Raw genomic sequence first — 50,935 nt, 5'->3', positions numbered from 1 at the left:
CCGGAAAAGACACACTTTTCTTTACTTAACCCACTTTTTGTCCCCCCCACATACCGACGCCCAGCGCACCACTAACCAAAAGCAAAAAACACCAGCTCCAACCGGAACTGGTGTTTAGAATTGCGACCCTGACGGGACTTGAACCCGCGACCTCCGCCGTGACAGGGCGGCGCGCTAACCAACTGCGCCACAGGGCCATCATGATTTTTAGTGGTACTCCCAACGGGATTCGAACCCGTGTTGCCGCCGTGAAAGGGCGGAGTCCTAGGCCTCTAGACGATGGGAGCCCGACTTGACGCTGCAAAGAGCTGGCCACTCAATGACACATTCCGCGTACGTCTGCAGTGCATGAACACTGTATTTGCGCGCGCTCTTGGCAACGTAAAGAACTATAGAGGATAAGTACCCTTTTCCCAAAATCCACAGCTGAACTGGAATTTCTTACTATTTACGAAAGCACTATTAGCGCTCCGATAAGCTCGTCACTATGGCAACTCCGGATTTCATTGTTCAGCTCCGCGAAAAAATAGGCCACGCTCCGCTATGGCTCCCCGGTGTCACAGCTGTCGTCATTCGCGATGTTCCGCCGAATGCACCGATGTACGCCCTGCCTGAGGTATTGCTGGTTCGCCGCTCCGATAATGGGGAATGGACTCCAGTTACCGGAATCATCGACCCAAACGAGCAGCCTCACGACGCCGCCGTGCGGGAGGTAAAAGAAGAAACTGGACTCGATGTCACAGTCGAGGCCCTGCTCGGCACCGGCGCCGTCGGCCCTGTCGAATACCCCAATGGCGATGTCACCTCTTACGTGGATATCGCCATGCGCTGCAGTGTTGTTGGCGACGACGTCCCCCATGTCGCTGACGACGAATCGACCGAAGTCGGATGGTTTCAGATCTCACAGATGCCACCTATGAAGCCACGCTTCCGTCTAATAGTCGCCGATGCTGTCGCGCAGCTCAAGCACCCCGCGGGCTTCAAGCCGCGAATGGGTTACCACAAGCGGGAGAAGTAGCTGCCGCGAAAGGGCAAAACAGGCAAGATACGACAAAACCCCAGGCTGTTAATCACCTGGGGTTTTGCGTGCTTGTGGGCCCTGCGGGGCTCGAACCCGCGACCTGCGGATTAAAAGTCCGTAGCTCTACCAACTGAGCTAAAGGCCCGCGCAAGAAAATAGCCTAGCAATTGCGCGCTAACTTTTAATAATCACCCCACACTTGCGATGGAACTACTGAAACACTCGTGGGATAAATGAGCGCAGTCAAACGCACGACCAATCCAACCGGCCGACCAAAACAGATTCGAAAACGGCAGTTCAGCGTGACACAATACTGTACGTGTTAGATACCTCCACGAGTCCACTCAGCGCCGCCAAGCCCGCCGATGCCACGTCCGCGCACATGCACATCGGCCCCTTTGAGCTCGCTTCCCCCGTGGTACTCGCTCCGATGGCCGGTGTCACCAACGTGGCATTCCGCACGCTGTGCCGCGAGCAGGAGCTGCAGCGTACAGGCACGGTCTCCGGCCTCTATGTCTGCGAGATGGTCACCGCGCGAGCACTGGTCGAGCGCAACGAGAAGACCATGCACATGACCACCTTCGCGCCCGACGAAAACCCGCGCAGCCTGCAGCTCTACACCACTGACCCAAAGTGGACCTACGAGGCCGCGAAGATGATTGTCGACGAAAACCTCGCCGACCACATCGATATGAATTTCGGCTGCCCGGTACCTAAGGTCACCCGCAAGGGCGGCGGCTCAGCACTGCCGTATAAGCGCCGCCTCTTCGGCAACATCGTCGCCGCTGCTGTCAAGGCCACGGAGGGCACCGACATCCCGGTGACCGTGAAGTTCCGCGTCGGTATCGACGACGAGCACCACACGCATCTCGATGCCGGCCGCATCGCCGCCGAGATGGGTGCCCAGGCTGTGGCTCTGCACGCCCGCACCGCGGCGCAGCGCTACTCCGGTCACGCCGACTGGTCGCAGATCGCGCGGTTGAAGGAGCACATGGTCGACTCCGGCTTCAGCAATATCCCGGTGCTTGGCAACGGCGACATCTTCGCCTCTACCGATGCCCGCAAAATGCTCGACGAGACCGGCTGCGACGGTGTCGTCGTCGGTCGTGGCTGCCTTGGTCGCCCGTGGCTATTCGCGCAGTTGTCCGCCGAGCTGCGTGGCAAAGAAGTGCCGCCGGCACCAACATTTGGTGAGGTCGCGGGGATTATCCGTCGTCACGCGGAACTGCTCGTGGAGCACGAGGGAGAGCGTAAGGGTTGCCGCGACCTGCGCAAGCACATCGCCTGGTACCTGCGGGGATACCCGGCAGGCGGCGAGGTGCGCAAGTCTCTCGCACGCGTCGATTCGCTGGCAACGCTCGACGAGATTCTCACGCCGCTTTACGACGGCCCCAGCGCCCACGCCCGCCCGGAGGACGCCGACGGCGCCCGCGGCCGACAAGGGTCCCCTGCAAAGGTGGTCTTGCCGGAGGGCTGGCTGGACGACCCGGAGGACGACACCGTGCCTGAAGGCGCGGAGATTATGCACTCCGGTGGCTAAGCTTCGGTTCTGAGCGAGTGTTTACATAACTTTACGAGGGGTAATTGGGGGCTCCCCACTAACGCGCGACCTTGTTGAGGATTGCCTACTATGGAACGCATGCGCACTGTCTACCGAGAACAAATGGACAACTTGGCCCACAGCCTGATTGTGATGTGTGACCGAGTTGGATCCATGCACAAGCTTGCGAACAAGGCCCTCTTTGAGGCTGATTTAGTCTCGGCTGAAACCGTTCTTTCCCAGATTGATTCTCTCGAGGACCTGCGCCAGGATGCGGAGCAGCGAGCCTTTGAGCTGTTGGCACGCGAAGCTCCTGTAGCTGGTGACCTCCGGCAGATTGTCAGTGGCCTCTACATTGTCGAGGACATCTCCCGCATGGGCGCGTTGAGTGTGCATATTGCCAACGTTGCCCGACGTCGCCATCCGAACAAGGCACTGCCGGAGCCCGTGGAGGGATTTTTCCGCGAGATGGCCACTGTATCTGAGCAGATGACGCACGAAACCCGTCAGGTACTCATCGACTACAACGTTGACCAGGCATTGGCCTTAGATAAGACCGATGACAGCATCGACGACATCCATCAGCACCTGTTTACGCTGACCAACGACGATAATTGGCCACACACCCCCGCGCAGACGGTGGATGTCACCCTGCTGAGTCGCTTCTACGAGCGCTACGCGGATCACGCCGTCGAGGTTGCGGCCCGGATTGTTTACCTGGCCACCGGTTACAAGCGCGATGTCTACCTGGACAAGCTTGAGGACGAGCGCGACCAGCGCAGCTTTAACCAACGCCTGCAGGCCTTGGAGCGTCACCTGCGGATGTAGGTTCGTGAAGTTGCAGGCTGCTGGGGTGAGTGTTGGGTTGCTCAGGAGGGCTGGGTGTTGTGCTGCTAAGCTGGGCTGGGTGTTGGACTGCTCGGCGGGTTTCAGGCCGGAGTGGAGCCGTTTTTAAGTCACACCAGGCTAAACACCGCCCCAGCCAAACACCGCCCCACCCCGAGAAAGTGACTAGGTTTATGACACTTTACTGCGAGTAAACGTTATTCATCTGACATAAACCTAGTCAGTAACTGTTTGATCCCGCCACAAAAACTGTGTGCCCCGGCACAAAACACCTCCGCGGTTAGACAATCGGGTGGCAAAACATGTGCTCGACATAGCAATCTCATAAACCGCAACAACAAAAAGAGCCCCGTACCTCGCGTGCACACGCGTGAGGTACTGGGCTCTTGCTTTTTGATTATTTTGGCCATTAAGGCATACGCAAAGCGTTTAGCCGAAGCGACCGGAGATGTAGTCCTCGGTTTCCTTCTTGTCCGGATTCTCGAAGATCTTCTTGGTCGGGCCAACCTCGACCAGGCGACCCGGCTTACCGGTTGCCTCGAGGGAGAAGAATGCGGTCTGATCGGACACACGAGCTGCCTGCTGCATGTTGTGGGTCACGATGACGATGGTGAATTCTTCCTTCAGCTCGTGAATCAGGTCCTCGATTGCCAGGGTGGAAATCGGGTCCAGTGCGGAACACGGCTCGTCCATCAGCAGAACTTCCGGCTCAACTGCAATTGCGCGTGCGATGCACAGACGCTGCTGCTGACCACCGGAGAGGCCGCCGCCCGGCTTGTCCAGGCGGTCCTTGACCTCATCCCAGAGGTTGGCGCCGCGCAGGGACTTCTCGGCAACCTCCTGGAGATGAGCCTTGTTCTTAACACCGGCCAACTTCAGGCCAGCCACGACATTGTCCTCGATGGACATGGTCGGGAACGGGTTCGGACGCTGGAACACCATACCGATGGTGTTACGAACGGAGACCGGGTCGATCTTCGGGCCATAGATGTTTTCGCCGTCGAGAAGCACCTCGCCAGTGACGTAGGCACCCGGGATGACCTCGTGCATACGGTTCAGCGAACGGAGCACGGTGGACTTACCACAGCCGGACGGGCCAATGAATGCGGTAACGGAACGCGGCGGGACGTGCAGGTCGACGTTCTGCACAGCGTGGAAATCGCCGTAGTAGATGTTGACATCGTTAAGGTCTAGGCGCTTAGCCATGGTCTTTCGAAAACCTTCCTTGAAATAGCGGACGTTAGGCGCCCAGCATTAACTGCTCTTGACGGAGAACTTGGCGGATACGACGCGCGCCAGGATATTGATGAGGGCAATGATGAGAACCAGCGTGAGCGCTGCGCCCCACATCTTGTCGAATGCCGCACCGGTATTACCGGCCTTGTACATGTCCAGCATGAACAGTGGCAGCGAGGACTGCGACTGGCCGAACGGGTTGTAGGTAATGATTCGCGAGGTTGCAACCAGAATCAGCATCGGTGCGGACTCACCCATAACGCGGGCGACGGCCAGCATGATGCCGGTGACGATGCCCGACAGTGCGGTCGGGAGCACAATCTTCAAAATGGTCTTCCACTTCGGAACACCCAGAGCGTAAGAGGCTTCACGCAACTCGTGCGGAACGATGCGCAACATTTCCTCGGTGTTGCGGACCACGATCGGCAGCATCAGCAGAACCAGTGCCAGCGACACGGCGAAGCCGGAGCGGCTCATGCCGAACATGACCACCCACATCGAGTAGATGAACAGCGACGCAACGATCGACGGCACACCGGAGAGGATGTCGACCATGAAGGTGGTGACCTTGCCCAAGCGGGAGTTACCTGCGTACTCGACCAAGTAGATGGCGACGAAGATACCGAACGGCACGGTCATGAGAGTTGTGACCAGAGCCTGAACCAAGGTACCGACGATTGCGTGAGCAACACCGCCGGCAGACGCACCAACGGTGACACCGCGCTGGGAAGCAGTCCACCACTCACCACTCAGCAGTGACGGGGTACCTCGGACGACAAGCTCAAAGAGAACCCACACCAGCGGGATTAGGGCAAGAGCCATGCAGCAGTAAATGAGGACCGTGGAGACGTTGTCCGCTACCTTGCGGGAACCCTTAATCTGGGTGAATGCCGACTCCGTGGTGGGGACCATGTCTGCGGGGCCGTGAGGCGAAGAATCAGTAGTTGAACTAGTCATTGTTACTTCTCGTTTCTTTTCCTACGACCTTGCTACTTCTTCGCAATGATTCGGGCTGCGGAGTTGACCACGAAGGTCAGCAAGAACAGCACCAAACCTGCGGACATGTATGCGCCGGCCTTGAGGTTGTCATTGAACTCCGGTGCCGCATTGGCAATCGCGGTTGCGAAGGTGGTACCGCCGTCGAAAAGCGAACCACGGAATGCCGAAGACGGGGAGATCACGAGGTACAGAGCCATCGTCTCACCGAGGGCACGTCCCAGACCCAGCATCGAGCCAGAGATAAAGCCAGAACGACCGAATGGCAGAATAGCCAGCTTGACCATCTCCCAACGGGTCGCACCGAGAGCCAGCGATGCCTCAATGTGACCACGCGGGGTCTGAACAAAGACCTCACGGGTGGTAGCCGCGATAACCGGCAGAATCATAATTGCTAGCACAATGCCACCGGTGAAGAGGTTTCGACCGGTCTCGAAGGCCGGTGAGTTTGGGTACAGGGCAAACATCGGGATAAAGCCCAGTGTCTTAGCCAACCACCCGTACAGACCGGCCAATGCCGGACCGAGAGCCATAAAGCCCCACAGACCGTAAACAATCGACGGCACTGCGGCCAGCAAATCCACGAGGTATCCCAGCGGCTTGACCATCTTCTTTGGAGCATAGGCAGTCAGGAAGATGGCAATACCCAGCGCAACCGGCATCGCCAGAATCAGCGCCAGGATGGAAACCGCGACGGTCACCAGAAACATGTTCGGAATACCGAAGTACATGGCGGAGGTATCCGCCAGGTTCCATCGTTCGGTGTAGGTGAAGAAGTTCGCTTCGTTACGGGACATTGCCGGAACTGCGCGCAGGAGCAGGAACACTGCAATTGCGATGATGGCAGCAGTCACCAATGCGGAAGATCCTACCGCCAGAATCTTGAAGATTCGGTCACCAGGACGAACAACGCCGGACTGAATGGCTTGCTCTTCCGAGCTCTCGTCGCCGGAGGAATCCACCTGCGGTGCTGAGGACTGCAACAGACTGCTGTCTACAGCCTCCTGCTTCCCTTCAATGGGAGTCGAGGAACTCATGATCTCATTTCCTAAGTAGAAGTGATTTGTGCTTCAACGCACATGAAGACCGATTGGCCTCAGTACCCCTCTACGAGCGGTACCCAATCAACTGAGGTGTCGATATATAAAGCCAACCGGTCTACGTCAGGTTTTCGGCCTACAGCTCAAATCTGCGTGGCCGGCTGAAGTAATCCTCGCGCCAACCGGGTAACAACAGAACCAACTCTGCTTTCACCCGCGTTGCACGCAAAGAATTACTTGATAGCGTCAACCGCTGCGGACAACTTGTCCTTGAACTCACCCTGAACCGGGATGTAACCCAGCTCTTCGAGCTCTGGGCCCTGGCCCTCTTCCAGAACAACCTTCAGGAAGCTCTTAACCAGATCACGAGTCTCCTCGTCGTAACCAGCGGAGCAGACGATTTCGTAGGTGGTCAGAATCAGCGGGTAAGCGCCATTCTCATCCATTGCGAACAGAGCGTCGGTGTCAACAACCATGTCGTGACCCTCAGTCTTGAACGTGACGGAATCCAGAGCCTTACCGACGGTGTCGTTGTTCAGCTCAACCGGGCCATGACCAAAGTCCATCTTGGCGATGCCCAGGTCCTTGTCCTTAGCGAAACCAGCCTCAACGTAGGTGATAGCACCGTCGATGTTGGAAACCTCGTCGACAACACCAGCCGAGCCGTTAGCGCCCTGTCCAGTAGCAGTCGGGAAGGACTTGGAAGCCTCGTGCTTCCACTGCTCCGGAGCAGCTGCGCTCAGGAACTTCATGAAGTTATCAGTAGTACCGGACTCCTCAGAGCGGTAGACAACCTTGATGTCCTTCTCCGGCAGCTTCGCGTCCTTGTTGACCTCAGCAATCTTCGGGTCGTTCCACTTGGTGATCTTGCCGTCGAAGATTTCAGCAACCAGTGCCGGGGTCAGAGTGACATCAACGCCCTCGAGGTTGTAGGCAACGGCAACCGGACCGATAACCATCGGCAGGTGCCATGCGTCGTTACCATCGCAGCGCTTCTTAGCCTCTGCAACCTGGTCCTTGCCGTCCTTCTCCTTCAGCGGAGAGTCGGAGCCAGCGAAAGCAACGGTACCGGCAATGAACTGAGTTTGACCGGAACCAGAGCCAGATGCGTTGTACGACAGGGTCGAACCGGCCTCTTCAAACTTGGTGGCGAACAGGTCCATCGCACGCTGCTGCGAGGTAGCGCCCTCGCCCTGCAGCGTTCCCCCTTCAGCACAAGCGGCCAGGGTGAGACTTGCAACAGCGGCCAGGCCAATGACGGATGCCGCACGGTTCTTCTTCAGCACAGTAAATCCTCCGGGTTTACACAATGAGTGAAACAGTTCTCGTGGAACCGCCACACTCCGGTCCACTGCGCTGAACCTATCTACCGATAGTAACCGGAACCTGTTCAAAACATTAACAATCGGTGAACGGCGCAAGTAATTCTTTATTTATCCTCATTTCCCCTGTAAGAGGCCCTAAAATGCGCCCCTGAAACACTGAGGATTGGACAACATCTCCCCAAAATCACAAGTATCATTGCCCCCGCGACAGAGGAAAACCACCTAAAACTGAGACAAACCTAAGCTCGCCCTCTCCAATAACCTCTCCAATAACTCAGCCCTTCCCCAACAACTCGCCTCCAATAAACCGAACCGTCACATTTACGCGCCGTACATCACATCACGGCGAGCCACTTCAAAGCCAACCGCACGGTAAGTGCGCACTGCCGGAGCATTGTCGCCTTCGACATAGAGAATTACCTTTTCCGCTCCCCGGCTCCGGAGATGGGAAAGCCCAACATTGGTCAACCATCGCCCCAGACCGCGTCCGCGCGCCTTCGAGCTCAGTCCAATCACATAGACCTCACCAGTTGGCACAGACTCCTCAGCGTGCCACTTCGTCCAGTGGAAACCACAAATCTCCTCCGCACTGTCGCGCGCCCCGGCCACATCCGCAGCAAAGAACACGCCCTCCGGGTCGAACCACTGCACATCCCGAGCGCGATCGAGTTGTGGCTGTGACCAACCCCCCTGCTCCGGATGCCAATCAAACGCCTCGTTATTCACTGCCAACCACGCTCGATCTACCGCTGCCGCGCCCCACTTCGCACGTGCCGCAGTCAGGGTCAAGGCTTCAACATCATCACGCTTATCGACGTCCCCCGCCGCCTTCTCCAACGCTGAGCCCGAAACGGACATCTGCAACAGCTCGCGGACAACCTTGCGTCCCGTCAACTCTGCCAAGCGGCTGGCACCGGCGACATCACCGTGAGCCCAGATAGGCAGACGCTCACCGACTTCAGCATCGATGTGCGCAAGCAGCTTCGCTCCCACGCCTTGCCTGCGAAACTCCGGATCAACAACCATCTCCATAGCATCTGGCGCAACGGCTGCCAGGCCCAAATAACGGTCGTTCTCGATAATCGCAAAGTGTCGATGCCCGAAAGAGTCGTCGTCAAGCCCTCGGACGAAAGCCTCGCCGAACGCCTCCACGCCGTCGGTGGAGTGGGCGCGCTGCAGTAGCGTACTGGCGGCGGTGGTGTCTACGTCAAGCAGTTCGGTTACGTTCATACGCCCCACCCTATACACAGCCGCGGATTCAACACTTCCCCGATGTCCGCTGGGCCAAAAGCGATGGGGTACTAATAGAGTGTGTCCATTTCCCGACGACAGAAGAAAATCGGTGGCTCCATCCTCGCCGTTGCCGCGCTGGTGATCGCCACCGACATGGGCTTCGCCAGCCATGCGGAGTACAAGCTCTCCGAGCATATTCAAGAGACTGCACAACTGGAGATGACCCCATACGTCGCCATCGGTGGCAAGGCCTACTTGTCCTCTTTTGTTACGGGTAAGTGGAGCTCCGTAACTTCGCGCATCCGCGATGTGGAGGTACCCGACTTCGGCTTGGTATCTCTGGAGTACGGAGCGTCCAACGTTAAGGTCCCAGCATCGGCAGTGCTCAGCGGAGATTTCCCAGAGTCGCCGACGAAGCAGTACTTCACCAAGCTCTCGCTCGACGGCGTCTCTCTGGGCAACAAGCTGGGGCTGACGGACTTGAGCATCCAGAGTCTGAAGGACTCCTCCCCCACCGGCGGCTGGGAGACCGAGGCAATTTTCGAGGCCACACCAGCCGGATGGCAGGGAAAAACTCAGGTCACGGCGAAGTTGCGCATTGTCAGCCGCGACGTGGTCATTACGCCGATGGAGATTATTTCTGCGCCCTCGTCCCCAACGGATTCTAAGAGCCACGTCAAACCTGAGCTGTCTGAGGCTGATACGCAGCACATCATGAACACCTTCGCTCTGACACTGCGAGATTCGGATATACCGATGGGCATGCCGGCGACTCGCGTGTACGTGTCGGGCGGTTCTATCACCATCGAAGGCGAACAGATTCTGTGCACCGTGTCGCCAACGAACTTCATGCCGCCGACATCACAACAGGATGCCGAGGCGTCAGCACAATCCACGGAGAAGCTGCCGGAGAAGAACTGTCGGGTGCGTCGCTAAGGCCGTCGTCAAGCATCGCCGTTAAACGTCGTTGCAGCGTTGGCACCATGCGCCAACAGCCCATACATGGCCACAAGAGCTTCAGCGGTAGAGTGTGAAGCATGACCGAGAACAATGGCAGCAACCAGACAGACGCCGCTGCACAGGAGCCTGCAGCTGCGGCAGCCCCTCGCCTCGACGGCAACGAGGCCATTAACCGCGCGGCCGAGCAGGCCAAGAGCACCGCTACGCGCAACATCACTGAGCTTGAGGGGCTCCCGATCCCTGACGAGACCGCTAACCTGCGCTTCGGCCCGAATATTCACGACGGCCTGCTGGCACTACTGCCGCTGGTCGGCGTGTGGCGCGGTGAGGGGCAGGCAAACACCGTCGTCGACGGTGAGTACAACTTCGGCCAGCAGGTTATCTTCAGCCACGATGGCGAGAACTACCTGAAGTATGAGTCGCGCATCTGGAAGCTGGATGAAGAAGGCAAACCAACCGGCCCTGACCAGCGCGAAACGGGATTTTGGCGCATCAACAACGATGACGAGATTGAGTTCATCTGCGTCCACTCCACCGGCGTCACTGAGATTTACTACGGCAAGCCGGTCTCCGAGCGCGCATGGGAGCTGCAGGCAGCCTCCACAATGGTCACTGCTACCGGTCCAGCATCACTTGGCCCGGGCAAGCGCCTCTACGGCCTGATGCCGAACAACGATCTCGGCTGGGTGGACGAACGCCTGCGGGATGAGGAATTCACTCCCCGTATGTCCGCGCAGCTCAAGCGTTACGCAGGCTAGGTTCTCCCCCGCTTTACGACGGGCGCTGTGTGGCCTGGCTGCGGGGCCCTATTACTTTGCGCACTACGGCTTTGGCACCCTACTGCGACAAGCCCTACTGCGTCGCCAGCGCCTCGTCACACAGGTCACGGAATTCCTTTTCCGCAGCTACATCCGGCTGCGGAATGGGCTCACCATCGATGGACTTAACCACGACCGCGATGCGCACCGAGGACACTAGCCACACCGCATCAGCGGTGAATAGGTCCCTTGGTACCAGAACCGTCGGAGTGACTTTCCAGCCGCAGTTGGCAGCTGTTTCAAACAGCGCTGCCTGAGTCGTGCCCGGCAGCACTCCTTCACCGGGGTTGGGGGTCAGCAGCTCATTGCCGCGCTGGACGATGATGGTCGATGTCGGGCCTTCCAGGAGCTTTCCCTCTGCGGAGGTGAAGATGACATCGTCAAAACCCTTGGACTTGGCATAGCGTAATGCGGCCATATTAGCCGCGTATGACAACGTTTTCGCGCCGATGAGCGCCCACGGTGCACGGGAGCCAAGGTCGAGCGAGAAACCACGCTCTGCAAGCATGACTGATACCGGCTTCAGGCGATTTTCCGCCACCTTTTTCGCGGAGCTTGCCAAAACGTAGCCAGTCGGCCTTCCAGTGGACTCGCGACCACGCGAGTAAACCCACCGCAACGTCGCATCCCCCTCAATTGACCTATCGCGCAACTCCCGTAGTGCAACCTCGGTAGCCGCCCGCCATTGCTCCAGGTCCGGGGTTGGCAAATCCAGCATTAGCGCTGACGATGCGAACCGCTTCTCGTGCCGGTCAGTATTGCAGGTATGACCACCCCTGACCAGTAGTGTTTCAAAAACTCCGTCGCCGCGAATAGCTCCGAGATCGTCCGCGTAGAGGAACGGCTGTCCTGCCTCGACAGCAATCGGGCCACCGTCTGCGAAGACGTCGATAAGCACTAGAGAAGAAAGCGAATCCGTCATACACACAAGCTTAATCCATGCTTAATTTGGGGATTTCTGGTTAACATGAGGGAGTGAGTGTTGAGTATGTAAGTCCTTTGATGTCTCACGTGGCTGGTGCCGCTGCCCTCGAATTGGGCGGACAGACGGTAGGTTTAGAGAAGGCCTCAGAGAACGCCCCAGACGGAACCTCAGCGAAAAACGTCGAGCAAACCACAGGGCAAGCTAGCGTGGCATGGCACTACGGCCGTCCACTGGTAGAGCAACGTCATCTACAAGAGGACTGCGGAGTAGTAGATCGCTCGTACTACCGCGTTATTGAGGTTACTGGCGAGGATCGCCTGACCTACCTCAACACACTTTTTTCACAGAAGGTCAACGATGCCACCCCCGGCACTGTCACTGAAGCCCTGAACCTGGATGCCAACGGTCACGTTCTCCACCACATGACGCTGACTGTTTTGGACGATTCTGTGCTTATCGACGTGCCCCCTGTTGGCTTCGACTCCCTGCTGAAGTACCTGAACATGATGGTGTTCTGGTCCAAGGTGGAAATTGCTGAGATAGAACGGGCGGTTATTTCCGTCATGGGGCCGGATGCCCCTGAGGTACTGGTGTCCGCCGGCCTCGCATTCCCGCAGGTGGGCAAGGCTACGACGGTGGGGCATTCCTATGTCCGACACCTGCCTTGGCCACGCGGCGGACGTGTGGATGTGCTCGTGCGCCGACAGGATTTAGTCGGTGCTTGGGACGCGCTGATGGCCGCTGGCGCCTCCCCAGTTGGACTGATGGGATGGGAGGCCGAACGCGTAGTCTCCTTGCGGCCGGAGCTGGGAATCGATGTAGATGAGAAGATGATTCCGCATGAGGCTCCGCGCTGGATTGCCTCTGAATTCGACACGGCTGCCGTGCACTTGGACAAGGGCTGCTATCGCGGCCAAGAGACTGTGTCTCGAGTCCACAATGTTGGTCGCTCCCCACGAGTTTTGGTGATGCTGCAGCTCGACGGCTCAGCTACTCTGCCGGAAACCGGCGATCCAGTGATGATGGGCAAGCGCGCCGTGGGCCGCGTAGGCACCGTCGTGCAACATGCCGATTACGGCCCGATTGCATTGGCTCTGCTTAAGCGCTCGGCGCAGGAACGCGAGGGCCTTGTGGTGGGTGACTGCGCCGTGGCCGTCGACCCTTCCTCCATCGACCGCGTCGAGCAGCTGCCACCGGGTCGTGTGGCCATCAACCGCCTGCGTGGGAAATAAGTAACGGGAAATAGGTAAAGCCACCAGACAGAGTGGTGAAAAAATAACTTTTTCCATTCTTTTTCAGAAAGGTTATTCCCCCAGTTCACAGTACATATTGAGTTGCCTGAGCGCGAGGACACAACCCACTATGGGCCTCCCCGCGTAACCCCTTCGTCTAAAAATCAGCTATGGTGTCTTACAGGAATTAACGCAATAAGACATAAGTGGGTCGGCCGTATCCCCGTGCCGTCCCACGGATTACACAAGGGGGTCAGGCCATGGGTCGCGGCCGTGCGAAAGCAAAGCAGGCGAAGGTTGCCCGTCAGCTCAAGTACGATTCACCAGAAATGGACTTGGAGCGTCTGCAGCGGGAACTCGTCGGCAAGTCGAACGAGTCCGATCGAGACGACTATTACTCTGACTGGGAGGAATGGGCCTCAGGCGCTGGTCGCGACAGCTAGCGTAAGCTAACCGCTGTCGTATTTTCCGCAAAGCGTTTCTATTTCAATAAAACAAGCACCCGCCAACGATTCCGTTGGTGGGTGCTTGTTTTTGCTTAGTGACCGCGTTTATGCTCGGCCGATTATGCTCGGCCGTGGCGGATCGATCCGAGTTACTGACTGCGTTTATGACAAAAATAGCCCGAAAAACGGCTCGGAAGTGCCATAAACTCGCACAGTTTCACATATGCAGCCCGTGGTTTTGGGGATCTCAGCTACTCAACCCGGATGTAGGCGGCTCAGCAGTCGGCCACCCTCCACAGTAGACCAGCCGCCCCAGTCCCGACCAGCCGAAGGCCAAAGCTTAGAAGCGCGGGTGGCTGCCGCGTAAAACAGCCCTATCCTCGCCGGCCTCGCTCTTGCGGACAGTACCCAGCTCCCAAGCGTTGATGTGGCGGGCAGTCAGCAGAGCCAGTGCACGATCGCGATCCTCTGCAGAAACAATCGCAACCATGCCAACACCCATGTTGAAGGTCTTCTCCATCTCCTCGCGGGAGACGTTGCCGAGCTCAGCAATGGTCTTGAAGATCGGGCCCGGGGTCCATGTTGCGCGGCTCATGTCAGCGGTCAGGCCTTCCGGCATGATGCGAACCATGTTGCCAGCCAATCCACCACCGGTGACGTGGCAGAAAGTGCGGACCTCTGCCTCGTTCATGAGAGCCAGGCAGTCCTTCGCATAGATCTTGGTTGGCTCCAGCAGCTCCTCACCGAGGGTACGTCCGAAGTCTTCGACGTAACCGTCGAGCTCCAGACCGGCCTTCTCCAGGAGAACGTAGCGAGCCAGCGAGTAGCCATTGGAGTGAAGTCCAGAGGACTCCATGGCGATAATGACATCGCCCTCACGCACGCGGTCCGGGCCGAGAAGCTTGTCCTCTTCCACGACACCGACGCCGGTAGCGGAGACATCGTACTCGCCTGGTTCCATCACACCCGGGTGCTCTGCAGTCTCGCCGCCCAGGAGGGCGCAACCCGCCTGGACGCATCCCTCGGCGATGCCGGAAACGATCTCGGCGACGTGCTCCGGCACGACCTTGCCAATTGCGATGTAGTCCTGCAGGAACAGCGGCTCGGCGCCGCACACGACCAGGTCATCAACGACCATGGCGACCAGGTCCAGGCCGATGGTGTCGTGCTTGCCGACGGCCTGCGCCACGGCCAACTTGGTCCCCACACCATCGGAGGATGCGGCCAGCAGCGGCTTTTCGTAGTTGCCCAGTGCAAACAGGCCGGCAAAACCGCCGAGCCCGCCACGGACCTCTGGGCGAGTGGCCTTCTTGGCAATCGGGGCGAATAGTTCAACGGCGCGGTCGCCGGCTTCGATGTCGACGCCGGCTGCAGCGTAGGAAGCACCAGAAACGTTCTCGGTCATTAGAGGCTCTCGCTTTAAACTTTCTCCCCCGGGCGGCGTTACTGCCGTATCCGGGAGTATTGGCGGACCGGGAACAAAGCAACGGCTGCAATCCACAGCACCGCTTGCGCTTTGTTCTCGGTTCAGTTCTCGTAGTTCATTCTAAGGAGGTTTCGAGGCTAATTGCTCGTTGCGGCTTTGGCAGCCTGGGCTGCCTGCATCCTCTCCACAGCTGCCGCATTCGGATTGCCCTCCGGCAGACCCAGCGGGTACTTGCCATCGAAGCAGGCACAACAGACTTCGGTCTTTGCCTGCTCGGAAGCGGCGACCATGCCATCGATGGAGACAAATCCCAGGCTGTCGGCACCAATCGCGGTTGCGATACCGGCGACGATGTCATTTTCATCCACGCCGTTGGCCAACAGCTCGCCCGGAGAGGCGAAGTCAATGCCGTAGAAGCACGGCCATTTCACCGGCGGCGCGGCGATGCGCACGTGCACTTCCTTCGCACCGGCCTCACGCAGCATGCGAATCAGGGCACGCTGAGTGTTGCCGCGGACGATGGAGTCATCAACCACGACCAAGCGCTTACCGGCGATAACTTCCTTCAGCGGGTTCAGCTTCAGTCGGATGCCCAGCTGACGAATCGTCTGCGAAGGCTGAATGAAGGTACGGCCCACGTAACCGTTTTTGGTCAGCCCCTGACCAAACGGAATGCCCGATTCCTGGGCATAGCCAACCGCCGCCGGGGTTCCGGATTCCGGCACCGGCATTACTAGGTCACCGTCAGCCGGGAACTCACGCGCCAACTGGCGACCTAGCTCAAGGCGCACGGCATTGACAGAGCGACCACGGATGTTGGAGTCCGGGCGCGCCAGGTAGACGTACTCGAAAATGCATCCTGCGTGGGTAGTTTCGGCGAAACGCTGCGAACGGACACCGGAGGCATCAATGGCCACCATCTCGCCCGGCTCGATCTCGCGGACGAATGATGCACCGACGATATCCAGCGCACAGGTCTCAGACGCAACTACCCAGCCACCGGACAGGCGGCCCAAGCACAACGGACGCACACCGTGTGGGTCACGCGCAGCGTACAGCGTTTCGCCATCGGTGAAAGTAAGGCAGAAGGCCCCCTTCAGGCGCGGCAGAAGCGTCAGCGCAGCCGCTTCCACGTTGGTGCTGCAGCCGTGGTCTTCTGGGTGATCAACCTTGCCGGTTTCGTCGGCAAGCAGTGCGGTCATAATTGCGGAGTCGCTAGGCAGCTCTCCCTGATCGCGCATCAGCCCCTTATCCACTGCCTCACGGAACAGCGTGAGGTGGTTGGTCAGGTTGCCGTTGTGCCCCAGCGCGATGTCCGTGCCGTCGGAAGCCATCTGGAACATCGGCTGTGCATTCTCCCACGCAGGAGCTCCAGCGGTGGTGTAGCGCGTGTGCCCGACGGCTACGTGCCCCTTCAGAGCGTCGAGCGTCTGCTCATCAAAAACCTGGGAAACAAGCCCGAGATCCTTGAATACGAGAATTTGGTCGCCGTCGCCGACTGCGATACCGGCGGCTTCCTGGCCGCGATGTTGCAGGGCAAACAAGCCATAGTAGGTGAGTTTGGACACGTCTTCGCCAGGTGCCCAAACGCCAAAGACGCCACATTCTTCACGCGGGGATGTCTCCCCCAGATCGTCGTAAGGCGAAATTGGCAAAAGTTTGGTCTTTGGTGCACCTGAAATGTTGGTATCGGCCACGACATTCACACTAATAGCCCCACCCGCCCGGGCACCAATTCAGCATCCCCCCAACGGGTTTTAAGAAATGCGCGCCACCGGCAGATGATTCCCGATTTCCGCCGCACGCGTGCCCGACATATCGATGTGCGCCTGCACCTGCTCTAACGTGATCATTCCGCACGCGAGTCCCAGCCAAATCTCCGGCGACATCTCCACGACATTGGGCGGCGTACCGCGTGTGTGCCTGGGCCCCTCAATGCACTGGACCGCGACGAAGGGCGGCACGCGCACCTCGACGCTATGCCCCGGCGCCTCTTGGGCGAGCATCCGCACGGACAGACGCACCGCTTTGGCGAGGCTCGCACGGCTTAACGACGGCCCCTGCGCCCCATCTGCCCCGGCGAAGGAGGCAGCCTTTTGGTCAGATAGCAATTCGCGGCCGAGAAGACGTTGCGCCGCCCAGGGTGCGGCGGTGGAAAGAGCGCTGCGAACGTCGAAAGGCGAGATTTTGGATACCATAACCTCATCCTAGAGTTATGCTTTCATATATGGATACGCAGTCAACTGAAAAAGCTGAACAGGTGCACGCTCCAGCGTCACCATCTCTTGTACTCCGTTTTATGGCGTCGCCGACCGATGTCATTATGGCCGGAACCAATTCCGTCCACGGCGGCCGTGTGTTGCAGTGGATTGACAAGGCCGCTTACGCCTGTGCGACCGGCTGGTCGGGACGCTACTGCGTGACTGCGTACTTCGGTCACATTCACTTCACTCGCCCGATTCCCAGCGGCCACATTGTTGAGGTGCGCTCCAAGATTGCGCATACCGGTCGCAGTTCTATGCACATCGTCAACGAGGTGCTCTCAGCTGATCCGCGCGAGGGCAAGTTCACCCGCGCAGCTGACTGCCTAGTGATCTTCGTGGCCATGGATGAAAATGGTAAGTCGACACCGGTTCCGAAGTGGGTGCCGCAAACGGAGGAAGAAGAGCGTGTTGAAAAGGCCGCTCTTTCCCGTTTTGAGCTCCGCCGCGACATCGAAGCCAGCATGCGCGCGCAAACGTACTCCGCGGATTCCTCTGCACCCGAGCTGACCACACGTTTCCTGGCAAAGCCGACCGATGTTAACTGGGGCGGAAACGTCCACGGCGGTACCGCCATGGAGTGGATTGATGAGGCTGCGACGGCAGTTACCACCAACTGGGCGGGACGCCAGACTATTTCCGTGTACGCAGGTGGTATTCGCTTCTACAACCCAATCCACATTGGCGACCTAGTTGAGGTGCGCGCACGCATCCTGCGCACCGGCACGACCTCGATGCACCTGTCGGTGCAGGTCTACTGCTGTGAGCCCCGCAAGGGTGTCGGCGGGCTGCGCAAGGCTCTGCACTCGACCATGACTTATGTCGCAATTGACGACGATTTCAACCCACAGCCGGTACCGCACTTCCAGCCGACGACGGATGAGGACAAGCGCCTGCACGCTCACGATCTGTCGCTGAAGGCGCTGCGTGACAAGTACAGCCCGCTACCGCTGATTGAGCGCGAACAGGATTAAGCCGCCTGGCCGCCCGGCTTCCTGTTTTTCCACCAGATGGATAGGAACATCCAGCCAATCAGCGCGAAGGTGATGTAGGTGACGTACCGGTCAATCGTCTGCAGGGAGCCCTGGATACTTGGGCCAAACTTCAGGCCCAAGTACAGGTAGAAGCACTTGAGCATTGCGGCACAGAGGAAGAGGTACACACCTACTACCCAGCCGCGCACCTTCGCAATACCACCGATGGCCACGACGATCGTGGCCGGAATCGGCGAGAATGGCACAAACGATGCCAGCACACTCAGCCCGATGCGTTCATAGATGAAGTTCTCCATCTTCTTAAACCATCGCGGTGGATGGCCGCCGAAACTCATCGTGATGAATTCCGTGCCCCACTTCTTGCCCATCCAGTAGAAGAACGGCATGAACTTAATTGTCGACAGCGCCGCAATCACCACAACAGCGAAGAGGAAGAGCGGCCTATCCTCGTTTTCCGACGCGAGAATCAGCACCGAGAGATTCGAGCCCGTCAGCCACGTATGTAAAAAGGTATACTTGAGCAGCAAAACCGCGCGGAACGGGATAATTGCAAAGCCGTACACGGCAACCAGCATCAGCGATGCATAGAGAAGCTTGTCTATTTTGTCCGGCTCACGCAGGAAGCTCGGCAGATCCTCACGAGGGTCGTGCTCGGCCTCGTTACGCATGTCGGGTGAAGTCATGAACCACAGTCTAACTGCACGACTCCTTCCGCAGCAGGAGCCGCAGACTATGCCATTACGTACGGCTCAGACGCACTCGCCAAGGACGACCGCAGTGCCGCCTACTATCCTGGGAAGATATGACCACCGATTCACCCGCGCCTGTGCCCGCACAGCAGCCTCACGCACCACGGTCTGAGTCTTCCTCACCATCGCTTGACGACGGCCAGGAGAACGCATCCTCACCGAGCATGCTGCAACGTGTTCGCGCCGCTATCCCGCCTGTGTCCATCCTGGTACTGACGGCGGTATTCCTCTTCGCCGGGTGGTTCACGCTCTTCGGGCCTATCAATGTTCTGGCTTGGCGTGGTGGCACGTTCCCCCGCACCGAGGCAGACCGCCCCTACTATCAGCAGGCTCTGAAGGATGTTGCGCGCTATCAGTACGAGGAGCAGCCATCCCCTGAGGTTTACTTCGGCCTGGCGTGTGGCGCTACTGATGCCGACATCCGCAGCGTTATCCCCAAGGTCGGCGAGCACCCGAATTCAGACGCAGACCCAACCGCTGATGAAGATGCCGTCGCCGCCGCTGCTGCTACCAGGCCGGGTTCTGCACCTGCGGCTACGAACCAGACATCGAAGCTGAATCCAAACCTTGACGCATTCGGAGACACGGTCGACTGCTCCGGTTCCTGGACTGCGCCATTCTTGTCATTCCTGCTCGCATCCGCGGGTGTTCCGGTCTTTGATACGCCCGAGAATTCGGCTGCCAATAGTGCCACCGACAACAACAGCACAGAGCAGTACAACACTGCGCAGAACAGAACAGCGCAGAACAGCACTGCCACAACCGAGAACCCATGGCTGGTTGCGGATGTCGAACAGCTCATGGATGCCTACAAGGCACATGATGCTTTCGTCACCGACAAGGACTTCTCTCCTCAGGTGGGTGACATCATTTTCTACCGCTACCCCGCAGGCCTTGGGGTGCACGCCAACATGGTTGTCGCGGTTCAGGGTGACTGGGTCACCATCGGTGGCGATGAGCTTGGCAAGGTCGGTCTAGCTAGCATGACCTTGCGGAACCGAGGTGGCATCGTGGGCTACGGCACCACGGGCTACTTCGAGCAAGCACCGCTGGACGCCAGCAAATAGCCAAGTTTAAATAGGCAAGTTTTCCTCGATGAGGTCGCGCAGAGCGTCGTCGTCAGGTGAGACCTTGGAGCGGAAACGGCCGATGACCTCCCCCTCGGGCGAGATAACAAACTTTTCGAAGTTCCACTTCACGTCCCCAGCCTCGCCGTCGGCGTCCGGGGTTTCCTTCAGCAGCTTGTAGAGTGGGTGAGCGCTGTCGCCGTTGACCTCCGTCTTTTGGAAGAGCGGGAAGGTAACGCTGAATTCGCGCTGGCAGAACTGCTTGATTTCCTCGGCACTGCCGGGCTCTTGCCCGCCGAACTGGTTGCAGGGGAAGCCGAGGACGAAGAAGCCTCGGGGTGCGAGTTCGTCGAAAAGTCCTTGCAGATCGTCGTACTGATCCGTGAAACCGCACTCCGAGGCGGTGTTGACGATAAGCAGAACGTGGCCTGCCCAGTCGTTCATCGTTGCTTCGTTGCCGTCGATAGTGGTCACTGGGATGTCGAAGAGATTGCTCATAAACCCCACACTAGGGCAGTCCCACGATAGCCGTCAGAGGTGACGACTAGCCGACCTGCTCCATGCCTTCAAAGAACTCGCGGCCCAGCGGCACCGAAGAGTGGTTGACCGGCTGCGCACCCCCATCGACCGCCTGGTCAATGATGCCGACAACATCCTGGCGCAGCTTGTGCTCCCGCAGTTTCGAAGCGTTAACGGAGATACGCACCGCGCGGCCCTTCTCCAGCGAGCGCTGCACTGAGGAGCGCACCGCGCGGCGCCACCAACCGGCGCCGCCGAAGCCCTCGCCGATAGCCAGCACGCGAGTTGGATCAACAGCACCAGTGATCAGGTCGCGGACCCCATTTCGGTCCGCTGCAACACGGAAGCCCAGCTCCGGCAACACATTCATGGTCTCTGGCGACATGGTCCACTTCGGCGGTGCAAAGACATCCGTCTCAAAACCCATCGCACGCATCTGGCGCGTTGCGGCAATCAGGCGCAAGCGCGCTTCATGTTCGCTCAACGACGCAAATTCCGCGCCTCGGCCTCGAACCGACTGATCGAACCCCGCGAGAACAATCTCGATGCCGTCATCGCTACGACGGCGGAGCCAATCCAGCACCGCCGGAGCTTCCCGCAACGACCAGTTCTTACCCGCATGCGGCGCTACCAGCAGAGACGGCGTAATACCGCGCTGTTCCATCGCTGCCACGAAACGAGCGACATCGAGCAATGTGCCATCGCGCAAACCCGACACCGACACCAAAAGCGGCGAACCGACCACACCACCGTCAATAGTTACGAGCTCTTTGCCCGCTGGACGAACGACCTGGTCTGTCGTCCGAATCTGTTCTTGCACCCCGCTGCCTGCCATGGATTCAACAAAAACAGGCGTATGTAAATTTTTGGTAACGGAGAGGACAAAGCTTGGAGAATACTCAGAGGCCTTTCAAGTAAGAGTTCAGATTATCCCCAGTGCACAACCTCATCGAGCGCCAAACCCTTGCGCCAACCAAACTTCTCCAAGTCACGCTCCGCGGCCAGGTGCGTTACCGGACCAATGCACAGCCAGGCCACCGGCCGCACGGGCGCCTCGACACCGACAAAGTTGGCCAGGAAATCCTCATGGTAGAAACTGACCCAACCGACGCCGAGCCCCTCTGCCGTAGCAGCCAGCCACAGATTCTGAATAGCCAGCGCGACTGACATTAACCCGGTGTCATCGACGGTGTCGCGGCCGAGAATGTTCTTGCCGCCACGGGTCGGGTCATAAGTGACGACGATGCCCGTTCCCGAGTCCACAATTCCTTCAATCTGAATCGGATTGAAAGTCTCGCGCCGCTCGCCTTCGAGTTTGGCTGCGAATTCAGCGCGGCGTCCGGCTACATGGTCGGCAAACTGCTGCAGGCGAGCCGAATCCTGAATGATGTGAAAGTCCCATGGTTGGGACAGCCCCACCGAAGGAGCGGCGTGAGCGGCCGCCAACACGCGCATCAATCGCTCCCTGTCCAACTTTTCTCCGGCGAATTCGCGGCGGACATCCCGCCGCCGAAAAAGCGTGTGGTAGACGGCCAACTGATCGTCGGAAAGCGAATCGGTGTCAAAACCCTGCGCGGACAGCAGCGTGCGCATATCCATGCCGTTACTCCACCGCACCAGCAGTGTGGACAATCCAGGCATACTCGAAGGCAGTCTGATGCCAGCGTTCGTAACGGCCAGAAACACCACCGTGACCAGCGGACATCTCGGTCTTGAGCAGGAACTGGCCCGGCTCGCCGCCGACAACTTCGCGCAGCTTGGCGATCCACTTTGCCGGCTCCACGTAGAGCACGCGAGTGTCGTTCAAACTAGTAGTCGCGAGAATCTTCGGGTACTTCACATCGGCCGAGATGTTCTCGTACGGCGCGTAGGAGGCCATGTAGTCGTAGACCTCCGGGTCGTGGTACGGATCGCCCCACTCATCCCACTCCACCACGGTCAGCGGCAGCTCTGGCATCAGCATGGACGTCAGGCAGTCGACAAACGGGACCACGGCCTGAATGCCCGCGAACCTATCGCCAGCAATGTTTGCGACCACACCCATCAGCATGCCGCCCGCTGAACCGCCGAGCGCTACCAACTGCTGGCGCGTGGTCCAACCAGAATCCAGCAGGTAGTCAGCGACGGCGACGAAGTCAGTGAATGTGTTCTTCTTCGTGGTTGCGCGACCGTTCTCCCACCAGCCACGACCCATCTCGCCGCCACCGCGGACGTGTGCAATGACAAAGATCATCCCACTATCCAGCAGCGACAGCCGGGCGATGGAAAAGCCCGGATCCATCGAGGATTCGTAGGAACCGTAGCCGTAGAGCAGCGTCGGATTCGGCGCATCCAAATCCAAATCCGCGCGGTGAATAATCGACACCGGAATCTGGGCACCATCGCTTGCACTCACCCATTCACGCTTGGCGACGTAATCACCGCGATTAAACTCCCCGCGAATCTTCTGCTCCTTGAGCAGCACCCGCTTGCCCGAGGCAATATCAATCTGCCAGAGCTGCGACGGCGTGGTGAAGGAGCCGTAGGCGTAGCGCAACACCGGGGTGTCCCATTCAGCGTTGCCGGTAGTGCCTGCGGAGTAGAGCTCTTCGTCGAATTCGAGCTCGACGAAGTTCACAGCGGACGCTGGCACTGGGTCGGCAGCATCGCCCGTCTCAGCGGAGCCAGCACCATCCTCGTCCTGCGCCAATACCGCCAGCGCCACACGACCAATACCGCCGCGACGGTATCCAAACGCGATGTGCCCAGCGAAGCAGTCAACGCCCTCAACACGGACGTCATCGCGGTGAGCAACCAGCTCAGTGAGATCCGAAATACTGTCGAAAGACCCCACCGGCACCATGGCCAGTGCGAAGTTCGAGCCAGTTATATTGTGTGTAATCAGCCACATATCCTGGCCGCTAATGACGGCGTGATCGATGTCGTATTCAACACCGGACTCGCGCGGGCGCACGCAGGTGAACTCACTGGTCGGGTCACTGGCGTCCAGGTACCAGACCTCAGAGGTAATCTTCGAGGAGCTCTCAATAATCAGGTACTTTTCGCTGCGTACCGTACCGACTCCGACCCAGTAAGCCTCATCGGGCTCATGGAAGACACAGACGTCGTCCTCGGTAGAGGTGCCTACGCGGTGACGCCACACGGAATCCGGCCGCCAGGCTTCGTCGACCTTCTGATAGAAGATCCATTCCGAGCCAACCCAGGTAGCACCTGCGGCGATGCCCGCAATTTCGTCGTCAAGCAGTTCGCCCGTGCGCAAATCCTTTACGCGCAGCGTGTAGCGCTCGTCGCCTGTGACGTCGGTGGAGTAGGCCAGCAGATTGCCGTCCGCGGAGACGCTCGCTGCGCCGAGGGCGAAGAAGTCGTGGCCTTCGGCCAGCTCGTTGGCATCCAGGATGACCTGTTCTCCTGGTGCCGGAGAGTCGTCCGCAATGGTCGGCGGAGTCCACGCGGCAAGACCGTCACTGGCCTCCGCACGCACGCGACAGCTCATCCCGTAAGACTTGCCCTCCTGCGTGCGTGAGTAGTACCACCAGCCATTAAGGCGAGTTGGGACCGACATGTCGGTCTCCTGCACGCGCGACTTGATTTCCTTAAAAATCGCGTCCGCGGTGCCATCAAGATCGGAGGTAAAAGCCTCCGTATAGGCATTTTCAGCCTCTAGGTATTCGATAACCTCGGGGTTTTCCTTATCGCGGAGCCACTCGAAGTTATCGGTGAAGTCCCTTCCGTGGAAGGACCGAGTCACCGGCTTCCGTTGTGCACGGGGTGCGGGCAAAACCTTTTTTGCAGGCCTGCCGACGGATGCCGAGTCCAAGGTCACTTCGCTCACGCAGGTTCTCCAATCCAGTCCGAGAAGCGGCGGCCTGACAGTCGTTCGTAGGCCTCAACGTACCGCTCGCGAGTTGCTTCCACAACACTACCTGGCAGCGCCGGCGGCGGAGTGCCCTCGTCCTTCTTCCAGCCGGACTTGGAGCAGGTCAGCCAGTTTCGGACGTACTGCTTGTCGAAGCTCGGGTTAACCGAACCCTCCTGGTAGGAGTCGGCTGGCCAGTAGCGGGAGGAGTCCGGGGTGAGGACCTCGTCGGCCAGCACCAGGTTGCCGTCGGAGTCGAGACCGAACTCGAACTTGGTGTCGGCCAGGATGATGCCGCGCTTAGCAGCCAGTTCAGCAGCCTGGGTGTAGATGCGCAGGGTGGCATCGCGCAGTTCTTCGGCACGCTTCTGCCCCAGGGACTCCACAACGGCGTCGAAGGAGACATTCTCGTCGTGCTCGCCCAGTTCGGCCTTGGTGGCCGGGGTGAAAATCGGTTCTGGCAACTTGGAGCCCTCGACGAGCCCTTCAGGCAGCTCAATGCCACAGACAGTGCCGTTTTCCTTGTACTCGACGAGACCCGAGCCGGTTAGGTAGCCACGTGCGACACACTCGAATGGCAGCATGTCCAGTTTCTTGCACACCAGCGCACGGCCGAGGCACTCTTCCGGAATGCGCTCATCGTCAGCCGGGCCAGCCATATGGTTCGGAAAGTCGATCTCGTCGAAGAAGAACACGCTCATCGCGGTGAGCACTCGACCCTTGTCAGGAATCGGGGTCTCCAGAATGTGGTCGAAGGCAGAAATACGGTCACTGACCACAAGCAGCAGAGTCTCAGGGTCAATCTCGTAGATTTCCCGGACCTTGCCCGCGGAAAGATGGTTATACGAGGAAAGTTCAGGTCGCATGGCGATAAAGTCTAAACCCCTATACGCCTTTGCACTCTATTGATACCTCCGGCCACCACCCCAACTAGTGGGGATTGACGCAATTACCGTCGTCAAGCGGGAAAAATTTTGAGATTCCGGACTGCTGCCCATCGAATTTTTCACAGGTAAACGACGGTGTTTACCCCTCACCTCCCCCGCTCGGTAGATGACTGGGCAAAAATATTTCTAAAAACGTGACAGAAAACACCGATACCAGTATTGTCTAAATTTAGTAATTCACGTCACACTTCAAGGATTTTGAAGGGAACAATCACATGGCAGCTCAGGCCAACAATAACTCTCTGCGCCGCGCAGTCGTCGTCGGCGGTAACCGCATTCCGTTCGCTCGTTCTAATAAGGAATACGCTAACGAGTCGAACCAGGACATGCTGACCGCTGCAATCGACGGTCTCGTCGCCCGCTTCGGTATCGGCGGCGAACGCCTCGGTGCAGTCTCCGCCGGCGCTGTGCTGAAGCACTCCCGTGACTTTAACCTCACCCGTGAGTGTGTCCTCGGCTCCGCACTGGCGCCGGACACCCCGGCTTTCGACATTCAGATGGCATGTGCCACCGGCATGGAGGCCCTCAACTCTGTCTCCAACATGATTAAGCTGGGCCAGATTGACTCCGCTATCGCCGGCGGTGTGGACACCACCTCCGACGCTCCGATTGCTGTCAACGACCGTCTGCGCAAGATCCTGCTGGAGGCCAGCCGCCAGAAGTCCACTCTGGACATGGCAAAGGTCTTCCTGAAGACCCGTCCGTCCGACCTGGCTCCGGACACTCCGTCGACCGGCGAGCCCCGCACTGGCCTGTCCATGGGTGAACACCAGGCCATCACCACCGCCAAGTGGGGCGTTACCCGAGCTGAGCAGGATGAGCTCGCCGCCGCTTCCCACCAAAACATGGCAAACGCTTACGACGAGGGCTTCTTCACTGACCTCGTCACCCCGTACAAGGGCGTTTCCCGTGACACCAACATGCGCCCGGACTCCACCCCGGAGAAGCTGGCCAAGCTCAAGCCAGTCTTCGGCCGCGGCCTGGAAGCAGAGCCGACCATGACCGCCGGTAACTCCACTCCGCTTACCGACGGCGCCTCTGCCGTCCTCGTCTCCACCCCGGAGTGGGCCGCTGAGCGCGGTCTGCCGGTGCTTGCCGACGTCGTCGATTCCGAGGCAGCCGCAGTTGACTTTGTCCACGGCGACGAGGGTCTGCTGATGGCTCCGGCTTACGCCACCCCGCGCCTGCTGGCCCGCAACGGCTGGACCTTCGACGACTTCGACTTCTTCGAGATCCACGAGGCTTTCGCCGGCACCGTCCTGTCCACCATGAAGGCATGGGAGGACGAGGAGTTCTGCCGCACCAAGCTCGGACTGGAAGGCCCGCTGGGCTCCATCCCGCGCGAGAAGCTCAACGTCAAGGGCTCTTCCCTGGCAGCCGGCCACCCATTCGCCGCTACCGGCGGCCGCATTGTGGCAGCCCTCGCCAAGATGCTGCGCCAGAAGGCAGACGAGACCGGCAAGACCACTCGCGGCCTGATTTCTGTCTGTGCCGCAGGCGGCCAGGGTGTTGTCGCAGTTCTCGAGGCTCGCGTCTAAAAGCGCACCACCGATAAAGACACTTTTACTTTCAAGGAGAATTTTCCATGACCGATAAGTACCAGGAACTCGTCAACGGTGGTCCGCTCACTGGACTGGCTAAGGCCGCTGGCCTGCCACAGCCACCGTTCCTGCGCCGCTACAAGCCGGGCGGTCCGCTGCTGAACAACGACAAGGTGCTCGTCACCGGCGAGGGTGCAGATGCAGACGCAGTTGTAGCTCAGCTGACAGAGTGGGGCCTGCAAGTTCGTCGTGGCAACGCCGCTGACGACAAGATTGGTGCCATTGTCCTCGTCGCCACCGAGGCTAAGCGCCCGGCAGAGCTGCAGGGCCCAGTGCTCGCTGCTGCAAAGCACATGCGCAAGCTGGACAAGGGTGGCCGCATCGTCACCGTCTCCCGCGCCAAGGATGCTCACCACAACGCAACTCCGGCCGAGATTGCTGAGAACGCTGTCGCCGGTGGTATCGAGGGCCTGATCCGCTCCCTCGGCCACGAGGTTCGTGGCGGCTCCACCGCTAACGGCATCCTCGTTGCTCCGGGTGTCTCGGTCACCGCACCGTCCGTGATTTCCTCCCTGCACTTCTTCCTCTCCGGCCGCTCGGCCTTCATCGACGGCCAGTTCCTCCGCGTCTCCTCCGACGCTGGTGAGATCCCAGCTGACTGGGATAAGCCGCTGGCTGGCAAGGTTGCCGCTGTCACCGGTTCCGCCCGTGGTATCGGTGCCGCTATCGCTCGTCAGCTCAAGGCTGACGGCGCAGAGGTCATCGTCATCGACGTTCCGCAGGCTGGCGAGGCGCTGTCCAAGGTTGCCAACGAGCTCGGTGGCCTGGCTCTGCAGCAGGACATCACTGCCGACGACGCCGGCAACGCCATTGCCGATGCTGCTGTGGCCCGCTACGGCCGCCTGGACATCGTCATCCACAACGCAGGTATCACCCGCGACAAGATGTTCGCCAACATGGACGACGCCAAGTGGGGCTCGGTCATCGCCGTCAACATCGAGGCTCAGCTGAAGATGAACGAGCAGCTGCTGAACCACAAGGCCTTCGAGAAGGCTCCGCGTATTGCCACCATGGCTTCCACCTCCGGTATCGCAGGTAACCGCGGTCAGACCAACTACGCCACCTCCAAGGCCGGTGTTATCGCAATGGTCGAGGCTTACGCTGAGGAGTTCGCTAAGCGCGGCGGCAACATCAACGCTGTTGCTCCGGGCTTCATCGAGACCGACATGACCGCTGCTATTCCGTTCGTCAACCGCCAGGTTGCTCGACGCGTGAACTCGCTGCAGCAGGGCGGCCAGCCGGGCGATGTCGCCCAGGCAATCGCCTTCCTGGTCTCCGACCGCGCGCTCGGTGTCAATGGCCACGTCCTGCGCGTCTGTGGTCAGAACATCGTCGGCGCCTAAGCGAAGTCGTGACTTCCGCATAGGCTCCCGATAAGGAGGAAAGAGGAAAACTTATGGCTAAGACCCTGGACGCCATTCCCAATCTGGTTCCGCTCTACGCCAAGGCAGCTGCTGGTTCGGCAAAGAAGCGCCCGAACTCCACCAAAATCAAGGTCGATGAACTAGTGGTCAAGGGTGTCACTGTCGATGCCGACCGCGACCAGGACTTCCGCGACGTCGTTGGCGCCCCGAAGTCTGAGCAAGCGTTCTTCGGCCACATCCACGCCCTAATCATGCCCATTCAGATGGAGCTGATGGCTGGGGACGATTTCCCGCTGCCGATGATGGGCCTGGTCCACACCGAGAACACCTACCGCGAAATCTCGCCTGTCACACTCGGCGGCAAGGTTGATATCGCGGTGAAGGTTGCCGCATTCCGCGCTCACCGCTCGGGCACTGAGGTTGTTCTGGAGTCGACTGTTGCATCGTCCACATCCGGCGCCACCTTGGTCGAGGAGCAATCGGTGTACCTGGCCAAGGGCGTTCGCCTGAAGGACGCCGAGGGCTTCGAAGAGGTCCAGGCACAGCGTGAGGCCATCAAGTCCGGCGCCGAGACCATCAAGCGTGAGCAGTTTAAGGTCCCCTTCCCCACCGCTCAGTGGAAGCTGGCTGGCAACACCGGCCGCAAGTGGGCCAAGGTTTCCGGTGACTGGAACCCGATTCACATCACCTCTGTCTCCGCGAAGGCTCTGGGCATGCCAGCAGCGATTGCACACGGCATGTACACCGCCTCCCGCGCGCTGGCTGAGGCACAGGTTCTGCCGGGTCAGTCGTACGAGTTCCAGATTTCCTTCGGTGCGCCGGTCGTTCTGCCGACCACCATCAATGTCGCACTCACCCACACCGGTGACGGTGCAGGTGCTGCTCACAACCTGACTGAGGGCAGCTCCAACATCGGCCGCGCAGTCAACATTGTCGCGTGGGATCGCAAGAAGAAGCGTCCGCACTTCACCGGAAGTGTTCGTCCGCTGAAGTAGTTGATGCGAAAGCGCTGTAGAAAACGCCGCGCTTTGGAAAACCAGTCTCCTCATCGACTGGGCCTTTCCAAAGCGCGGCGGTTTTGTTTCCCTGTTGTGCTTTTGCCCGGGGCACGACTGGAGCCCCCTCCGAGAGACACCGCCTCCTCCCTCTCTCCCCCCCCGGCCGGCAACCCCGCCACTTTCCCGCCTTGAAGATCAGCTGCTGGGTTTTTCCGCCGTTAATGCAGAGTCGCGGCTTTACTTCGCAATTGCGTGACTAAGCACTTTTCAACCGCATGTAGGCAACGCCTTGTTGACACCCCATTCACTCCTCTATTTTATGTTCAATCCATTGAACATAGGAGGTAATCGAGTGTCTTCATCATCGAAGACGCCGCTGACTTTCACGGAACTCCCACCGGAGGAGTCACCCCGAATCGTGTACTTCTCCAGTGCTTCTGAAAACACTCACCGGTTCGTCCAAAAGCTGGCTCAACCAGCAGCACGCATCCCGTTACATCCGCGAAAAGACGGAATGATTCGCGTTTGCAGCCCATTTGTCCTGATCACACCGACTTATGGTGGCGGATGTCGGCGCCGCGCGGTACCTAAGCAAGTCATCGCTTTTCTCAACGACGAAACCAACAGGAGTTTCATCCGCGGTGTCATCACCTCGGGCAACACAAATTTCGGCACCGACTTTTGCATAGCCGGAGCCATCATTTCTGCAAAATGCCAGGTTCCGGAGCTATACCACTACGAGCTACTGGGGACAGACCACGATGTGGAAAACGTCAAAGAGGGCCTGGAAAAATTCTGGAGGAGCGCTACTTCTTGAACATCTACAGCTATTCAACTACGCCACCGTCTTTTCGAAAGGACCCAGCTGCCCGCCTTCGGCCGATCAACTGGAACCGAGTGCAAGATGACAAAGATCTCGAAGTGTGGAATCGCCTAACAGCAAATTTTTGGCTGCCCGAAAAAGTTCCGCTGTCCAATGACCTTGCAGACTGGCGACGTCTCACCGATCTAGAACGCGAGCTGACCATGAAGGTCTTCACCGGACTGACCATGCTCGACACAGTCCAGGCGTCTGTCGGGGAGATTTCCCAAATTCAAGATGCCCGCACCGAACATGAAGAGGCCGTCTACACGAATATCGCTTTCATGCAAGCAGTGCATGCAAAGTCTTATTCTTCAGTATTTTCTACGCTATCCAATACCCCTGACATCGACGCTGCCTACCAATGGGCAGTCGCCAATGACATCCTGCAGGCTCGGTCAAAAGCTGTGCTCAAACACTATTACGGCGACGTTCCACTCAAGCGAAAGGCGGCAGCAACGCTTCTTTCGTCCTTCTCGCTCTACGCCGGCTTCTACCTCCCGCTGCACTTCGCATCACGTGGCATCCTGACCAATACCGCCGACATGGTGCGCCTGATTCTGCGTGACAAAGCTGTTCACGGCTATTACTCCGGCTACAAATTCCAGCGAGGCGTAGAAACCTACGACACCGCCACGCAAACGCAGATGAAGGCTTTCGTCTTCGAACTTCTCGATGATCTATACCAGCTCGAACTGAGGTACTCCGAAGCCCTATACCAACCACTCGGGCTCTACGACGACGTTGCCAACTTCATTCGATACAACGCCAACAAAGCGCTCATGAACTTGGGATACCCGCAGCGGTTTAACCATGAAGAGACCGCCTTCAAGCCCGAAATTCTCGCCGCCCTCACCCCGGGGTCAGATGAAAACCACGACTTTTTCTCCGGTTCCGGCTCCGCATATGTCATCGGAAAAGCCGAAGACACCGCAGATGAAGACTGGGATTTCTAAATCCACGTCTTTCCCCATACATCCTAAGAAAGGAACATTCGCATGACTGCACAGATTTCTATCCTGGTAGGAAGCTTGCGTCGAGCCTCCTATGCACGAAAGATTGCACTCAAGGCAGCCACGTACTTCCCCGATGACTTCAAAGTCGACATCGTCGAGATTCGTGACCTCCCTCTCTACAACTTCGACTACGACGACCCCGCAGTGTCCGATATTGCGACTCCCGCGGAATACACCAGTTTCCGGGAAACCATTAAAGCCAGCGATGGCATCCTATTTGTCACCCCAGAAAACAACCGCACAATTCCTGCAGCTCTGAAGAATGCCGTTGACATCGGATCTAAGCCCAACGGTGATGTGGCATGGAAGAACCTGCCCGCGGGAATTATCAGCCACTCCGTCGGCCGTATGGGAGGTTATAGCTCTCAGAAGAACTTGCGACTCGCGCTGTCGTACTTCGACATGCCGATGCTCGGTCAGCCAGAGGTCTTCCTGGGACAATCGCCAACACTCATTGACGAACAAGGAGAATTCACGTCGTCAAGCACTGAGGACTTTGTTCGCGACTACATCAACAGATTTGCAGACCTAGTTCGAGAGCAGAGCCCACGCCACTAACTGAAATCCCCTAATCAGCGCAGCGTTACTGGGGATATCGCCGTATGAAGATTCTTCACTGACTAGGATCAAACGCTGCGTTCTCTGCACGGCTAAGCGCTCGTCGTTAGGCTCATTTTCATGACTGTTTCTATCTCGGCCGTGATCGCGCTTAACGACGACCCCCGCGCCGCTGCGCGGTTTTACGCCGAAGGTTTTCACTCCAACATCAAGCCCAACTCCACCACGCTCACCATCGGCGGGATGGACTTCGAACTCATTGAGAACGGGAACCGCCGATTAACCCCCGCTGTGTCTTTTATGGTGCGATTTGCCCCTGGTCAGGAAAACCAGCTACGCAGCCTGTGGGAGCATCTGATGGCGGGTGATGAAACCATCAGCGGTGGTGCTGCACTCATGCCCCTGACCAGCTACGATTTCTCGCCGCTCTTTGGCTGGTTGGTCGACGGCAATGGGGTCAACTGGCAACTGATGATTAATTCCTTAACCAGCGGGGCTGCAAGCACGGACTCTGCCGCAAAGACAGCGAATCCCGCCGTTATTCCCTACTTCATGTGGACAGGCGACGAACCACAGGCTGCCGCCGCCACCGAGGTATACAACCAACTTTTCGGGTCAGAGAATTTCATGACGCTCGACTCGCCGGGCATGCACAATTTCACCTTCGGCGACGGTGTGGCGATGCGTCTCTCCAGCGATTCTGCCGAAGAGGTCGAAAGCGCCTGCCAAGCGCTTGGCCTTACAGGCGCTGAGGTTGCCGAGGGCACGGAAGCCGTCGTCAAGCCTGACCGATTCGGCGTGTACTGGACGCTCTAGCGTTACTTACGGGTCAACGCGATTGTCGCGCCGATGACCAAGACTAGAAGCACTGTCCCCATAGAGAACCACATCATCTTCGAGGAGCCGTCATCCTCGTTTTCTTCGGTGGTCTTCGGATTCTGCTGGCTACTAGTCGGGGTTTCGCTACTTGGCGACTTGTGCGCGACCTGTTCAAAAGCTGGGCCCGGGATCTTCTCGCCGACCAACTCCGTGGTCAGCTGGTAAGTCACCGGGACGTTTTGAACATCCGCGACATCGTGGGATTTACCGGCGCCCCAACTGTTGTTGAAGAAGACAACGATGTACTGGTCACCATCCAGCCACGCTCTTTCAGCCTCGTAATCGCCCGACTTTTCGCCATCTTCGCCGATCCGATTGCGGTAGTTAATCCGGGCCGAGTTACCAAATGTTGTCTCTTCGCCAATCTGGTGTTCATTTACCGGACGGTTTTCCTCGCTACCGGCGAGCTGGCGTGCCGAATTCAGCGTCTTGATATCCAGGCCGGAGATTTGTGCAAGCTTGTCCGCTTCTGGGGCGTCAATGAGTTTGACGGCGCCGCGGAGCTGCTGCCCATACTCGGACTTGATCTTGTACACGTGCGTCTCACCAGGAACAATGTCGGCCGTGACGCTGCTGATGTTGTCGGCAGTAAGTTCCGTGGCGTCATCGAACCACGAACCTGGGGTGACCTTCTTAGCCTGATCTGCTTCCGGCGTCGCGGGCGGAGGGTTCAAGCTCTCCTTGTCGGACGGGAACGCCTCCGGCACATCAGTCAGGTTTTCGTTGGCGAAACGCTTGATGATCACTTCTGCAGGAATGTCCTGACCTTCGAAGGGGCCTCCTTTTCGGGCCACGGAGAACACCATATTGCCCGACTTACAGTCCCCCTCCGCTCCTCCGGGCTGCTTGGTTGTTATCGATGCGAAAAAGGGGCCATTGGAGTCGATGATGCCATTGCCGAAATCATTGGCAAGGAAGCAACTGCTGTCGTCCAAATGCATAGTGAGCGCGAAGTCGCGGACATCTAGGTCCATCAAAGTCGCGCCTGACGACGCTCCCGGCACAGTGGCCGCACTAATTGCAAGCCGCTCTCCCTCAGCGACCGGGACGGAGAAGTACTCAGCACCGTCGCCTTCCTGATTACTGATGCTGCGCTCGGACTCAGGAGTCTTTTCCCGCAGCTTGGTCGAGAACGTTTCCACGTCGGCAGGCACCTGGGTAGCGCTCGTAGGAGTGTCGCCGCCCTGTATCTCTTGCGCGCTGGACTGCGCGGTGCGTGCGGTGCGGGTCGCCAGCGTCTTCATGGACTCAGCCAGCGAATCAGAGTCCTGGGCGTCTAGGTACTCGCCGCCTGTGGCCTCAGCAATGCACTCCAGTTCAGCACGTGCGCCCGCATCTACGAGGAAACCAACTGTGTTGATGACCAGATCAATGCCCTGCTGCTTGAGTTCTTTGGCTACCTCGCACACCGGTGGCGGAGCACAGGTGTCCTCACCATCGGAGACCAACACAATCGAACGTTGCCCTTCTTTCGGCAACTCATCGGCAGCCTGACGCAGCGCAGGCCCCATCGGGGTGTGGCCGGAGGCTTGGATCTTTCCTACTTCAGCAGGAATCTTCGCCGAGTTGCCAGCCTGCACGGGCAGCAGCGTGGTGATGTCCTGGCAGCCAGCTTCTCGCTCCTCCGGCGAATTGCCGACTTCCGTGCCGTAGACCATGAACCCAATTTCGGAGTCCTCTGACACAGATCCCGCGAACTTACTCGTCGCGTCCTTCGCTGCCTCCATTCGGGTTTGGCCACCCGCATCGTCGGCAAGCATTGACCCTGAAGCATCCAGGATCACCATGGTTGGCGAGATAGTACTCGCAGTCTCTTGCGCCTGTGCACGCCCTGCTGTGATTCCCGCAAAAGAGCCTACGAGCACCAGCAACATGGAAATGGTGAGCACGACCGCCGAGAGTTGTCTTGTTCTGATCATGTGGTCGGTTCCTTTTCTTCCAGCGTGAAAAGAACGTTACCCGACAAAAGCATCCGCGCAATGGAAACTTATTAGAAGTGCGGTGGCTTTCTAGGGCTCACACAGGCGCTCCACTAGTGGCGCGAACCCCGAGCTAGCGCACACGTTCTTCCAGCACCTCTGGGTTAATAGACAAAAGGTGTGTCTGATTCTCAAGATAATGACTGGGCAGACACCAAAAATTACGGACTCCACACGTGAATACGGGCTGCAAATCTGAAACTGTGTGAGTTTATAACACTTTCAGACCATTTTTCGGGCCATTTCTGACATAAACGCAGTCAGTAACTCAGATCCCCCGCCGTCGCTGACATCAACACAGTCAGTAACTCGCATTGAGGTAAGTATCGAAGGCGCCCACCCGCCGACGCGCCGGTCGACACGCCGAGCGGACACACTTTTCGCCTATTAACCAGCTCCCCTTAGCGGGACTCCAACCACGCCAAAATGTCGGCGTAGACCTCTTCCTTATTCAACTCGTTGAGAATCTCATGGCGACCATCCGGGTAGACCTTAAAGCGCACGTCCTTCTTCCCCGCGTTCAGGTATTTGCCCACGACCTCAGTCACACAGGCAGCGCCACCCGCCGGATCAACGGCACCGGAAACCACGAAAAGTGGCAGATCATCAGGCGCTTTCTCATAGGCTTCAGACGAATTCGCGTAGTGCGTGCCGACGAGAAGGTCACGGAAAAAGGCATTGGTGGGAACGAAACCACACTTGTCGTCCGCAATATAAGCATCGACAATCTTGTGGTCGCGGGTGAGCCAATCAAACTTAGTGCGGCGCTCAAAGCCCTTGTTGTAATCAGCAAAGGTGAGGGTGTTGAGCAGCTTGCCCGGCGCGGTAGGACGAATCTTAGCCAGCAGGTTTGCAACCTTCATTCCCGCATCGCCCTTAGCTCCTGGCCACGACACGGTGCCCATGATAATGACGCCGGTAAGCCCCTCGCCGTACTTGGCGATGTAGTTACGAGTCAGAAGTGACCCCATAGAGTGGCCGAGAATATAGTGCTTGCTGCCTGGGAATTCTGCATCAACGTACTGGCGCACTGCGTGGAGGTCTTCGAGAATTAGATTCCAGCCACCATAGTCAGCGAAGTAGCCCGGGATGCCAGCATCCGTCTTGGTCATACCGTGGCCGCGATGGTCGTGCGCGACGACGGCATAGCCCTGGGATACGAGGTATTCGGCGAATTTAGCGTAGCGGTTGGCGTACTCGACCATGCCGTGGACAATCTGCACCACTCCCTTAGGAGTAATGGGCGCGCCCTTGTCATTTTCTGGGACCCAGCGCAGCACATTCAATGTGGCACCCGGGCGAGAAAGCGAAGTCCTAACAGCCGATGTCACGTCGGGCACCTTTCGCGTAGAGGTTTCGATACTTATCGCTCATCGTACCGAGGAACTTGGCTGCTCACTGGTGGTTTCGCCAACAAACGAAGAAAAACTCTGCCATCAACGTGACAGAGTTTTTCAAAGGTACTTACGTTTGCGCGTTTCGCGTTTCACGTTTCACGTTTCGCGATTCGCGCGTGACGCACGTGAAGCTACAGAATCTCGCCCGGCTTGTAAGCCGCGGCCTCTGGGTACTTGTCCACGACGGTCTGCACACGCGCAACTACGCGGTCAACCTGAGATTCTGCGGCACCGATGAACGCGTGGCGGTCTGCCAGAGCGTCGGCAAGCCCTGCGGCATCCAGCGGGAAGCGCTCATCTGCAGCGAGACGTTCGGTGAGATTCTGCTCGGCGCCCTTTTCGCGCATATCCAATGCGGTGGCGACGGCGTGCTCCTTGATAATCTCGTGAGCTTCCTCGCGGCCCATACCAGCGCGGACAGCTGCCATGAGGATCTTGGTGGAGGCGAGGAACGGTAGGTAGCGCTCCAGCTCACGGTCAATCATGGCCGGGAATGCACCGAACTCGGACAGGACGGTGAGGAAGGTTTCAAACATGCCGTCCATGGCGAAGAAGGCATCCGGCAGCGCAACGCGGCGGACCACGGAGCAGGAAACGTCGCCTTCGTTCCACTGAGTACCGGCGTATTCGGAGAGCATGGTCATGTAGCCACGCAGAATGACCTGGAAACCGTGGACGCGCTCACAGGAGCGGGCATTCATCTTATGCGGCATGGCGGATGAGCCGACCTGGCCTTCCTTGAAGCCCTCGGTGACGGTCTCATTGCCGGCCATCAGGCGGATGGTGGTGGCCAGCGATGCCGGCCCTGCACCGAGCTCGACCAGCGCGGACAGAGCGTCGAAGTCGAGGGTGCGCGGGTAAACCTGTCCGACGGAGTCAAAGACGCGGTCGAAGCCGAGGCCTGCAGCGATTTCGTTTTCCAGGGAGGCCAGTGCGGACTCGTCACCGTCAAGCAGATCCAGCATGTCCTGGGCGGTGCCCATCGGGCCCTTGATGCCGCGCAGCGGGTAGCGGGAGATCAGGTCTTCTACGCGCTCGATACCCAGCAGCATCTCGTCCGCAGCGGAGGCGAAGCGCTTGCCCAGAGTAGTTGCCTGCGCGGCGACGTTGTGGGAACGACCCGCCATGACCAGCGACTGGTACTCCGCGGCCTTCTCGGCGGTGCGAGCAGCAACAGCGACAGCCTTGTCACGCACAACCTTCAACGACTCCAGTACCTGCAGCTGCTCGACGTTTTCAGTCAGGTCACGCGAGGTCATTCCCTTGTGAATGTGCTCGGTGCCAGCCAGTTCACAGAACTCTTCAATGCGGGCCTTCACATCGTGGCGAGTAATACGCTCACGGGCGGCAATGGAGTCGAGGTCAACCTGGTCGATAACCTTCTCATACGCCTCGATAGTGCCCTCCGGAACCTCAATTCCGCGGGCGACCTGGGCCTTCAAAACTGCAATCCAGAGCTTGCGCTCGAGGATGATCTTGTACTCAGGGCTCCACAACTCCGCCAGAGTCGCAGAGGTGTATCGGTTAGCAAGGACGTTTGCAATCTTCTTTTTCTCAGCCACGCCCTCAAGTATTCCATGACCACGGCATCCGCGGTTATCTAGGCCATGGATGACCACGCATTTCTTCCACGCCTTCGTTGAATTTGCGCATCAATCGCACGAACTCCGCGAGCTCCGAGTCCTCCCAGTCATGCGTAATGTCATCGACGGTTTTCTTACGCGCCTCGATTTCCCGGTGCAGCAGCTCTAGCCCCTTGTCGGTCGCGCTATGTACCTTCGCGCTTGACGACGGCGCGGGTCTCTTCGCGATATACCCCTGCCGCATGGCGGCGGCCAGCTGGCGGTGCACCGTAGAAATGTCCAGCCCCAGCGCATCGGAAAGCTCGGCGACTGTCATATCCGGCTGCGCTTCCAGTCGTGCCAGTAGTGCTGCGGCGGAGCGATCCAACAGGATGTCCTTGCGATGTGGTCGGTAGCCACTGGAGCTCACCCGGGATAGCAGCATGTTCTCGTAAACGAGCGCGGCTAGGTCGTCGTTTCGCACGATGGCAGTCAATCCTCTTGTCGCCTATTTGTCGGCCCTTTAATGAGCCTGTGAGATGTATCTGTTTGCTGAACAGCTCCTATTCTAGCGCGCCGCGGATGGGGTTAAGGCCGAAAAAGTGCGTTTGCATCATACAAACCAATTGTTATAATTCGACCCCTAACTGCATTTTTGCACGATACAAATGCCGGGAAGCAGTTTTGCCACAGCACTAATTCCACGATCGTTTTCAAACGGGAAAAGAGACCGTATTTTCAGCATGACAACGCATACGACCACGCAGAACAGGCGCAGACAGAACGAGCAGGACGAGCAGCACGGGCAAGACAAGCTCTTCTCCCCCGCGTTCATCATCAGCTGGCTGATTAACTTCAGCATGTACCTGGTGTTCTACCTTTCAATCACAGTCATGGCGCTCTACGCCGTCCAGCGCTTCTCCGCCTCAGATGCCGCCGGTGGCTTCGCTGCCAGTTCTTTCGTGGTCGGCGCCACCATCGCGCGTCTCTTTTCCGGCTACTTGGTGGACACCTTCGGTGGTCGCAGAATCATGCTTGGCTCGCTCGCTGTCATCGTGGCAGCCTGTGCCGCCTACATTTGGGCCGCATCCCTGCCGGTCCTGATTGCAATCCGCATCATCCACGGCCTGACCTACGCATTAGCTTCCACCGCCGTGATGGCCGCCGCCCAGACCGCTATTCCGGCTTCGCGCCGCGCAGAGGGAACTGGCTACATCTCGCTCGGCACCACCCTGGCCACCGCGATTGGCCCAGCTCTCGGCCTAGCCCTTATTGGCTCGGTCGGCTACAGCGTCCTCTTTGCCACAGCCCTCGGCCTGTCCATTGTCGGACTGGTGCTGGCACTCGTTCTGCCACAACACAACGGGCCCGCCACTGCGGAAACCAAGGCCGAGGCCACCGAGGATTCGTCGGCAAGCGAGACGAAGCGCACATTTTCCTTCGATGACATCATGACGCCGAGAGTGGTGCCAATTGGCCTGTTCATGCTGCTCATCGGCCTGGCGTATGCGGGCGTGATTACGTTTTTGAACCGATACTCGCAGCTGGGCGGCCTGACTAGGGGCGCCAGCTTCTTCTTCATCGCCTATGCGGTGGCGATGATGGCAGCACGCTTCTCGCTGGGACGCCTACAGGATCGCCGCGGCGACAACCCGGTAATTGCCATCGGCCTGGTGTGCTTCACCATCTCACTGCTTGTTCTGGCTTTCGCAACCGCTGACTGGCACGTCATCGCCGCTGGCGCGCTCTGCGGCCTGGGCTACGGCACGCTGATGCCGGCGTGCCAGACCATCTCCGTGCACCTGGCGCCGGCGCACAAGTTGGGCACGGGTATCTCGACGCTGCTCTTACTTGTCGACGCAGGCATCGGCCTCGGCCCAATCGTGTTGGGCTCGGTAGCTGCCACGATTGGCTTCGACAAGATGTACGCAGGCCTGGCGGCTGTGGTGGTTCTCGCGGCCGTTTTCTACTGGTTCGTACATGGCCGCAAGCCTGTTGCGCAGCGCCATCACGTAAATATTCAGAACTAACTGGTGTGCAGTCACTATTAATTGGCGTGCAGTCACTTTTCACAGGTGAATATCGGACAAGGAACACCGGTAACTGTTATGTGTGGTGCATCACCTATACTTTCCCCCATGACTGAATCATCCACACCACAGAGCATGATTTCGATTGCCGGGGTGAACAAGTACTACGGCGACTACCACGCTTTGCGTGATATCAACCTGGAAATCCCAGCTGGTCAGGTCGTAGTCATCCTCGGCCCCTCCGGCTCCGGTAAGTCCACACTGTGTCGAACCATCAACCGCCTGGAAACCATCGACAGTGGCGAAATTCGCATCAACGGCAAGCTTCTTCCCGAAGAGGGCAAGGAACTCACCCGCCTGCGCGCTGAGGTTGGCATGGTCTTCCAGCAGTTCAACCTCTTCAGCCACATGACCATTCGGGACAACGTCACGCTGGCCCCGCTGAAGGTCCGCAAGATCTCCAAAGCCGAGGCCCGCGAGCGTGCGGACAAGCTGCTCGCCCGTGTCGGCATTGCGGAACAGTCCGACAAGTACCCGGCACAGCTCTCCGGCGGCCAGCAGCAGCGCGTCGCCATCGCCCGCGCCCTGGCCATGGACCCGAAGGTCATGCTTTTCGACGAGCCCACCTCCGCGCTCGACCCAGAAATGATTAACGAGGTCCTCGATGTCATGACCGACCTGGCCAAGGGCGGCATGACCATGGTCTGCGTCACCCACGAGATGAGCTTCGCCCGCCGCGTGGCCGACCGCATCCTGTTCATGGCCGAGGGGTCCATTGTCGAAGACACCGACCCGGAGACCTTCTTCACCAACCCGCAGAGCGATCGCGCCAAGGACTTCTTGGCCAAGATCGTCGGGCACTAGGCGGGGCTGGTCACCATGAAGCTTTCACTATTACGAGGAGGCCGGGGACTCAGTCGCAACCAGAGCCGCCGAGGCGTCGTCGGCAAGCGAGTTGCAGCGGCTGTCGTAGCTGTTGCCACGACAATGAGCCTCGTGGCTTGCGGTAGCGGCGGGCCCCGAAACCTGCTGGCCGATATCGAGGCCGGGCACGTGACGTTGGGCACGAAGTTTGACCAGCCGGGTCTCGGTGAGCGCACCCCGGATCGCGATTTCGCGGGCGTCGACACAGATGTCTCCCGCTACGTCATCGAGTACATCGCCAACAAGAACGGTTGGAATGTGCCCGAGATGGAGTGGCGCGAGACCCCGTCCGCTCAGCGCGAGACGCTAATTAACAACGGCGAGGTCAACATGATTGCCGCCACCTACTCCATCAACGCTGGCCGCCTGGCTGCCGTCGACTTCGCCGGCCCGTACCTGGTCACGCACCAGGCACTGTTGGTGCGCGGTTCCGAGGGCATCCAGGGGCTTGACGACGTCGCCCCGGGCACTCGCCTGTGTTCTGTTTCCGGTTCCACCCCAGCACAGAAGGTCAAGGACGCTCTGCCGGAGGTGCAGCTGCAGGAGTTCGATACCTACGCCGCATGCGCCGAAGGTGTGAAGCAGGGAGTCGTCGATGCCCTGACCACCGATGCGACCATTCTCGCGGGCTTCGCCCAGCGCTACAAGAAACGCTTCGGCGATGACTTCCGTGTGGTTGAGCTGCGTAACCCCGATGGCTCCTACTGGACCAACGAGTACTACGGCATCGGCCTACCCAAGGGCGATGATGCCAGCCGTGAGGCCATCAACGAGGCGCTGGAGTCGCTGTACGACACCGGTGAACTTCAGAAGATTGTCAAGAAGCACTTGGGCGACAAGTTCGAGCTCGACGAAAAGCCAGCAATCGGCGATTTGTCGTTCGTAGAGAAGAAGTAGGAAGGGGTGCGAGCAAACAATGAATCCAGAACTATGGAGTGAAATGGGGCCGGAACTGCTGCCGGCTTTCTGGGTGACCATCAAACTGACGATTGCCTCGGCAATTGGTTCCCTGATCTTTGGCACGCTTCTCACCGCCATGCGTGTGAGCCCCGTGGGAATCCTGCGTACCCTGTCGACCTGGTACATCAACATCGTCCGCAATACGCCGCTGACGTTGATTGTCCTGCTGGCCTCGATGGGCCTCTACTACAACTTGGGCCTGCTGCTGGCTGCGGAGAATGACTCCTTTATTGTCAAGCAGAACTTCCGCCTGGCGGTGCTGGCTTTTGTTGCCTACACCTCGTGCTTTGTCGCGGAGTCCCTGCGTGCCGGTATTAATACTGTGCCATTCGGGCAGGCCGAAGCCGCCCGCTCCCTGGGGCTAAGCTTCGGCCAGAGCTTCCGCCACATCATCTTCCCGCAGGCATTCCGCGGCGCTATCGTGCCGCTCGGCAATACCCTGATTGCACTGACGAAGAACACCACGATTGCTTCGGTCATCGGTGTGGCTGAAGCGTCGCTGCTGATGAAGACCATGACCGAAAACTACGCCAGCGATATCCTGATTATCTTCGGCATCATCGCTGTCGGCTTTATTATTCTGACTCTGCCGACCGGTCTGTTCTTCGGCTGGGCTGGCAAGCGATGGGCGGTGAAGCGCTAATGGCTACTCGCGCAACAGTTCTTTACGACGCGCCAGGCCCCAAGGCTCAGCGCTTCAACCGAATTCTCACCTGGATCGTGGCCGCAATCACCGTTGCGATCCTCGCCTGGGTGGGAATGAAACTGGCCGACAAGGGCCAGTTCGAGGCCAATAAGTGGTCGTTCTTCCTCGAATCCACAACCTGGACCACATACATACTGCCCGGCCTGGTCAGCACCATTGTCGCGGCTGTCGCCTCTATTATTCTGTCGCTGGTGATTGGCGCTCTCCTGGGCGTCGGCAGGCTGAACCCAATCGCACCCGTGCGCTGGCTGTGCTCGGTGATTGTCGAGTTTTTCCGCGCCATCCCGGTGCTGGTGCTCATGCTGTTTGCCTACTCGGTGTTCGCCATCTGGCAGCTGTTCCCGTCGAATTACCTCGGCTTTGCCGCTGTTGTGTTTGGTCTGACCATGTACAACGGATCTGTGATTGGCGAGACCCTGCGCTCCGGCATCGAGTCGCTGCCGAAGGGCCAGCGAGAAGCCGCGATTGCGCTGGGTCTCTCCCACCGCCAGACGATGGTCACCATTTTGCTGCCGCAGGCAGTCGCCGCAATGCTGCCGGCGATTATCTCGCAGATGGTCATTGCGCTGAAGGACTCCGCGCTGGGTTACATGATTGGCTACGTCGAGGTTGTCCGCTCTGGTCGCCAGCTTGGCGAGTACTACGGCGCCATGATTCCATCGCTGGTCGTCGTGGCAATCATTCTCATCGCCATCAACTTCGGCCTGGCCAACCTTGCCGAGCGCATCGAAAGCCAGCTCCGCGCCGGCCGCGCCCGCCGCAACATCATTGCCAAGGTTCCGCATCAACGCGACGTGGGTGTCACCACTAAGGATGAAACCAATGTCGACTGGCACGCCGAAGGCCACCGAGATCTGCGTGGCACTCACGAGTAAAGCTCGCCGCATTACCCACGCACCCACATTCGCTTTACGACGAACACAGCGACGCCGCCCATGGAAACTACTTTTGGTTTCCGTCGGGCGGCGTTTTCGTAGTTGGCCTCGCCTTCGCTCCTATCGATGAGCTACTCACTGATGGACAGGCTCCGGTGCATCTATAGGTGAATAGCGTGGCCACAAGTGCCGGGCACTACTGCGACCGTGCTCTACTACGACTCAGACTTGGTCCCCGACTCCTCTGGCTCCTCCGATTCCGACTTTTCGCCAGACTCAAACTCACCTTCAACGACCACATCGGACTGAATAACCAGGCGTCCCTCGTCATCGTGGGTGTACTCAAAGCGTGGTAGCTCATTGCCCTCTTCGTCGTAGCCCGGTGCGGGTGCGGCTTCGTGCTTCTCCAACTTCTCTGGAGTGTCGGTCTTGCTCCACTGTCGCGTGACTGGCTTGCGCACGGCCATGTGGTCATCACTCATGCCCTTGACCAGGGAGTACATCATGATGAAGTGGAGGAAGAAGAACGGCACACCAATGACAATCACCGCGGATTGCAGCGCTTCCAGTGCAGTTTCACCAGAAATCAGCAGCAGAGAAGCTGCCACAGCACCGATCATGATGCCCCACAGCACGCGGTAAAAGGTCGGGGCCTTGTTTTCTTCACCGGTGGACATCATGTCCATTACCATCGCAGCGGAGTCGATGGAGGTGACGAAGAAGATCATGATCACAAAGAGCGCAAATACGCTGACAAGCGTTGCCAGCGGGTACTGCTCCAGGAGGATAAAGAGTGCCGGCGAGGGATCTCCGCCTTCGACAACTGGTTTGGTCAGAATACCCGGATTCTCATTTTCCAATTCAAAGCCTGCACGCCCGAAGATGGAGAACCACATAATTGACACGATTGTCGGCAGTGCAATCACACCGGCGATGAACTGACGTACTGTACGGCCACGAGAAATACGGGCGACGAACATGCCCACAAATGGCGACCAGCAGATTGTCCAGGCCCAGTAGAAGACCGTCCAGGCACCCTGCTTCCAATTCGGGTTGACGTCGTAGGAGTCAGTCCAGAACATGACGCGTGGCAACGCATCCAAGTAGACACCTGTCGTGTCGACAGTCTGGCGCAGCAACGTCAAAGTCGGGCCCATCAGCAGCACGAAGACCATCAACCCCATGGCGGCCCAAATATTGGCATTGGACAGCAACTTGATGCCCTTGTCCAAACCACGTGCCACAGAGATCGAGGCAATCACAATAATGATGGCAATCAGAATGAGCTGCACCATCGAGTTTTCCGGGGTACCGATTACACGAGCAGCACCGGAGTTAATCTGCAGCGCACCCATGCCAACCGATACCGCGATACCGACGACCGTACCGATGATGGCAACGGCGTCGATAAGCTTGCCCGGCCATGAGTAGATGCGGGCACCGAGCAGCGGCGCGAAAATCGAGGAGACGCGTGGCGGCAGATGGCGCTTGTAAATGAAGTATCCCAGTGCGAGCCCCGGAAGCGCCATGATGACCCACATGTGAATACCCAGGTGGTAGATGGTAAATGCCATCGCAGTGTTCTGAGCTTCGCGGGTCATCGGCTCTTGACCGAACGGCGGGTTGTAGGCGTGGTTGAGTGGTTCAGCCACACCCCAGAACATCAGCATGGAGCCAGTACCACCGGCGAAGAGCATGCCGAACCACTCAGCGATGCTGTATTCGGGCTCTTCGTCGTCATCGCCAAGCTGAATGCGTCCGTAGCGGGACACGAACAAGCCGATGAGGAAGATAAAGCTCGCAGAAACACCACCGATGAACAGCCAGCCCAGGTTAGATGTAACCCATTCGGAAGCGGCCGAGTAGGCACCCCGAGCTGTGTCCCCCAGCACAACGGTCACTGCCACAAAGAGGACAATGAAACCTATCGCTGTCGTGAAGATCAACGGGTCGGTCGGCAGGTTCTTAAGAAAACCGCCCGACTTCTTTTCTTGCTTGTTTACTTGTGGCGTTGTTGTAGATCCCATTGTCGGGGTCGGCGCCTTTCACTTCTAGATTGTCTGTCTTTAAAAGACAGCTCGGAAGGCACATTCCTCCCAAGTCGGTTATCTACGTTACAAAAAGAAGCCCAGTCATTCTCAATAACCGGGTCTTTGTACTGCAATTGCGACTTTTCCCTTCGAGTTCACGCCGGTTTAACCGAACATCAAAGTGGAAAACCTAAAGTTCGACTCCATGCAGCTTTCCCGTCGTAGCGCTCTACGTTTAGGCGCATCCACCGCACTTGCTACTTCAGTCACGCTCGCTCATGCCTCTGGAGCTGCCGCTTCAGTTACACCGGGTTCGCCGTCACTGGCCTCCCCAGGGCTATTGCGTTCTCGGCCACAGCTCACTCACGGCGTTGCAAGTGGCGATATCCGCGGCGACGGCGCATTAATTTGGGCTCGCTCAGACCGCCCCGCCCACATGGTTGTTGAAACTGCTGCGACAGAGAGCTTCCAGAATGCCAAGGTATTCCGCAGCAACTCTCTGTTAACTCCGGACACGGACGGCACCGGACGTCTACGTGTCGTCGGTCTCGAGCCGGGACAGGAAATCTTTTACCGCGTCACGCTCGAAGAGGCAGATACTGGAATCTGCTCTGATCCCGTTATCGGCACCTTCCGTACTGCCCCCAACCGCGCATCCAACATCCGCCTGCACTGGTCCGGCGATGTCGCAGGACAGGGTTGGGGAATTAACGACGAGATCGGTGGCTACACCGGTTTTTCCACCATGCTGGAGCGCAATCCAGACCTATTCATTCACTCAGGCGACACCTGCTACGCCGACGGTCCGCTGGAGGAATCCGTCACGCTTTCCGACGGCACTGTGTGGCACAACCATGTCACTCCGGCCAAATCCAAAGTTGCTGAAACCCTCGAGGATTATCGCGGCCAGTACTCCTACAACCTCATGGACAAGAACTACTTGGCCTTCAATGCGCAGGTTCCGCAGCTGGTCCAGTGGGATGACCACGAAACAGTCAACAACTGGTACCCCAACGAAGTCCTAGACGATGATCGCTATACCGAGCGCGATGTCAACACCCTGGCCAAGCGCGCCTACCAGGCTTTCCATGAGTGGCAGCCACTTGATCAGCAAATGGCTGTTGATGGGCGCGTATACCGCAAGGTTTCCTACGGCCCTTTGCTAGACATCTTCATCCTGGATATGCGCAGCTACAAGGGAGAAAACACTTCCAATAATCCGCGCTCGACAACCGAAGAACCAATCCTTGGCGAAAAGCAGACAAACTGGTTAATCGACTCCCTCAAGGACTCCCGCGCGACGTGGAAGATTGTTGCTAATGACCTACCGCTTGGAATCATCGTCCCCGACGGCGACGATGGTGACCAAGAAAGCGTATCCAATGGTGTCGCCGGTGCGCCTGCAGGCCGTGAACGTGAAATCGCCCGTCTGCTCAGCGCCATTAAGGATGTTTCAAATATCGTTTGGCTCACCGCCGATGTGCACTACACCGCGGCTCACCACTACAGCCCGGAGCGCGCACAGTTCACTGACTTCGCACCCTTCTGGGAATTCGTCTCCGGTCCTCTCCACGCAGGCGCTTTCGGCCCCAACGAAATGGATCCGACCTTCGGGCCGAAGGTGGAGTACGTCCACGCACCGGGTAAGGACAATGCCAACGCCGACCCCACACAGGATTTCCAACACTTCGGCGAAGTCGATATCGACGGCGACTCACGCGAGATGACTGTCCGTCTGCTCACCACCCGCGGCACCGAATTGTGGTCGACAACGCTGCAGCCGCAGGCGTAGGCAAGCTGTTCAACAGAGCGTGGCGGCAGCTACTAATTAGTGCGTTCCGCCACGCTTCACGACGGTCTCCTGCCCCGCCGCCTGCCAGGCCACAATGCCCCCGTCCAGGTTAATGAGCTCCGGCGTGACACCATCAGCCTCGGTATCGCTGGCCAGCAGCTCAATCGCCTGTTGCGAGCGGGCCCCCGAGTGGCAGTGAATGAGAACTCCCTCTGCCCCAGTTGCGACACCGTCAGCCTGCGCAAGTGCCTCATTCACAGCAGCCCACCCACGGCTGCGAATGTCACCGAGTGGCACAAGCACAGATCCGGCAATGGCGACCTCCGCGTGCTCATCGGGTTCACGTACATCGATGAGAGGCACTCCCCTGGCAAGAAGCTCGTGCGCCATGTTGGGACCGATGCTGCGCACGCTCTGCGCCGGGTCCTCTTCATCCTCGGACCACGATGCTGCGCACACCTGCGCAATTTCGGTCATGTCGGAAACGGGTTCGCGCTCCGGGTCGGCTGCAAAGGACAGTGTGCGGGTGGTTGCCTCCAGGGCGTCGATAAGCACGAGCTTGCCAACGCCGACCTTGCCAACACCAGTGAGCACCTTGATTGCTTCGACGACCATCATCGAGCCAATCTGTCCGACCATTGCGCCGAGGACACCACCTGCGGCGCACGACGGTACGGAGCCGGGGTCGGGAATGTCGGGGTAGAGATCGCGAAGCATGGGGCCGTGGCCTGGCCAGAAGACGGACAGCTGCCCGGCGAACTGCAGAATCGTAGCCCAGACCAGCGGTGTTCCGGTCAGCTCCGCAGCATCGGAGGACAGGTAGCGCGTGGCGAAATTGTCCGCGCCGTCGAGCACTACATCGTGAGCGGCGAAGAGCTCCTCGGCATTGTCGACGCTCAACCTGCCGACAATTGCGGTCACCGATGCCTCGGAGTCGAGGCGCCGCACGGCATCGGCGGCGGATTCGGCCTTCGGGCGACCAATGTCAGACTCGCGGTGAATGACCTGGCGCTGCAAGTTGGACTCGTCGACTACGTCATCGTCAATAATGGTGATGTGTCCGACCCCTGCACCGGCCAGGTACAACAACGCGGGCGATCCCAGGCCACCAGCGCCGATAACGAGGACGCGGGAAGCTCGCAAAGTTCGCTGCCCCTCGGCGCCAAAGCCCGGCAGTGTTAGATGCCGCGCGTACCGACGCAGGTCACGATCCGATAGATTGACCCCCTGCTCAGCCATTACAGCGAATCCTGCTCGCGTGCGCCGCTGACGCGCTCGGTGATGATTCCCTCAAACGACGAGCTCGCCTGAGCCAGTCGACGCCGTGGAATGCGACCGGACTCGCGAGCAGTCAGACCCGCCTCAACGCCGAAGCGCATCGCCGTGGCCATTCCCACCGGATCATGCGCACGTGTCACGGCGGATGCCAGCAGCACCGCATCGCAGCCCAGCTCCATTGCCTGCGCTGCCTCGGAGGCGGTGCCGATGCCCGCGTCCAGGATGATGGGCACATTCGCGCGGTCAACAATCAGCTCGATGTTGTGTGGGTTGAGAATTCCCAGGCCAGTGCCAATCGGAGAGCCCGCCGGCATGACCGCCGCACAGCCCAGATCCTCCAGGCGCTTGGCCAGCGCCGGATCGTCATTGGTGTAAGCGAAAACCACGAAGTCGTCAGCCACCAGCTGCTCCGCTGCCGCAACTAGTTCAACTGGATCCGGCAGCAGAGTGTCCTCGTCGGCGATGACCTCGAGCTTCAGCAGGTTGGTCTCCAGCGCCTCGCGGGCCAACTGCGCAGTCAACACCGCGTCACGAGCGGTATAGCACCCCGCGGTATTCGGCAGCGCCGCGATATTGTTGCGCTGCAAAATCTCAAAAACGTTCTGCTTCGTGCCGGGCGTAAAGCGGCGCATCGCCACCGTAGTCAGCTCGGTGCCCGAAGCCACCAGCGCGCGCTCCAGCGTATCCATACTGGTCGCACCGCCAGTTCCCATAATCAGACGGGAGTTCAATTCCAGCCCGCCAATGCGCAGCGGTTCCCGTGTAAGTTCGCTCGTCGACCCGGCTTCGTTTTCCTGTGCGGACATATTTGCCTGTGCGGACTTCTCAGTCATCTCTAGCCTCCCTGAACTGCTGTCACGATGTCGATTGCACCTGCCACGGGCGTGGTCGCCCACTTGGCACGCGGAATCACCGCACCATCCACGGCTACTGCAATCCCCAGGCGGGTACCGTCCGCGGCGGTGCCGTCGTCGTTAAGCGCGTGCCCTGTGTGCTTTGCGACGAGATCTGCGACCATCTCCCCCGCAGCCGGTGTGTAGCCTTCGCCATTGAGTGTTGTGGTGGACATAAGCGAGCCTCCTCTAGTCGCTGAAGCGGAATGGATCGACGGCGGAAAGAAGCGCCGGGTCGTTATCATTTTCTCGACCGGCGACGACATCGGCGGTGAGCTTGGAACCGATAGCCGTAAGCAGAATGCCGTGGCGGAAGTAGCCGGTGGACACGGTCAGTCCTGGAGCCACGCGGCCAATCATGGGGACATCGTCCGGGGAACCCGGCCGGGCGCGGGCGGTCATCTCGTAGATTTCGCAGTCGAGAATGCCGGGCACCAGGCGGTATGCGTCGCGGAGTAGCTGGTGGACTCCTTCGGCGGAGACACCGGTCAGGTCATCTTCACGCGAGGTAGCGCCGAGCACGACGGTGCCGTCAGCACGCGGGACGATATAAACCGGACGCCCCTGAACCACACCGCGAATAGTGCGGGTGACCAGCGGCCGCAGGCGCTCCGGTACACGCAGACGCAGCACATCCCCATAGACCGGGCGCAGTGGCAGATTCAGATTCTCCGGCAGCCCGGTGATATCGGCAGTGTTCAACCCCGCAGCCAGAACGACCTCATCGGCGAGGTAATCATTTCCGTCCGCACCGCCCAGACCGATGGCGCGGTCGGAAGCGTAGATAACCTCTTGCGCGCGGGTGCGGATGACACGGTCTCCCAGGATGGTCAGCAGTGCGTCGGCGAGCAGACGCGGATTGACCTGGTGATCTCCTGGAATATCCACCGCACCAACACAACCCGGCCCCAGTGCCGGCTCGGCCCGGCGCGCTTCGGTGGCGGTAATGCGGTTGATCTCCATACCCATGTCATGCTGCAACTCAACGAGCTCGCTAAGGGTCTGCCGGTCGGCGGCATCACCCGCACAAACAAACGTGGAATTCTCGATGTAGCCGACATCGTGGCCTGATTCCTCAGCGATGGCCTGGGCAAAGTCGCGGTAGAGCTTGCCCGACTCAACCATCAGCGGATACAGCGTCGGCTGATCCCACACGACTTCGGCCACCGGCGCCAGCATGCCAGCTGCGGCGAAAGTTGCGCCGGAAACGGGCTCGGCATCGAGGACGGTCACATCGAATCCCCGGCGAAGTAGTCTCCATGCCGTCGCCAAGCCAATAATGCCCGCACCTGCGATAACAACGCTTGACGACGTATCCCCTGTGCCACCCTCACCTATCGAGGCAGCACCCATAGCGGCAGCATTCACTGCCATTCCTCCCTCCGGCGGCATAACCCGCATCAGGTAAAAGCGGTCGGCGTTATTCGCCCTCTCAGCCAGCGGCATCTCATCGATGCCGAGTACGGCTCCCGCGGAACGTAGTACTCCCCCATCATATGACTTCCCGATGGCCGCCACTACACCGCATCCTCGACCTCGCCTAACATGGGGACATGAACGCCTCATCAGCTGCCACTCGCACAACACGACGCGCCCTGCTTGCCGATGCCCGTCTGTACCTCTGCACCGACTCGCGTGCATCCCGCGGTGATCTGCGCGAATTTCTGCACGCCTGTTACGAAGGCGGCACCGACATCATCCAGCTGCGCGACAAGAAAGTCGACACTCGCGACGAGATTGCCGCCGTGGAGATCCTCGCCGAGGTCGCCGCTGAACACGGCAAGCTCTTCGCC

Annotated in this window: 47 protein-coding genes, 3 tRNA genes and 1 riboswitch (1 of these 51 only partly in view); of the genes, 23 read left to right on the top strand and 27 right to left on the bottom strand. The window is 58.9% G+C overall.

Annotation, left to right across the window (positions count from 1 at the left end):
- Window positions 1-123: 123 nt before the first annotated feature.
- Together HMPREF2651_RS10700 and HMPREF2651_RS10695 are read right to left on the bottom strand one after the other, a co-directional pair.
- A tRNA-Asp gene (locus HMPREF2651_RS10700) sits at window positions 124-197 on the bottom strand.
- A 14-nt stretch (window positions 198-211) separates the two neighbouring features.
- Window positions 212-287 (bottom strand) — tRNA-Glu (locus HMPREF2651_RS10695).
- Window positions 288-487: 200 nt separating this feature from the next.
- Between HMPREF2651_RS10695 and HMPREF2651_RS10690 the strand changes: the two genes are divergently transcribed.
- On the top strand, window positions 488-1,018 hold the full coding sequence (locus tag HMPREF2651_RS10690; RefSeq protein WP_038626468.1) for an NUDIX hydrolase: 531 nt from the start codon (window positions 488-490) through the stop codon (window positions 1,016-1,018).
- Between the two features lie 75 nt (window positions 1,019-1,093).
- Here the strand turns inward: HMPREF2651_RS10690 and HMPREF2651_RS10685 are convergent.
- Window positions 1,094-1,166 (bottom strand) — tRNA-Lys (locus tag HMPREF2651_RS10685).
- A gap of 237 nt (window positions 1,167-1,403) precedes the next feature.
- Between HMPREF2651_RS10685 and dusB the strand changes: the two genes are divergently transcribed.
- Window positions 1,404-2,561, top strand: a complete 1,158-nt coding sequence (dusB, locus tag HMPREF2651_RS10680) for a tRNA dihydrouridine synthase DusB (protein ID WP_049181158.1) — start codon at window positions 1,404-1,406, stop codon at window positions 2,559-2,561.
- A gap of 90 nt (window positions 2,562-2,651) precedes the next feature.
- Window positions 2,652-3,389, top strand: a complete 738-nt coding sequence (gene phoU / locus HMPREF2651_RS10675) for a phosphate signaling complex protein PhoU (protein ID WP_080972852.1) — start codon at window positions 2,652-2,654, stop codon at window positions 3,387-3,389.
- A gap of 447 nt (window positions 3,390-3,836) precedes the next feature.
- Here phoU and pstB read toward each other — a convergent pair whose 3' ends face one another.
- From pstB to mshD, 5 genes are all read right to left on the bottom strand, one after another.
- Window positions 3,837-4,613: a phosphate ABC transporter ATP-binding protein PstB gene (gene pstB / locus HMPREF2651_RS10670; protein ID WP_016421380.1), complete on the bottom strand. Its 777-nt coding sequence runs from the start codon at window positions 4,611-4,613 to the stop codon at window positions 3,837-3,839.
- Between the two features lie 48 nt (window positions 4,614-4,661).
- Window positions 4,662-5,555: a phosphate ABC transporter permease PstA gene (gene pstA / locus HMPREF2651_RS10665; protein ID WP_049181148.1), complete on the bottom strand. Its 894-nt coding sequence runs from the start codon at window positions 5,553-5,555 to the stop codon at window positions 4,662-4,664.
- A 77-nt stretch (window positions 5,556-5,632) separates the two neighbouring features.
- A complete protein-coding gene (pstC, locus tag HMPREF2651_RS10660) occupies window positions 5,633-6,676 on the bottom strand; it encodes a phosphate ABC transporter permease subunit PstC (protein WP_049181149.1) in 1,044 nt (347 codons plus the stop codon).
- A 236-nt stretch (window positions 6,677-6,912) separates the two neighbouring features.
- Complete coding sequence (pstS, locus tag HMPREF2651_RS10655) at window positions 6,913-7,965, bottom strand: phosphate ABC transporter substrate-binding protein PstS (RefSeq protein WP_049181150.1); 1,053 nt, start codon at window positions 7,963-7,965, stop codon at window positions 6,913-6,915.
- A gap of 360 nt (window positions 7,966-8,325) precedes the next feature.
- Entirely contained in the window at window positions 8,326-9,234 is a 909-nt protein-coding gene (gene mshD / locus HMPREF2651_RS10650) for a mycothiol synthase (RefSeq protein WP_038626474.1), read from the bottom strand.
- 81 nt (window positions 9,235-9,315) lie between these two features.
- Here mshD and HMPREF2651_RS10645 point away from each other — a divergent pair, with 81 nt between their 5' ends.
- Both HMPREF2651_RS10645 and HMPREF2651_RS10640 read left to right on the top strand, forming a co-directional pair.
- Window positions 9,316-10,173, top strand: a complete 858-nt coding sequence (locus HMPREF2651_RS10645) for an LmeA family phospholipid-binding protein (protein ID WP_038626476.1) — start codon at window positions 9,316-9,318, stop codon at window positions 10,171-10,173.
- Window positions 10,174-10,274: 101 nt separating this feature from the next.
- Window positions 10,275-10,955, top strand: a complete 681-nt coding sequence (locus HMPREF2651_RS10640; RefSeq protein WP_038626478.1) for a heme-binding beta-barrel domain-containing protein — start codon at window positions 10,275-10,277, stop codon at window positions 10,953-10,955.
- A 94-nt stretch (window positions 10,956-11,049) separates the two neighbouring features.
- Here the strand turns inward: HMPREF2651_RS10640 and HMPREF2651_RS10635 are convergent, their stop codons facing one another.
- The gene (locus tag HMPREF2651_RS10635; protein ID WP_038626480.1) at window positions 11,050-11,937 is read right to left on the bottom strand and encodes an aminodeoxychorismate lyase; all 888 of its coding nucleotides are present in this window, start codon (window positions 11,935-11,937) and stop codon (window positions 11,050-11,052) included.
- Window positions 11,938-12,017: 80 nt separating this feature from the next.
- Between HMPREF2651_RS10635 and HMPREF2651_RS10630 the strand changes: the two genes are divergently transcribed.
- Together HMPREF2651_RS10630 and HMPREF2651_RS10625 are read left to right on the top strand one after the other, a co-directional pair.
- On the top strand, window positions 12,018-13,172 hold the full coding sequence (locus HMPREF2651_RS10630; protein WP_193393894.1) for a CAF17-like 4Fe-4S cluster assembly/insertion protein YgfZ: 1,155 nt from the start codon (window positions 12,018-12,020) through the stop codon (window positions 13,170-13,172).
- Between the two features lie 260 nt (window positions 13,173-13,432).
- Entirely contained in the window at window positions 13,433-13,615 is a 183-nt protein-coding gene (locus tag HMPREF2651_RS10625) for a DUF3073 domain-containing protein (protein ID WP_005511943.1), read from the top strand.
- Between the two features lie 343 nt (window positions 13,616-13,958).
- Here the strand turns inward: HMPREF2651_RS10625 and purM are convergent, their stop codons facing one another.
- From purM to HMPREF2651_RS10610, 3 genes are all read right to left on the bottom strand, one after another.
- Entirely contained in the window at window positions 13,959-15,023 is a 1,065-nt protein-coding gene (purM, locus tag HMPREF2651_RS10620) for a phosphoribosylformylglycinamidine cyclo-ligase (protein ID WP_049181152.1), read from the bottom strand.
- 158 nt (window positions 15,024-15,181) lie between these two features.
- The gene (gene purF, locus HMPREF2651_RS10615; RefSeq protein WP_038626484.1) at window positions 15,182-16,750 is read right to left on the bottom strand and encodes an amidophosphoribosyltransferase; all 1,569 of its coding nucleotides are present in this window, start codon (window positions 16,748-16,750) and stop codon (window positions 15,182-15,184) included.
- Between the two features lie 51 nt (window positions 16,751-16,801).
- Window positions 16,802-17,242, bottom strand: coding sequence for a sterol carrier family protein (locus HMPREF2651_RS10610; RefSeq protein WP_038626486.1), 441 nt, complete (start codon window positions 17,240-17,242; stop codon window positions 16,802-16,804).
- 29 nt (window positions 17,243-17,271) lie between these two features.
- Between HMPREF2651_RS10610 and HMPREF2651_RS10605 the strand changes: the two genes are divergently transcribed.
- On the top strand, window positions 17,272-18,279 hold the full coding sequence (locus tag HMPREF2651_RS10605; protein ID WP_038626488.1) for an acyl-CoA thioesterase: 1,008 nt from the start codon (window positions 17,272-17,274) through the stop codon (window positions 18,277-18,279).
- On the opposite strand, the gene HMPREF2651_RS10600 is transcribed toward HMPREF2651_RS10605, so the two are convergent.
- A complete protein-coding gene (locus HMPREF2651_RS10600; protein WP_016421393.1) occupies window positions 18,276-18,983 on the bottom strand; it encodes a hypothetical protein in 708 nt (235 codons plus the stop codon). The genes HMPREF2651_RS10605 and HMPREF2651_RS10600 overlap by 4 nt on opposite strands.
- A 119-nt stretch (window positions 18,984-19,102) precedes the next feature.
- On the opposite strand from HMPREF2651_RS10600, the gene HMPREF2651_RS10595 reads away from it, so the two are divergent.
- Complete coding sequence (locus HMPREF2651_RS10595; RefSeq protein WP_049181153.1) at window positions 19,103-20,116, top strand: hypothetical protein; 1,014 nt, start codon at window positions 19,103-19,105, stop codon at window positions 20,114-20,116.
- A 6-nt stretch (window positions 20,117-20,122) separates the two neighbouring features.
- Here the strand turns inward: HMPREF2651_RS10595 and HMPREF2651_RS10590 are convergent, their stop codons facing one another.
- From HMPREF2651_RS10590 to HMPREF2651_RS10570, 5 genes are all read right to left on the bottom strand, one after another.
- On the bottom strand, window positions 20,123-20,614 hold the full coding sequence (locus HMPREF2651_RS10590) for a glutathione peroxidase (protein ID WP_049181154.1): 492 nt from the start codon (window positions 20,612-20,614) through the stop codon (window positions 20,123-20,125).
- Window positions 20,615-20,660: 46 nt separating this feature from the next.
- On the bottom strand, window positions 20,661-21,470 hold the full coding sequence (locus HMPREF2651_RS10585) for a polysaccharide deacetylase family protein (RefSeq protein WP_222867384.1): 810 nt from the start codon (window positions 21,468-21,470) through the stop codon (window positions 20,661-20,663).
- A gap of 92 nt (window positions 21,471-21,562) precedes the next feature.
- Window positions 21,563-22,234: a 5,6-dimethylbenzimidazole synthase gene (gene bluB, locus HMPREF2651_RS10580; protein ID WP_049181155.1), complete on the bottom strand. Its 672-nt coding sequence runs from the start codon at window positions 22,232-22,234 to the stop codon at window positions 21,563-21,565.
- Between the two features lie 4 nt (window positions 22,235-22,238).
- Window positions 22,239-24,467, bottom strand: coding sequence for a S9 family peptidase (locus HMPREF2651_RS10575; protein WP_080972854.1), 2,229 nt, complete (start codon window positions 24,465-24,467; stop codon window positions 22,239-22,241).
- The gene (locus HMPREF2651_RS10570) at window positions 24,464-25,357 is read right to left on the bottom strand and encodes a phosphoribosylaminoimidazolesuccinocarboxamide synthase (RefSeq protein ID WP_038626496.1); all 894 of its coding nucleotides are present in this window, start codon (window positions 25,355-25,357) and stop codon (window positions 24,464-24,466) included. Before HMPREF2651_RS10570 ends, HMPREF2651_RS10575 begins: the two co-directional genes overlap by 4 nt.
- Window positions 25,358-25,653: 296 nt before the next feature.
- On the opposite strand from HMPREF2651_RS10570, the gene HMPREF2651_RS10565 reads away from it, so the two are divergent.
- The 7 genes from HMPREF2651_RS10565 (at window position 25,654) to HMPREF2651_RS10535 (ending at window position 32,653) form a co-directional block, all read left to right on the top strand.
- Complete coding sequence (locus tag HMPREF2651_RS10565; RefSeq protein ID WP_038626498.1) at window positions 25,654-26,976, top strand: acetyl-CoA C-acetyltransferase; 1,323 nt, start codon at window positions 25,654-25,656, stop codon at window positions 26,974-26,976.
- A gap of 47 nt (window positions 26,977-27,023) precedes the next feature.
- Window positions 27,024-28,382 (top strand): 3-oxoacyl-ACP reductase, encoded by a 1,359-nt coding sequence (locus HMPREF2651_RS10560; RefSeq protein ID WP_049181156.1) that lies wholly within the window; start codon window positions 27,024-27,026, stop codon window positions 28,380-28,382.
- A gap of 53 nt (window positions 28,383-28,435) precedes the next feature.
- Entirely contained in the window at window positions 28,436-29,398 is a 963-nt protein-coding gene (locus HMPREF2651_RS10555) for a MaoC/PaaZ C-terminal domain-containing protein (RefSeq protein WP_049181157.1), read from the top strand.
- 322 nt (window positions 29,399-29,720) lie between these two features.
- The gene (nrdI, locus tag HMPREF2651_RS10550) at window positions 29,721-30,218 is read left to right on the top strand and encodes a class Ib ribonucleoside-diphosphate reductase assembly flavoprotein NrdI (protein ID WP_253291958.1); all 498 of its coding nucleotides are present in this window, start codon (window positions 29,721-29,723) and stop codon (window positions 30,216-30,218) included.
- Window positions 30,215-31,219, top strand: a complete 1,005-nt coding sequence (gene nrdF / locus HMPREF2651_RS10545) for a class 1b ribonucleoside-diphosphate reductase subunit beta (RefSeq protein ID WP_080971523.1) — start codon at window positions 30,215-30,217, stop codon at window positions 31,217-31,219. The genes nrdI and nrdF overlap by 4 nt, the downstream gene beginning before the upstream one ends.
- Before the next feature lie 42 nt (window positions 31,220-31,261).
- Complete coding sequence (locus HMPREF2651_RS10540; RefSeq protein WP_016421405.1) at window positions 31,262-31,837, top strand: NADPH-dependent FMN reductase; 576 nt, start codon at window positions 31,262-31,264, stop codon at window positions 31,835-31,837.
- Between the two features lie 120 nt (window positions 31,838-31,957).
- Entirely contained in the window at window positions 31,958-32,653 is a 696-nt protein-coding gene (locus tag HMPREF2651_RS10535) for a VOC family protein (protein WP_038626511.1), read from the top strand.
- A gap of 2 nt (window positions 32,654-32,655) precedes the next feature.
- Here HMPREF2651_RS10535 and HMPREF2651_RS10530 read toward each other — a convergent pair whose 3' ends face one another.
- The 4 genes from HMPREF2651_RS10530 to HMPREF2651_RS10515 all read right to left on the bottom strand — a co-directional run bounded on the left by HMPREF2651_RS10530 (window position 32,656) and on the right by HMPREF2651_RS10515 (window position 38,138).
- On the bottom strand, window positions 32,656-34,635 hold the full coding sequence (locus HMPREF2651_RS10530; protein WP_049180876.1) for a vWA domain-containing protein: 1,980 nt from the start codon (window positions 34,633-34,635) through the stop codon (window positions 32,656-32,658).
- A gap of 461 nt (window positions 34,636-35,096) precedes the next feature.
- Window positions 35,097-36,026, bottom strand: coding sequence for an alpha/beta fold hydrolase (locus tag HMPREF2651_RS10525; RefSeq protein ID WP_048733074.1), 930 nt, complete (start codon window positions 36,024-36,026; stop codon window positions 35,097-35,099).
- Between the two features lie 197 nt (window positions 36,027-36,223).
- Entirely contained in the window at window positions 36,224-37,654 is a 1,431-nt protein-coding gene (gene purB / locus HMPREF2651_RS10520) for an adenylosuccinate lyase (RefSeq protein ID WP_049180877.1), read from the bottom strand.
- Window positions 37,655-37,688: 34 nt separating this feature from the next.
- Entirely contained in the window at window positions 37,689-38,138 is a 450-nt protein-coding gene (locus HMPREF2651_RS10515) for a MarR family winged helix-turn-helix transcriptional regulator (protein ID WP_049180878.1), read from the bottom strand.
- A gap of 259 nt (window positions 38,139-38,397) precedes the next feature.
- Here HMPREF2651_RS10515 and HMPREF2651_RS10510 point away from each other — a divergent pair, with 259 nt between their 5' ends.
- The 5 genes from HMPREF2651_RS10510 to HMPREF2651_RS10490 all read left to right on the top strand — a co-directional run bounded on the left by HMPREF2651_RS10510 (window position 38,398) and on the right by HMPREF2651_RS10490 (window position 43,149).
- Window positions 38,398-39,684, top strand: coding sequence for an MFS transporter (locus HMPREF2651_RS10510; protein WP_038626521.1), 1,287 nt, complete (start codon window positions 38,398-38,400; stop codon window positions 39,682-39,684).
- Between the two features lie 135 nt (window positions 39,685-39,819).
- A complete protein-coding gene (locus HMPREF2651_RS10505; protein WP_049180879.1) occupies window positions 39,820-40,548 on the top strand; it encodes an amino acid ABC transporter ATP-binding protein in 729 nt (242 codons plus the stop codon).
- Window positions 40,549-40,563: 15 nt separating this feature from the next.
- Window positions 40,564-41,505 (top strand): glutamate ABC transporter substrate-binding protein, encoded by a 942-nt coding sequence (locus HMPREF2651_RS10500; RefSeq protein WP_038626524.1) that lies wholly within the window; start codon window positions 40,564-40,566, stop codon window positions 41,503-41,505.
- A gap of 19 nt (window positions 41,506-41,524) precedes the next feature.
- Entirely contained in the window at window positions 41,525-42,211 is a 687-nt protein-coding gene (locus HMPREF2651_RS10495) for an amino acid ABC transporter permease (protein ID WP_038626526.1), read from the top strand.
- Window positions 42,211-43,149, top strand: coding sequence for an amino acid ABC transporter permease (locus tag HMPREF2651_RS10490; RefSeq protein WP_049180895.1), 939 nt, complete (start codon window positions 42,211-42,213; stop codon window positions 43,147-43,149). Before HMPREF2651_RS10495 ends, HMPREF2651_RS10490 begins: the two co-directional genes overlap by 1 nt.
- A gap of 215 nt (window positions 43,150-43,364) precedes the next feature.
- Here the strand turns inward: HMPREF2651_RS10490 and HMPREF2651_RS10485 are convergent, their stop codons facing one another.
- Complete coding sequence (locus HMPREF2651_RS10485) at window positions 43,365-45,176, bottom strand: BCCT family transporter (RefSeq protein ID WP_049180880.1); 1,812 nt, start codon at window positions 45,174-45,176, stop codon at window positions 43,365-43,367.
- A gap of 208 nt (window positions 45,177-45,384) precedes the next feature.
- On the opposite strand from HMPREF2651_RS10485, the gene HMPREF2651_RS10480 reads away from it, so the two are divergent.
- Window positions 45,385-46,971, top strand: coding sequence for an alkaline phosphatase D family protein (locus HMPREF2651_RS10480; protein WP_049180881.1), 1,587 nt, complete (start codon window positions 45,385-45,387; stop codon window positions 46,969-46,971).
- Window positions 46,972-47,007: 36 nt separating this feature from the next.
- On the opposite strand, the gene HMPREF2651_RS10475 is transcribed toward HMPREF2651_RS10480, so the two are convergent.
- Genes HMPREF2651_RS10475 through thiO form a run of 4 tightly spaced genes read right to left on the bottom strand, consistent with a single transcriptional unit; the run spans window position 47,008 to window position 50,495 of the window.
- Window positions 47,008-48,210, bottom strand: a complete 1,203-nt coding sequence (locus tag HMPREF2651_RS10475) for a ThiF family adenylyltransferase (protein WP_070586058.1) — start codon at window positions 48,208-48,210, stop codon at window positions 47,008-47,010.
- Window positions 48,210-49,055 carry a thiazole synthase gene (locus HMPREF2651_RS10470; protein ID WP_049180896.1) on the bottom strand — a complete coding sequence of 282 codons (846 nt, stop codon included), beginning with the start codon at window positions 49,053-49,055 and terminating at the stop codon, window positions 48,210-48,212. Before HMPREF2651_RS10470 ends, HMPREF2651_RS10475 begins: the two co-directional genes overlap by 1 nt.
- A gap of 29 nt (window positions 49,056-49,084) precedes the next feature.
- A complete protein-coding gene (gene thiS / locus HMPREF2651_RS10465) occupies window positions 49,085-49,318 on the bottom strand; it encodes a sulfur carrier protein ThiS (RefSeq protein WP_038626535.1) in 234 nt (77 codons plus the stop codon).
- A 13-nt stretch (window positions 49,319-49,331) separates the two neighbouring features.
- Window positions 49,332-50,495, bottom strand: coding sequence for a glycine oxidase ThiO (gene thiO, locus HMPREF2651_RS10460; protein WP_065422972.1), 1,164 nt, complete (start codon window positions 50,493-50,495; stop codon window positions 49,332-49,334).
- Between the two features lie 7 nt (window positions 50,496-50,502).
- A riboswitch (TPP riboswitch) is annotated at window positions 50,503-50,625 on the bottom strand.
- A 70-nt stretch (window positions 50,626-50,695) separates the two neighbouring features.
- On the opposite strand from thiO, the gene HMPREF2651_RS10455 reads away from it, so the two are divergent.
- On the top strand, window positions 50,696-50,935 hold the 5' end (the start) of the coding sequence (locus tag HMPREF2651_RS10455; protein ID WP_038626537.1) for a thiamine phosphate synthase. Its footprint extends 519 nt past the window's final position; only the first 240 of its 759 coding nucleotides appear in the window; the start codon lies at window positions 50,696-50,698; its stop codon lies beyond the right edge, outside the window.

The organism is Corynebacterium sp. HMSC063A05 (assembly GCF_001809695.1).
Taxonomy (GTDB): Bacteria; Actinomycetota; Actinomycetes; order Mycobacteriales; family Mycobacteriaceae; genus Corynebacterium; species Corynebacterium amycolatum.
This window is presented reverse-complemented; position numbering and strand designations above follow the sequence as displayed.

Excerpts from the sequence above, each read along its gene's own strand:
- HMPREF2651_RS10690 (WP_038626468.1), top strand. The coding sequence starts at position 488 with ATGGCAACTCCGGATTTCATTGTTCAGCTCCGCGAAAAAATAGGCCAC.
- dusB (WP_049181158.1), top strand. The coding sequence starts at position 1,404 with ATGCACATCGGCCCCTTTGAGCTCGCTTCCCCCGTGGTACTCGCTCCG.
- phoU (WP_080972852.1), top strand. The coding sequence starts at position 2,652 with ATGGAACGCATGCGCACTGTCTACCGAGAACAAATGGACAACTTGGCC.
- pstB (WP_016421380.1), bottom strand. The coding sequence starts at position 4,613 with ATGGCTAAGCGCCTAGACCTTAACGATGTCAACATCTACTACGGCGAT.
- pstA (WP_049181148.1), bottom strand. The coding sequence starts at position 5,555 with ATGGTCCCCACCACGGAGTCGGCATTCACCCAGATTAAGGGTTCCCGC.
- pstC (WP_049181149.1), bottom strand. The coding sequence starts at position 6,676 with ATGAGTTCCTCGACTCCCATTGAAGGGAAGCAGGAGGCTGTAGACAGC.
- mshD (WP_038626474.1), bottom strand. The coding sequence starts at position 9,234 with ATGAACGTAACCGAACTGCTTGACGTAGACACCACCGCCGCCAGTACG.
- HMPREF2651_RS10640 (WP_038626478.1), top strand. The coding sequence starts at position 10,275 with ATGACCGAGAACAATGGCAGCAACCAGACAGACGCCGCTGCACAGGAG.
- HMPREF2651_RS10635 (WP_038626480.1), bottom strand. The coding sequence starts at position 11,937 with ATGACGGATTCGCTTTCTTCTCTAGTGCTTATCGACGTCTTCGCAGAC.
- HMPREF2651_RS10630 (WP_193393894.1), top strand. The coding sequence starts at position 12,018 with ATGTCTCACGTGGCTGGTGCCGCTGCCCTCGAATTGGGCGGACAGACG.
- HMPREF2651_RS10625 (WP_005511943.1), top strand. The coding sequence starts at position 13,433 with ATGGGTCGCGGCCGTGCGAAAGCAAAGCAGGCGAAGGTTGCCCGTCAG.
- purM (WP_049181152.1), bottom strand. The coding sequence starts at position 15,023 with ATGACCGAGAACGTTTCTGGTGCTTCCTACGCTGCAGCCGGCGTCGAC.
- HMPREF2651_RS10610 (WP_038626486.1), bottom strand. The coding sequence starts at position 17,242 with ATGGTATCCAAAATCTCGCCTTTCGACGTTCGCAGCGCTCTTTCCACC.
- HMPREF2651_RS10605 (WP_038626488.1), top strand. The coding sequence starts at position 17,272 with ATGGATACGCAGTCAACTGAAAAAGCTGAACAGGTGCACGCTCCAGCG.
- HMPREF2651_RS10600 (WP_016421393.1), bottom strand. The coding sequence starts at position 18,983 with ATGACTTCACCCGACATGCGTAACGAGGCCGAGCACGACCCTCGTGAG.
- HMPREF2651_RS10595 (WP_049181153.1), top strand. The coding sequence starts at position 19,103 with ATGACCACCGATTCACCCGCGCCTGTGCCCGCACAGCAGCCTCACGCA.
- HMPREF2651_RS10590 (WP_049181154.1), bottom strand. The coding sequence starts at position 20,614 with ATGAGCAATCTCTTCGACATCCCAGTGACCACTATCGACGGCAACGAA.
- HMPREF2651_RS10585 (WP_222867384.1), bottom strand. The coding sequence starts at position 21,470 with ATGGCAGGCAGCGGGGTGCAAGAACAGATTCGGACGACAGACCAGGTC.
- bluB (WP_049181155.1), bottom strand. The coding sequence starts at position 22,234 with ATGGATATGCGCACGCTGCTGTCCGCGCAGGGTTTTGACACCGATTCG.
- HMPREF2651_RS10570 (WP_038626496.1), bottom strand. The coding sequence starts at position 25,357 with ATGCGACCTGAACTTTCCTCGTATAACCATCTTTCCGCGGGCAAGGTC.
- HMPREF2651_RS10565 (WP_038626498.1), top strand. The coding sequence starts at position 25,654 with ATGGCAGCTCAGGCCAACAATAACTCTCTGCGCCGCGCAGTCGTCGTC.
- HMPREF2651_RS10560 (WP_049181156.1), top strand. The coding sequence starts at position 27,024 with ATGACCGATAAGTACCAGGAACTCGTCAACGGTGGTCCGCTCACTGGA.
- HMPREF2651_RS10555 (WP_049181157.1), top strand. The coding sequence starts at position 28,436 with ATGGCTAAGACCCTGGACGCCATTCCCAATCTGGTTCCGCTCTACGCC.
- nrdI (WP_253291958.1), top strand. The coding sequence starts at position 29,721 with ATGTTCAATCCATTGAACATAGGAGGTAATCGAGTGTCTTCATCATCG.
- HMPREF2651_RS10540 (WP_016421405.1), top strand. The coding sequence starts at position 31,262 with ATGACTGCACAGATTTCTATCCTGGTAGGAAGCTTGCGTCGAGCCTCC.
- HMPREF2651_RS10535 (WP_038626511.1), top strand. The coding sequence starts at position 31,958 with ATGACTGTTTCTATCTCGGCCGTGATCGCGCTTAACGACGACCCCCGC.
- HMPREF2651_RS10530 (WP_049180876.1), bottom strand. The coding sequence starts at position 34,635 with ATGATCAGAACAAGACAACTCTCGGCGGTCGTGCTCACCATTTCCATG.
- HMPREF2651_RS10510 (WP_038626521.1), top strand. The coding sequence starts at position 38,398 with ATGACAACGCATACGACCACGCAGAACAGGCGCAGACAGAACGAGCAG.
- HMPREF2651_RS10505 (WP_049180879.1), top strand. The coding sequence starts at position 39,820 with ATGATTTCGATTGCCGGGGTGAACAAGTACTACGGCGACTACCACGCT.
- HMPREF2651_RS10500 (WP_038626524.1), top strand. The coding sequence starts at position 40,564 with ATGAAGCTTTCACTATTACGAGGAGGCCGGGGACTCAGTCGCAACCAG.
- HMPREF2651_RS10495 (WP_038626526.1), top strand. The coding sequence starts at position 41,525 with ATGAATCCAGAACTATGGAGTGAAATGGGGCCGGAACTGCTGCCGGCT.
- HMPREF2651_RS10490 (WP_049180895.1), top strand. The coding sequence starts at position 42,211 with ATGGCTACTCGCGCAACAGTTCTTTACGACGCGCCAGGCCCCAAGGCT.
- HMPREF2651_RS10485 (WP_049180880.1), bottom strand. The coding sequence starts at position 45,176 with ATGGGATCTACAACAACGCCACAAGTAAACAAGCAAGAAAAGAAGTCG.
- HMPREF2651_RS10480 (WP_049180881.1), top strand. The coding sequence starts at position 45,385 with ATGCAGCTTTCCCGTCGTAGCGCTCTACGTTTAGGCGCATCCACCGCA.
- HMPREF2651_RS10475 (WP_070586058.1), bottom strand. The coding sequence starts at position 48,210 with ATGGCTGAGCAGGGGGTCAATCTATCGGATCGTGACCTGCGTCGGTAC.
- HMPREF2651_RS10470 (WP_049180896.1), bottom strand. The coding sequence starts at position 49,055 with ATGTCCGCACAGGAAAACGAAGCCGGGTCGACGAGCGAACTTACACGG.
- thiS (WP_038626535.1), bottom strand. The coding sequence starts at position 49,318 with ATGTCCACCACAACACTCAATGGCGAAGGCTACACACCGGCTGCGGGG.
- thiO (WP_065422972.1), bottom strand. The coding sequence starts at position 50,495 with ATGGGTGCTGCCTCGATAGGTGAGGGTGGCACAGGGGATACGTCGTCA.